Here is a 57,671-nt window from a genome sequence, read left to right as displayed (position 1 = left end):
TCCACCCATGCTGCCGGCAGCCCTTCGGGACCGAGCAGCATCCCCAAGATGGCTCCGAGCGTTGCTGCGGTGCAATCGGTATCATACCCACAGTTGACAGCCTTTAATATGGCATCTTCGAAATCCTTGCCATACAACCAACCCAAGATGGTAAAAGCAATATTTTGCGGGGCGTCTGTAAAGTTGTCGCTGCCATGATGCTCCAAAATTAACGCACGCGCTTCGATCCAGTCCTTCCCTTCCTTATGCCAGCACAGCAGGTCCTTCAAAGCTTTGGCGGTCCGGCAATCTTCGGGGATATAGGTCATCCCGATGGCAATTAATCGATCTCGATCTTTCTCGAAGAAAATCGCACTCTCCAGCGCGGCAAAAAACATTTCTCCGTAAACGCCTTCTCCGCCAGCGTGGTCAACGATAGCATCTTGATACGCATAATGAGCTGCCGTTTCTGGCGATCCGGGTGCTACCATAGCCCAAATTTCAGAACGAATGGGCGAGCCCATGCAGTTCGTAAAGGGATTATTAAACGCCCCCGCGACCGGAGCGATTAATCCCCTTCTCAAATTCGTGAGCGCGTAACCGTATTCATCGAATGGGAAAAACACATGCTCCAACCATTCCTGTCCAAGATCATGGGCAGTCAAGCCTGGACCGTATTGCTCCAATGCATGCAGCCACACCAATTGCAGGTCCAAATCATCGTTCTCGAGTGGACCATCCGGCAGTTCCGGATAAAAGGTTAACTTCAGCAGCTCCATTTCGCCCTCAACCGGCGCACCAAGCGTCCCCCCGATATTTTTCCCCAGCCATCCCCCATAGACGATTCGATAGTAATCCTTTTCATTCAGAATCTGACAGCTCATGTAGAAACCTCCGTTATTTTGATATAATGGTCATGCGTTCATCATACGTGCGGTTTCTACATCAATCCATGTACATGATTTAGTCTATGAAACAATAAATATGGGAGGATGTCATGCCATGTACTACTCTTTCTCTCGATTGTCTAAGCTTGACGTCATTTGGGCGGGTCTATTCGATACGAATAACCGTTCTTTTTTTGAGCAGCATCATAATCCTTATTACGAGTTGGTCGTCATTGCCGACGGAACCGTGCATCTGCAAACCAACGAAACTCAGATGACCCTGCAATCCGGCCAATCGCTCCTGATGCAGCCATGGGAATCGCATACAGGCTGGAATCCTCAGGAGCGCCAAGGTCAATTCTTTTGGGCACAGTTTTCTTGTGATCCCGGCCTGAATGAATTCCTATTGGATCAAGCGAGCCAACTTAATATTGTCCATGCCGAACGGACAGAACTGCGAACGACCGATATCCGTCATGAGGATGTCCTGGTCGTCCCTCGTCAATTCCAAGCCATTCAGCGTTATAAGCTGCTTGGTTTATTTGAAGAGCTTGTGTCCACCATGAAACAGCCAAAGGGCTATTTCCGTTTCCAGGCGACCTTATTGCTGGCCGAAATCCTTCGGCTCATCGCAAATGATTTTTTGGAGCAAAGCTCTGTCGATACGAATTTCTCAGCTTCTTATATCACTTTTCGAGAGCTGGTCAACCACTTAAACAATTCCTATGAATCAGATATTTCCAAAGATCAGCTGGAGCAAGTATTGAACCGAAAATATGAGTATTTATGCCAAGTGTTTAAAAAATATGCGCGTACGAACATTCACCATTATATTCACCAGCTGCGGGCACAGCGCGCCAAATATTTACTACTGAATACGAGTAAAAGCGTAAAAGACATTGCCGAAGAAGTTGGCTATCAAGATCCTTTTTATTTCAGCCGGATGTTCAAAAAAATAGAAAGAATTTCGCCCCAGCACTTTCGAAGTGCAAGCCCAGAGGAGTAGCGGATAGATGGAAATCAATTAAACGGATGATCGAGCTGATATAACTTTCTGTATCTCTCGAAATTCGCCATTAGCTGATCATGCGTGCCCCGCATCGTAATCGATCCCTGCTCCATAAAAATGACTTCATCCATATGTTCGACGCCAAGCAGATGATGCGTCACCCATATAAGCGTTTTCCCCTCAAGAACTTCCAATAAAGTAGCAAGCAAATTGCGTTCGGTTGTCGGATCCAGTCCTGTCGTCGGTTCGTCAAGAAGAACGACAGGCGTATCCTGCAATAAAATACGCGCCAATGCGATCCGCTGCCTTTCGCCTCCGGAAAACCGCTGTCCCATCTCTTCCACTTTTGTCAAATAACCTTGGGGTAAGCTTGCGATTAATGGATCCAGCTTCACTCTCTGGGCAGCTTCGTGTATCTCCTCTTCGGTTGCACGACGCTTACCCAGACGGATGTTATTGGCAATCGTAGTATCAAACAAGTGTGGACTTTGGTTAAGAACGGCAAACCACTCCGCTTGATCAAAATGGTGTATAGGTAAACCATTCAGATTAGCTCGCCCGCTGCTAGGAACAATTGCGCCTTGAATTACATTCAATAAGGTCGTTTTTCCTGCACCGCTTGACCCAAGAATGGCTATACGTTTGCCCTGCGGTATATCCAGTGTAAGTTCACGGATACTTTGATTGGTATATCCTTCATGACAGTAGCTTACGCTTAGCAAGCTGATATGAGCTTTTTGATTAGATAATGGTTGCTGGGAATCCGCTTGTTGGGTCGGTTCTCCTTGCATAGATTCCACACGCCCAAGTCGTTTGAATGATTCCTGATAGGTTGGTATACGTTCAACCGCATCAGCTGCGGGCAAGAAGGCATCCATTAGCGGGAACATAGCCAGGACGAATGCAGCCATATAAGCAAGTGCAATTTTACCGTCTTCGACCTGCCCGCTTGCCCAAACGATCATGATCAACACGGCGAAACCTGTGAGCAATTGTGTCACAAAATTCCGCGTATACTGCCAACTTTTTAAGCGTTTCTCTAACCGGAATACCTTGCTCTCCGCATCGTCATAAGCATTCATAAAGGTTGCTGTTCGGCCGCTCATAGCCCAGTCTCGCAATCCAAACAAGGCATCAGTCAGTTGCTCATAAATCAAGCTTCTTCCTTGCTTCACACGCTGCTGCCTAGACTTGACAACCCACAAGGAAATGCCTGGGATGATAAACAACAGCACAGCGAAATACAGGGCCATCCATAAAGCGAACATGACATCAAAGCTTCCTAGAACGATTACGCTGGCTGCATAAATGACTAAAGCTGTAACGATAGGCAGAACCGTTTGGAGATAAATTTGCTGTAATTGTTCAATATCATCAGCCAGTAAACCGAGCATTTCTCCCGTACGAAACCTTGAGCGAATAAACAGCGCCTGCGGTTCAAGCACACGGTAAAGTCGGACACGCATATCCGATAAAATACGCATCGTGGTATCATGTCCAACCAATCTTTGCACATACTGCATGACGGCTTTACCAAAGCCAAAGGTTCTTACAAGTACGATAGGCACATAAACCATTAATATATTTTCCGGGCGCATCGCTGATTTGGAAATCAAGTAGCCTGAAGTAAATAATAAGCCTGTCGCGCAGCATACAGCGAAGCTTCCTAAAAGTGCAGCGATCATAAACCGCCACAAATAACGGTACATATATCGTTTGAACCATCCTTTAGAAGTCATACCAATGCCCCTCCTGCTTGTGCTTCGAGCAGTTGCACGTACTTCCCTTGATGTGCCAGCAGCTGCTCGTGTGTTCCCGATTCAACCATTTTCCCTTCATGCATGACTATAATCAGATCCATTTGCGCCATCCAATGTAAACGATGCGTTGCGATAATAAGCTGTCTGTCTGCAAAAATGTTAAGCATGGTCGTCTTTAATTCAAGTTCAGTCTCAATATCGAGATGTGAGGTAGGCTCATCCAAGAGCAGGATGGGTCGTCTGCCAAGAAATGCTCTAGCAAGCGCCACTCGTTGTGCCTGTCCTCCACTTAGCGGTCTTCCTCCTTCTCCGATCATTTCCTTGCCCCCCTGAGGCATGTTTTTGACAAGCTGCGATAAACCGACAGCACGAATGGCTGCTTCCACTTGCTCCTCCGTTGCTTCTGGCTCATAGAAACGAATATTATCTGCAATTGATACACTAAACAGATGTGGCTGTTGAGGAATATAGGCAATCTTCTGCTGCCATGCTTGTCTATTCGATGCATCGAGTACTTGATTATGGATGAGCAGGCTGCCTGAGGAAGGTACAAGGAAACCCCCGATCACGTCAAGCAACGTTGATTTTCCTGCACCGCTCTCACCAACAATACCTATCTTTCGCGCACCGTGCAGCACTGTGCTCACATCATCAAGGAGAGAACGACTGCCCGCTTCGATGTTTACTCGAATATGGCTCAAAACAATGGGATCATCTAACGTCCATGATAAGGGTGCTGATAGTGAGCTCGATGTTTCTTCTTCCCTCGGATGATCGATAATAGATTGAATCGCCGCGCCTGCTTCCTTTCCATTTAATGTGGCATGATAATCCGAGCCTACCATCCGTATGGGAAGGAAATAATCGGGAGCCACGATCAGCACAACCAATGCTGTTTCTAAGCTCATTCTGCCGTCAACCAAACGCAGTCCTAAGCTAACAGCCACGGAGGCCACGGATAACATCGTAAAGAAATCGAGCGCAAACGAGGAAAGAAAAGCAATGCGAAGCGTGCGCATCGTCGCTTTTCTATATTTCGTGCTAACATGCGCGATCGTTTCCACATGCTTGCGACTTTGCCCCAGAAAACGAAGCGTTTCGAGTCCTCGAAGAGAATCCGTGAAGTGATTGGATAGTAGCCTATAGGATTTCCACTGTTTATCCATTTGTTTACGTGCCGCCAAGCCTAGCAATATCATAAAGCCGATTAAGATCGGAACGGTAATGGTTAGGATTAATCCTGCTACCCAATCTTGCAGCCATACGTATCCGAGCAAGATGACAGGAATGACAGCCATTCCAATCGTACGGGGAACGATTAATTCCAAATACGCACGGAATTGTGCGATGCCTTCAATTCCCAGCGTCACCAAGTTGCCTGATCCTTGACTCGCCGCATGTCTGGGCCCTAATTCAAACAATCGTTTGAATAGCTGCTGTCGAAGTGAAGTGCCCGTCTCCTCGGCAAATCGATAAGCAATGGCTTGCTGAAGTCGCGTACATAAATGACGGATAACCATTGAAATTATAAACAAAAGCAGAAAATGCCAACTATGCTGAACGGAAAAACCTTGAAATATGCCGCTAATCGTCTGCGATAGTCCTAGAGCCTGACCTATGATTGAAAAACCCTGGACGATGGTAAGCAGCGTAAGAATAAGTATAGTCGGCTTGCTCCCTTTGTAGCCGAGCCATTCTCTTCCCACTAGTACTCCAGATGCTCCTCTTCATGAACCCGTTTGTGAAACACAAAGTAACTCCAAATTTGGTAGCCCAGTACAAAGGGAAGCAAGGTCACCGAAACGATCGTCATCACTTTAAGTGTATAGGGATTAGATGCCGCATTCGAAAGCGTTAAATTGTAGGCAGCATCAATCGAGCTAATCATGACTCTCGGAAACAAACCGATAAATAGGGAAGCGATAGATATTATGATGAGGGCGCCTGTCATCCCGAAGGCCCAGCCATCTTTTTGACGCTTCATAAAATAACCGGATAAGAGAAAAGCAGCAGCCCCCATTACGAACGAAATACTCAACACGACACCCTTCGTTTCAAAAATATCCGTCATCAAGTACGTCATCACGGCAAAGATGAGCAGCCATATTCCTAAATATGGAAGAAGTCGGCTTGCCATTCTCCTGGCCCGTTCCTGCAGATCACCGATCGTTCTCAGCGTCGTAAACATCAAGCCGTGCACAAAGCAAAGCATGACAACCGCGATGCCGCCGAATACTGTGTAAACATTGACCATATCGGACCATGAAGCATGCATCTCCATATTCGCATCAATAGGGAGACCCTTCACAAGTGCCGCGAATACAATCCCAAATAAAAGCGGAGGCACCAGGCTGCCTACAAATATCGCCATATCCCATGCTTGCTTCCACATCTTCCCTTCAGCTTTACCTCTAAATTCGAAGGCTACGCCGCGTCCAATAAGGGCAAGGAGAACAACTACCAATGGTGTATAGAAACCGCTGAATAACGTCGCATACCAATGGGGAAAAGCAGCGAACATGGCACCACCAGCTGTAATCAGCCAAACCTCATTCGCATCCCAGAAAGGGCCGATCGAATTGATCAGCACCCGACGTTGTCCATCACTTTTAGCTAACAGCCTGGTTGCCATGCCAACACCAAAATCAAAGCCTTCCAGAAAGAAAAAGCCTACGAATAAAAAAGCTACAAGAATAAACCAAAGCTCATTTAAAGATAGCATGTGTCGTTACCTCCTGATCGAATGGGTCCTCAATATCATGCTCGACCTTGTCTGCTAGTTCAGGCCCTTTCTTCGTTGTTCGTACAAATAAGAAGATTAAAATAAAAAGCAGGATCAAATAAATGGTTGAAAAAGAGATCAATGAAAACCAGATTTGCCCCTTGCTTACGCTTGGCGACACAGAATCCTCCGTACGTAAAATACCAAATACGGTCCAAGGCTGCCGCCCCATTTCAGTCATAATCCAGCCTGCCGTATTCGATATGAACGGTAGTCCTATAGCCCAGAGCATTATTCTCAAATACCACTTATTAGGCTGCTCCAATCGCTTCCTTAACATCAAATAGACGCCATACATGGCCAAAAGAATCATACCTACGCCCCCGGCAATCATAATACGAAAGCTCCAAAAGGTCGTTCGGACAGGGGGAATATAGTTACCTGGACCATATTGATTTTCGTATTCTGTCTGCAGCTCCTTCATACCTGGAACAGAGCCAGACAATTTACTATAGGATAGGACGCTGAGCAAATAAGGTATTTTCAACTCCGTCCCGTTTTTCTTTTGGGAGGGATCAATGGTTGCAAATACGGTCCAGGGTGCTGGATCTGAACTCGTTTCCCATAAAGCTTCACTGGCCGCCATCTTCATCGGCTGTGTGTGAATCAAATATTCGGCTTGCTGATGTCCGAACATGGCGACAGCGAATGACGAAATGAGGCCAACAATAATACTGATCTGAAAGGATTTTTTGAAAAACGGAATGTCTCTTTGTTTTAATAAATACCAAGCGCTAATCCCGGCAATAAGGAAAGCTCCCGTCGTAAATGCAGCAAAAATCGTGTGCGGGAACTCCCATATCAGCTGTCCATTCGTCAGCAAAGCGAAGATATCCGTCATTTCTGCACGCCCGTTATGAATCTCAAAGCCTACCGGACGCTGCATAAAGGAGTTAGCCGCCAAAATCCACAACGCAGATAGTGTTGTTCCAATCGTCACCAGCCACATGCTAAGCAAGTGCACTTTCTTGGACAGCCGATCCCAACCGAATATCCATAGACCGATAAAGGTCGACTCCAGGAAAAAGGCTAGAAGTGCTTCTATGGCTAACGGTGTACCAAAAACATCCCCGACAAAGCGGCTAAAATCAGACCAATTCATACCGAATTGAAATTCCTGTAAAATTCCGGTTACAACGCCCACGGCGAAATTGATCAGTAGAAATTTACCCCAAAACTGCGCCATTCTTTTGTAGCCGTCATCTTTCTTCACGACATATAATGTCTCCATAATCGCAATTAGCAATGATAGGCCAATCGACAGAGGAACAAAAATATAATGAAAGATGGTAGTTGAAGCAAATTGCAGGCGGGCCAAATCAACAATATCCATTGGGCTATTCCTTCTTTCTATTTCTATATAGGCCGGAAATAAAGCAATTATGAATATATTGTGAATAAATTCACATACTTTACTGCAAAAGAGCCAATGTCTGCACATTACCTGATCATATTAGCATTTACAGCGCGCTTCTCCTGAAACGCTGTCACATTCATGTTCTCCGGTTACTTATTATTATAGAACAAATAAAACCATTTGCATGGCTCGAAAGAGCCATATCCGTGAACAGCTTGTGGAAAGTCCGTGACTAGTTTGTGAAAAAGAGTACATGCAAGTAAAACACTCATATTGGCAAGCAAAATATCGCTACTAAATCGTTGGAAAGCAAGCAAAGGATCTCCAGCAGCCGCGTCAAGCATTTCACAATTAAAGTTGAAAATTCATCATCTCTGCAGAATTCAATTAAAGGCAGCCTAGTCGCACCGCTTGAGGTCAAATTTCGGTATTCTTACAGCACCGTCAACGGATGTTTTCCCTTCTGTAACGCTGAAAACTTGCTACGGTTTTCTATATCAACAACGACGTTGCTACGTGAGGGTGCTGTCCATTGTACAACACTAACAACTTTATTTATCTGAAGTTTTCATTGTTTTCCTAATAAAATTCCTCAGTTTGTATAATTCTTTTTTGATAGCCTCATTCTCTTTCTTTAGCTCTTCGTACATCAATTCAATCGGTATAGCAGCTTGTTCCGTTTGTTTGCGGAGGCTTTCAATCCTCAATCGAAGCCCCGGTTGCGAATACAAGAACGGTTTAGATACGCCTGCTTCAATTGCGACGGTGTTAAAATTGATTTTGACCTCTTCCATTAATAGCTTGTGAATGGCCGCTTCGGCCTTGCGGCAAGCTTGCATCGTTTTTTGTTCACTGAATTTTCGAATCCCTTCTGTATTTCTTTGCTGCCGAGTTTGTGCATTGCTGTTCATAGGAAGCTCCCTCCGGATATGCTTTTAAGTCGCTCGTCATGTATCTGTTGATTATTATAGCCAGAATACCTGCTAATAAAATGACCATAAAAGAGTCAATTATTGCGTTATTAGCCCAATGTTCATAAAGCCTCCATCGTTTGTTCATATTTTGGACGATCAAATAACTCGTTGGAGTCATGTGAATGCTTTGTCATTGGGATAGCATATAAACCAACGGAGGTGAAAACAATGAAGCACATGACTTATAAAGTATTGGTTGCCGATGACGAAGATCGAACACGCAAATTAATTCGCATCTACCTGGAAAAGGAACATGCACTCATCGAAGAAGCAGACAACGGCGAGCAAGCACTTATGAAGGCGATGGATACCGAATATGATCTCATTATTATGGATTGGTTGATGCCAAAGCTAAGCGGGATAGAAGCCTGCCATTTGTTGAAAAGCTTTAAAAAGACACCTATCATCCTACTTACAGCAAAAAGCGATGATGCGGATCGTCTTCTCGGATTTGAAGCTGGTGCAGACGACTATATGTGCAAACCTTTCAGTCCTAGGGAATTGATTCTCCGAATCAAAGCTATATTAAAACGTACGACTCCTAATCGATTCTGGACGCAAGAACCTATTTTTAGTGACAGGATCGTCTTCTCCAATTTGATCATCGAACACCATGCACGTCGAGTACTTGTAGAAGGTGCAGAAATCTCCCTAACTTTAAAAGAATACGAGCTGCTGCGCTACTTTTCCCTTCATCTAGGTAAGATATGCTCACGCGATATGCTGCTAAAGGACATTTGGAATTATGAGGCCGCAGGGGATCATCGAACGGTTGATACGCATGTCATGAGACTGCGGGAAAAGATACAGTCGATCTCACCCGCTGCCGCCTCGATGATTCGAACGATACGAGGCTTCGGCTATCGCATGGAGGAGACCACGTGAAGTTAACCGGATTTACTCATCATCACCACGGTAAAAGCAAACACCAAAACGCCATCCGCAGATGTTGGTTTCTGACATGGCGTTTTGCTCACTATTTGCTTGTTTAAATCTGACAATCAGCCGTCAGCAAACAAAGGATTTGATTGGCCCGGCCAAACAGATGACCCTCGCCGTCATTTTTGGAAGATAGGATGCATTTGCACGTATACGAACTACTAAAAGCAGCGTTGCCATAGCGACGATTATCAAAGAGGCCGTGTTCACAATTGTGCCTTCAATCGACTGCCCTGCTGCCATCATTTCATCTCCGTGATTGTGGTCAGCTAATGCGGGGGAAGCTGCACCAGAAAAGCCAGCAATGATAAAAATGATTAGAATAACTGTTGCAAGACCATTTCGTATTTTTGACATTTCACATCTCCTCGGATCATGTATTTAATCCTGGGGTACCTCGAAATCAATATCAAACTCCATAACCTTAGCTGTTTCAACAGCAGCTTGCTTCCCCAGCAGCCTCTGAACCATATGAAATGCCATATGAATTCCTGCTGAAACCCCCGCAGACGTGATAATTCGGCCCTCATCAACAAATTTCACACCTTCGACTACGGTTACTTGTTCCCATGCCCCCAGGTATAACCAACAAATCAAATTAAGGAGCATTGATCAAACTATAGTCCGGTGTCACTTTCAAACCGTTGTTCGCCGTAATGAGGTTGCCTGTTTCTGAAATCGTGGATACCTCAAAAGAACCTCGACATCATCAAATAAAAGAATACCTACTTTCCACTGTTTCATATCCGCTCTCCTCCCTTAAACCAATTATTGTTTCTTAGCAGCAAGCCATTCAGATAGCGATTCGATATCCGCTTCCTTTAAGGTTTTAAACGAGGGCATTCCGCCGCCACCATTTTGAATTTTTGCGGCAATTTGTTCCTGGCTAAGCTTTCCGCCAACTTTATTAAGCGATGGCCCAATCTTGCCTTGAAGGGTTGCTCCGTGACAGGACATACAGTTGCTCTTGTACAATGACTCTGCGTTACTTGCGCTAACAGTTGCAGAAGGACTACTTGTTAGAGAGCCCATATTCCCTTCATGCGCATGATTTGAGGAAGATCCACATGCCGATAATGCGAGAACGAAAGCCAATAAACTGAAACCTACTCCTATATTTTTCTTTCTCATTCTTATTCTCCTATCTTTTTTTATTTGACATCCAGCCTTGCTCGTACACATACCCGGTGAGTTGAACACGATTGTCCATACGAAGCTTTTGCATAATGTTTTTCAAATGATTTTTTACCGTATGTTCAGAAATGCTGAGCCCTTCCGAAATATCTCGATTCGATTTCCCACTGGCCACCCATTTTAAAATTTCACGTTCCCTCACGGTAATCGATGAATTCATAGGAGCTTCCACCTTTTCTATTGGTGAAAATTCCTTCAACAAGCGCAGCGCAAGCTCTCTGGACATCGGGGCTTCGTCGACGGCAACAGCTTTCAAGTATTCATGCCATGAATCGGGGCTTAAATTTTTGAGGAGATAGCCCTGCGCTCCTTTTTTTAAAGCTTCAAATAAGTGAGTAATATCATCAGAAACGGTAATCATAACGATTTTGACATAAGGGAATTTATCCTTAATTTGCTTTGTGGCCTCAAGACCATCCATTTGCGGCATATTGATATCCATCATAATTAAATCGGGCATCCATTCTTCTGTTAGTGCAAGTGCTTCTAAGCCGCTTTTGCCTTCAGCAACAACCTCGAATGACGTATCTCTGCTCAGAATATCGCGAATGCCTTCTCTGGCATGATGGTGGTCGTCAACGATAAGGACACGAATTGGGTGGGTCATCCTGTTACCTCCTTTAGGTCTGACTTTTCTGCTGCTTCTAGTTGTTCTTTATTAATATACTCAAATATCCTCATTTCAAAATGACTCATAAGGGCTATAATTATGCCATTTTCAAGTCAAATAAGGCGAAACTCAAAAATATATTAAAAACAATAGCACTTTCTAGTCATGGCAGCAGCCAATAACGTGGGTATAATAACAAGGACAAAGACAAGTTTTAAATAAAGGAGTCGAACGACGTACATGAAAATTGCGTATTGGCTTGTTCTTATGGGTATCATCCTCACAGGTTGTAAGGATTCAAGTATGGATGATATGGACATATCTGGCATGAATCAAAGCTCAATGAAATTGATTCAGGTTGATGTAAAAATCAGCCCAGACCATCCTAAACCCGATGAAGCGGTGGAGGTGCAAGCCACTGTGACACTAGACGGGGAAAAAGTAAAAAAGTTGAACGAACTCACTTTTGAAATTTGGGAAGAGGGGCAGTCAGGTAACCACGAAAAGATAAAAGGCAGAAAAAAAGAAAATGGCGTTTATACGATGAAAACAACTTTTCAAAAGGCAGGAACTTACAACATTACTTCCCACACTACCGCCGCAGGCATGCATGCTATGCCCACTCAACAATTCGAAGTTGCGGCTAAATAAGGAGAGATTTTTACATGTCTGTCTATTCATCCACCAATAAAGCATGGTTTCGAATTACCGCTATTGTACTGTTTGCTGCCATTATTCTGTGTGCTGTCTACTGGTTCCTACAAGGCACCGATCCGCTGCCAAAAATAAAAAAAGCGCCTGAATTCAGTTTACAAAACCTGAAGGGGCAGCAAGTTAAATTAAGTGAAACGAACGGTAAGGTGCGGTTAGTGGAATTTTTCTTTGCCAACTGTCCTGATATATGTCCTGTGACAACCTCCAATATGGTGTTAATGCAAAATAATTTGAAGAAAAAAGGAACCTTCGGGAGTAAGGTAGAGTTCCTCAGCGTTACATTCGATCCTGAACGAGATACACCGGAAGCGCTGGAGAAATATGCGAGTGCACTGGGCATTGAACAAGGCGTCGGGTGGCAATTACTAAGAGGGAGTGAACAGGATGTATTGAAAACCGCAAACGATTTTGGAATTATGGCTGTTAAGCAAAAAGATGGTCAATTTGTACATTCGATCCGCTCATTGTTTCTGATCGACCAAGAGGGAACCATTCGAAAAGTATATGATATGGGCGAGGGTATGGATAATGAAATCATTGAAAAAGCGATCAAGCAATTAGTTAAAGCATCTTAAGAGAGGTAGACATTGGTGAAAATAAATCACCAACAAAAAGCCAGTCTTCAATGAAGTCTGGCTTTTTATTACGCAAACGACGAATCAATACCCGCGTTAGCCCGATTTCACATGGCCTTCCTGCGAAGCAAAAACAAGAAGATTGGCGCTCCAAGTACCCCCATGACAATTCCTACAGGAAGCTCTATGGGAGCAAATACGATACGCGCCACTGTATCAGAAATCGTCAAGACAGCTACACCTAACATAACACACGCAGGAAGCAACCAGCGATAATCGCTGCCAATAAGCAAACGGGCTGAATGGGGAACAATCATGCCAACAAAACCCAGTAAACCAACGATACTTACCGTGCTAGCTGCAAGTAAAGTTGCAATGGCTGTGAAGTAAATTCGGTACACTTCCACACGCAGACCTAATCCTTTAGCCTGTGTATCTCCAAGGGCCATAATATTCATACGTTGACTACCCAACAAAGCTAACAGTGTGCCAATAAGCACATACGGCAGAAGAATATATACATGAGGCCAGCTCCTAGCCGATAGTCCTCCCACTAAGAACAATAGTGATCCTCCCACCCTATCACTGTAAAAGGTCAGCAGTGCAGAGATACCGGAATTTAATAAAGCCGACACCGCAACCCCTGCGAGAATAACCCGCAGCGGACTGACGCCTCCACGCCATGCTAACAGGTAAATGAGTAAAGCAGCCATAATGGCTCCAATGAAAGCTACAGGTGTAAGTAAATACGTATAGGATGGGAATAAAATAAGAACCCCTATTCCAAACAAACCTGCTCCTGAAGATACGCCGATAATATGAGGATCTGCCATTGAATTACGCATGACCCCTTGCAAAAGTGCTCCTGATAACGAAAGACTGATGCCAACTAAAGCAGCTACAATCGTTCTCGGCAGTCTAATATTCCAAATAATATCGCGAAACTCGCTTTCTCCACCCCATAACGATTTTACAATTTCTGAAAGATCTACTTGTACGGCTCCACAAATAAGACTCAAATACAACCCCAATAGAGCGAAAAGTGCAAATATCGCCAACGTACTCGTACGCCATGTTGTATGTTTACGTATTCTTATCATTTCTGATCATCCCTATAGGTATCGGGGAAAACCAGCTTAGCCAGATAGGATAAAGATTGATCATAGTTGAAGCCGGGGTTGCTTACAAAGAGCTCAGATGGAAGGAAGTATATCTTTTTTTCTTTGACCGCCTTTAGTGAACGCCAAGCAGGGTTGCTTTCCAGGTCGGATGTAAGTTTTTCTTTCCCATACTCTTCTGTACCATGCACGATGAAAAACAAATACTCAGGATCTAGTTCAACCAGCTTCTCCAAGCTGTAAGGTGCTGCACTCGGCATCTTGCCTGCCGGCATGGATTCAGCGACATTAATTAACTTTAATCGCTTTGCTACATCTAATGAAAGCGTTGAGTTTTTTTGCACACTGATCCCCATCGGCATGATGGTAATCATCGCAAACTTTGGATTCTGCTGAGGAAGCTTACGAATGATGTTTTGCATTTTTTGCTCCGTTAAAGCAATCGCCGCCTGAGTTTCTGCTTCTTTACCAGCTATTTTCCCAAAAAATTCCGCAGCGGCTTTGATATCCTCATAACTTTTAATATCAACCAAAGCAAATGGCACCTTTGCAGCAGCAAACGAATCCTTCAAAGAAGCATGAAACACAGATTGACCGATAATCAAATCTGGCTTCAAGCTCATTACTTTTTCCATACTCACTTGATTAATTTGCCCGACCTTGACAGTATTTTTTGCCGCTTCGGGTACAGGTATTCCTGGAGCTGTCGCTACCCCGGATGCTTGCCCTCCAACTTGGTAATATAATTCCTGAATCTCCGTGTTCAACAGAACGACATGCTGCGGCTTTTCCTTCAACACCATTTCTTGGCCTGTACTGTCCTTAAAAGTTAAAAAATCTCCAGCCGTTAAAACGTCACTGTTAGTCGGCTGTACGTTTGTTGAAGGAGCTGAGCAACCCATAACAAGACTTGATAGTAAAATTGAACTTGCAAGGACCGTAACAAATCGTTTCAAACTAATTTCTCTCCTTTACTTCCGTATATCATGAATCATAGCGGAACACGATTGGTTTTAAAATGACGCAAAAGAGCTATAATCCAAGCAATTCTGTGAACATACGGTTCCCTGTTACTGAAAGCCATGTAGATTTTGTCGCTGCTGTCACTCCGTGATTGCAGCTGCCCCCAATGTCGCATTCTATTCCGCCAACAGCATGAATCAAAAGGAACAAAAAAAGGGAAACAACAGGATATTAAAATCCTTGCTGCTTCCCCTTTATAAATCTGCTTAAAGGTTTAATTAAATGGAATGCTGACCGTAGATTGCTGACCGTTTGCACTGCTGGCATTCGTACGCAGCGTGGTGCTCGTGCTGCCAATCGCATTCCAAACCTTTATCTGAACTTTTCCATTGACTAAATTGGCAAAGCTGCCGACAGCAGATTTCAGTCCTTGGTTTTGCGTATAGTTTTCCCAATCTGCTACCGGATTTGTAGCAAAATAATTAAAAGTTTCCGTACGATCCCATACGCCATGTCCCGTGAAATCATACTGCACTTGTACCTGCACCCCATCCCCCGCATTGGCCCCTGCGTCGACAAATAAATTGAAGGCAGTTGCCTTCGATGTATCATAGGTGCCATTTAATCCGGTAATCAGGTAGGTTGTGGCATTCGTTGGTGTTCCATCATGATTCACTCCGCCGGCACTTGCAATCGTATCCGTTGTTGCGCCAGTTCCTGCCGATCCACTAAGAACTCCGCCCGTATTCACATACAGCGTAGAACCTGTTCCACCGCCACCGCTGCTCGTTACCAAAAATGTTGGACTGTTGCTTGCTGTTCCATTTACTGTTGCGACCACATTGTAGCTGCCCGCGGTTAGACCGGTCGGCACAACCGCAGTGATCGACGAACTTGACCAGTTGGTTACTGACGCTGACGCTGTTCCGAATTTCAAGGTTGAGCTTCCTTGGGCTGCGCCAAGGTTGGAACCGCTTATCGTAATACTTGTTCCAATCGGTCCCGAAGTCGGGCTCAAGCTTGAGATGGAAGGAGCTGTGCTACCGCTACTACCTACAAATGTATAAGCATACTGCCCCGTTTCTGGCTGCTGAATTCCGTTCTTCGTGTACGTAACCGTATAGGTGACTTGATTACCTCCACTTAGTGGTGAGATGCTGTAGATCCATGACCCGTTCCCGGCATCGGTCATCAGTACGTTCTGTTGTGCGCCTCCAAACAAAGCCGTGGATTGAAAATGGAGTATCGGTTGATTAGAAACCGTTGTCGGAGTAAAGATGATTTTCAACGTGTTACTATTCGTTTCTGTTGTGCTTTGCGTAAAGTTCCCAACCGCCGAAGTAACGGTAAACGCGACCGCGTTACTTGTGCCTGAACCGTTAGCGACCGTCACATTTACGCTGCCGTTTGCTAATCCCGTCGGCACGGTTACTTGAATAGACGTATTACTCCAACTAGTCACGACAGCTGCCGTTGTGCCAAATTTAACCGTCGAGGTTCCTTGTGTGCTGCCAAAGTTCGTTCCTGCTATGGTTATGCTCGCCCCAACAGCACCGGAAGTTGGACTTAAACCCGATATGGAAGGTATTGTTGTCGGTGAAGTCACCGTAAAGGATTGCGAGTTGCTGGCTGTTCCCCCCACCGTCGCGACAACATTATAAGCCCCTGCAGTCAGACCCGTTGGTACAGTTGCTGTAATCGACGTGTTCGACCAGCCGGTAACGGACGCTGCTGCCGTTCCGAACTTCACGGTAGAAGTACCTTGTGTAGCTCCAAAGCCTGAGCCGCTAATCGTGACCGTGCTTCCTGTTGGACCAGCCGTCGGATTGATGCCGCTCATCGTTAGACTGGTGGTTCCTGTCAAATATTGTGCTGTAAATGGATTATATCGAGCAATAGCGATGATAAGCCATCCTGTACTGGAAACACAGTTCTCCTGTTTCATTCTCCAATAGTTATTGTTCGAGCCATTTAAGGAATATGGCAATCCGCCAAGCAAAGTTCCGCTGGTTCCTTGCTTCTTAATCAATTCATTCAATATGGAATCTGCTTTAGCTGTATTGCCGTTCATATAATGAGCTAAAGACATAAATGCCGAGCCTTCCAGCCAAATGTCCGCACATTTTGTGCCGTTCGGCTGTCCCGTTTGTGTAAATGCCGGAGCACAATCGTATTCCCAATCGAAATCATAAGCCGTCATCATATGTCCCTGACCATCATAGTCAAGGGTCTGGACATACTTGGGGTCCGTCACAGTTCCTACTCCATTGGCATTATCCACATAGGCAAGCGATTGCTTATAATCTCTAGTACCTGTTAAGCCCAAAGACAGCACACCCCATGGGTTAACATCCATCGGCACTAAAGGATCGAGCAAATTCGTGTTGTTCTTCCATCCCCCGTTCCAACGCTTCAGCGTATCGTTCCAAACTACATTATCCAAAAAGCTCTTAACGCCTGATGCCGTATTATTATAAGCGGTTGTACGGTCTGGAAACACGTTGGCATAATACTTTAACAGATTATACATGTCTTCGTTATGCTCCGTGGAAGTCCACACTTCATCGGTCATGGCAGGAAACGCATCCCATTGTGTCTTGCCGCCCGAAATACCGCCATTGGTCTTTTGAAAAGCGATGCACCAATCCAGTGCTTTTTTTACCGTGGATTGATACCTCGTATCGCCATATTTTTTCTCATAGGTCATATAAGCCATCGTCATCCATGCGATTACCCCGACATGCTGACGAATTTCTTCACCTGAGCCATTAATCCACCAGTAAGAGTTAATCCACGAACCATTAGGATCTTGAAAAGCAGCCATTTTGGTTAATAGCTTCTCTGCGCGGGTGCGGTCTCCTTTGAGCATAAAGGCAATAGCCGCAACACCCTGGTCATACGTATAGGCAACCTGCACACGATTCGTGGCATCCCACCAATCATCAAAACTATCAACCATGCCATCGCCAGCAGAACCTATCGTTAAATCCTGCTGCGCCTTTAACCATGCATACGCATCATCTGATGCGGCTGATAGCGTTGTTGCCGCATTCGCGCCCAAGGCTGCTGGAAAAAACATCGTCAAACACAATAAAACGGATAAGAATAAACGAACGTACTTCCGCTTTCTAAGCTTCATCTACAATTCACACACCTTTATTCTGGAATTTTCCTTTTAATTAAAAGGAATAGTAATGACAGATTGCTGTCCATTTGCACTGCTCGCATTTGTTCGCAAAGTTGTACTCGTACTACCAATTGCATTCCAAACTTTGATCTGAACATTACCGTTGACTAAATTGGCAAAGCTACCCACAGCAGATTTCAGTCCTTGGCTTTGCATGTAATTTTCCCAATCTATGACCGGATTCGTGGCAAAGTAATTGTAGGTCTCGGTCCGGTCCCAGATGCCATGTCCCGTAAAATCATACTGTACTTGTACTTGTACCCCATCTCCCACGTTGGTACCCGCATCGATAAATAAATTAAACCCTGTTGCTTTTGTCGCATCATAGGTACCATTCAAGCCTGTGATCAGATAGGTTACCGCATTCGTCGGCGTCCCATCATAGTTGACTCCTCCTGCACTTGCAATTGTATTCGTTGTTGCACCGGTTCCCTCTGTTTTACTAAGAACTCCGCCGGAATTCACGTAAAGCTTTGAAACTGCTCCTCCGCTTCCGCCGCTCGTTACCGAAAATACCTGACTGTTGCTGGCAATTCCACTTACGGTTGCTATCACATTGTAACTTCCTATCGCTAGGCCGGTGGGTACAGTTGCAGTAATCGATGTATTAGACCAGCTGGACACTGCCGCTGATGTTGTACCGAATTTTAATGTCGAGGCTCCTTGCGCTGCTCCAAAGTTAGACCCGCTTATCGTCACACTGGTTCCTGTCGGTCCAGAGGTAGGATTTAAGCTAGTAATCGTAGGGTTCGTGCTCGCACCGATGGTAGAAACTATTTGTCCTGCCGGTACGCTCAGCGTTTTTCCATCTGAGAAGGTTACCGTAACGGCGGTAGTTCCCGCATTGTAAGCCACATAGTTACGTACAGTTCCTTTCTTGAACACACCATAGGTCGGAATATTTGCCGTAACAGATACGTCCACCTGTCCTAAGGCCTCCATATTGTATATGAAGCTGTACGTATGTGCCTTGCTTTCGCCATCTTCCGGCACATAATTCGGATTCGCATTGTACAGACTTATCGCCCCTGGCGCATCATAAAGCGATTGGTATTCCCATAAAATATCCGGCCAGCTGGTCCAATTATTGGAGCCAAATTCGGTTTTCAACTGATTGATGAACGAACTCGAATAGGTCGGATTATAACCTAAATAAGCAGAAGCACCGGTGACCGGGAGGATGTTGATGCCGCGAATTTTTTGGGGATCTGCCGAAAACCATGTGGCATAAACAGATTTCCCACCCCAAATCATGGAGGAATAATTATGATTGTAGCCTGCTTTGAAATTCGTATTATTGATATTGAACCAGTATTCATTTACCGCATTGGTCTCTGTCGTATACAAATAGATGCCTAAATCCCGAATGGTTGTATTCCCCGTGTCTTGACCCCAAAGAATTAAGCCTTCCCAAGCATTAATGCCCTCCGAAGAAGATTCATTATTGTTGCCGTCTGCAAATTTGGCATCTCCGGATGCCCAAGAGTGCCCGGCATAAGGATCAAAGTTCCGCAAATAGGGGAAACGTGTATCCGTGCGATCCCAGTTCGCGATATCTTTTATCAACAAATTCACCATCCCGCCCCAATTCGCTTGGGATGCCCAGGACGGATTATTCCTGGCTACTTCCGCTGCAGCGCGAATCCAATACCCGTAATGAAAGTGATGATCGTTCAATGAAGTATCGGATCCGTAGCTGGCTGGATAACCAATTAAGGTGCCCCAGTTAGCATCGTAATAAAATAGGTTGTTAGTCTTTCCTGCCGCTGTAAAATTGGCACTAAGCGTATTTTCTAAATAAGATTCAAAATTATTTGATGCCGTCGTGTTTCCAATTTGCTGCGAAATAGGAAGCAGGTTAGCAATACGTCCCAAATACTTGCCTAACCAATACGTATCTGTTGCTCCAACTGTATGGTTAGCTTCATTTTTCACCGCATCGACCAAGGTTGATAGTGTTGCAGCATTATAACTTCCCACAGCGGGCAATGCAGCCAAAACCCCATTATAGGTTAAACTTGTCGTAAAGGACGAACCTGTAATCGTTTTCATCAGTCCTCGAACACTATCATAGGTGTAGGGCGAAAAGGACTGAGCGGTATTATTCCATTGAGCCGGGTATAAAGCCAAGATAGTTCCTGTTTGAGTCCCTTCCATGGCTTGTGTAGTTACCGAATAGGTCGTGTTTACTTTACTCGCTGATGCATCGTAAGCATAATTGGCTTGTGTGTTCGTCACGAAGGAGTAGCCATACGTTTTAAAAGCAGCTAACGTCGCAGCTGTATTATCCGGCAGCAAGGCAACGGAGAAATAGGTTTTGCCTGCCAAGCTATTGGTCAAAGTTGTGCTTCCTATGCCTGCCCAAGTCGACCCTGTAGGTCCAAACAAAGCATAATGATGTCCGTTCACAGTAACGCCCAATACTGCAGATGAGGCACTTCCCGACCATACGGTCGGAACTGAGCTAAAAGTTAGCTTAGGTGTTCCGCCTGCATAAGTACTGTAGATAAAAGGCAATCCATGCCCTGTTGTCACACGCATAGAGCCTCCGGCCCCATTGTTCCAAAGCATAGAGACCGTCCAATCTGAATACCCGTCTACCTTCGTTTCTGGAAAGGTGCCTGTAGCCGTAGATCCCAATGTAAAATCATTGGCATAGGCGCCAAATATCGCATCTCCGGATGCGGATTGAACAGGATAACTGACTCCTAATCCACTCGCGCCGGCTACTACGCCAAATGGATGCGGAAACATAACGTCCGAATATTGAGCCCAGGCTAATGAACTCCACCAATCGTTGGTTGGCATGGCCCCAGTAACATTCGCAGTCTTGTAAATGGTTCCTTGAGGAGCCACCGCACCTGAAGGAAGTGTTGTCGTATAACTCCCTGCGCCAACGTTTATTGTTGCGGCAGATGCGATCCCCGCAAATGAACAAAGCATGCAAAATATGAGTAGTGTAGCCAAACAAATGGACACTAACTTTTTGCTTCGAGTGTGCATCATTCTACCTCCTTTTTTCGTGTAAAACCTAGAAATCGGTATTTCTCAAGACTGCAAGCTTTATCACACCTCCCCTTATCCTTCAATTCCTATAAACCTTGCTGCAAACAAATGAATAACCGATTCGTAACGGTACTATTACGGAAAAAAGACAGTGTTTAGCAAACCATTACGAAAGCGCTTTCGTAATTTACGATACTACAAATATTACCATTTTTCAATGCTTTCACAAATATTTTTTCGAGTTCAGAAAGCGCCTTCAACTACAGTGTGTTATGATAAAAATAAAATGATGACTACAGTAATCAATCGAGGTGTGCTCTTCATTATGACAACCATCTACGAAATTGCTAAACATGCCGGTGTATCCATTTCAACAGTTTCTAAAGCATTAAATGGCTATTCAGATATTAGTCCCAAAACACGCGCGAAAATTCAAGAAATCATAAAAGAACTTAATTTTCACCCTAATGCCACTGCAAGAGGCTTAGCAACGAAACGTTCCTATATGATCGGCGCTTTTTTCCAGGATGATCTGAATTACGGATTTTTCCATCCATTCTTACACATTCTTTTAGAAAACTTTAAAGATACGATTGGCAGAAATGGCTATGACATTGTTTTTTTTACAAATACGGTTACACATGGCGGACCTTATCATTATGAAGCCCGAGCCAAGCATAGAAATGTAGATGGCGTTCTGCTATTGGGCATTCATAAAGATGATCCTCATTTAATGTCGTTACTAAAAAGTAAAATCCCCACCATCTCGATTGACATGGATTTGACCGGACCCAGAGTGAGCTATTTAACCTCCGATAATAAGGGTGGAGCTGTATGTGCCGTCGAACATTTAGTCGATTTAGGCCATAGACGAATTGGTTTCATCGGAGATTGCTTTTCCACTCAAGTAGGTCAGGAGCGATTCTTAGGATACCAACAAACTTTACAAAAATACGACTTACCTTCACAACCCGAGTGGATTGCACAAGGAAACTTCAGCGAGGAAAGCGGTTATTCCGTGGCCAAAAGTATGCTTCAAGCGCATATGTCTCCAACAGCTATTTTTTGTGTTTCAGATTTAATGGCAATCGGTGCTATGAAAGCTGTACGGGATCTTGGCTTGCAAGTCGGTGTTGATGTCTCCATTGTTGGATTTGATGATATTGCTATGGCCAGCAATGTTAATCCCCCTTTAACCACGATTCGTCAAAATAAAGAGGAAATGGGAACACGCGCCGCTCTGGCCTTGGTGGATTTAATTGAAAAAGAAGAACATAAACCTTCTGCTTTTTCCATCAAAACAGAACTCATCATTCGTGAAAGTACTGGCGTTGTTAGAGCAGAGTTTAGCCGTTAAAATAAAGAGCCTGTCACAACGCATGCTGCTGGATGCAGCCATGCGTTGGTGACAGGCTCTTCTATTCCGTTGCTTAGTTCCAAGTTACGCTAATTAACAACCGATGTTTCATGAGAGAAAGGATAAAATCAGCATAAAAGTCTTGTCTGACAATGAATTGATATTCATGATTCATGTAAGCATAGAACAAAACGTCCGTTACTACGTGATTATGATTGAAATCATGCTGGATCTCCTTAATCCTAGTGTCCAAAGATCCCTCTCCGATGACACGAATGCGGAAATCAACATCATTGCCGTTTGCCGTTTCACTGATTTCAATTTCTTTGTCATTATACGTATAAGTTAACATAAAACATCCATCCCCCTCCTACATCAAATATCTAAAGTAAATATAAAAGCTTGAAAGAACGATCGAAAGGATCATTAACGGAAACCCGATTTTCAAGTACTTAATAAAAGTAATCGGGTAACCCTCTTTACTCGCCATTCCCGCAACGATTAAATTAGCACTCGCGCCAATTAGTGTGCCATTGCCACCTAGACAAGCCCCCAAAGCAAGACTCCACCACAACGGTTCCAAGTTGCTAACACCCATATTCCCCATCTCATGAATCATTGGAATCATCGTTGCCACGAAAGGAATATTATCAAGAAATGCCGAAGCTATCGCACTAAGCCATAGAATCAGCATCGAAGTTGCAACTACATTTCCTCCGGTTAATTCAATTGCTTGTGCAGCCAATTTCGCTATTACGCCAGTTTCCACCAATCCGGATACAAGAACAAACAATCCGACAAAGAAAAATAACGTCGTCCACTCCACACTTTGAAAGGCATGTTCCAGCATGTGTTCACCAGTCAAAATAAGCAGCAAAAAAGCACCTGTTAACGCAACTGTAGCTGATTCTAAGTGAATACTCTGATGCAGGAAAAACCCTACAATCGTAATACCAAGAACGATCAGACATTTTCTTAAGAGCTTGTGATCAGTAATCACAGCGCTTTCATCCATATCCATAATACTTCGCTGAAGTTCGGGCGTTGACTTGATCTGTTTCCCGAATAGAAGAATAAACAAAGGCACATAAGCTAGCATAATTATAATGGCAATAGGCGTCAAATTACTAATAAACGCCATAAATGTGAGTTCTTTGGCGGAGCTCCCTATCATAATATTGGGTGGATCACCAATTAAGGTAGCTGTTCCACCTACATTAGATGCTATGATTTGAGTAATAAGAAACGGTATTGGATTGACACGTAATTGTCTTGTAATGCTCAAAGTAACAGGAACCATCAGAAGTACGGTCGTAACGTTATCCAAAAACGCAGAACTAACCGCTGTGATGATCACCAAAGCTACCATGATTCTTTTTGGATTGCCTTTTGCCATTTTTGCAGCCTTAAGAGCTACATATTTGAAAAGGCCTGTCTCTGCTGTTACGCCTACAATAATCATCATGCCAATGAGTAGACCGAGTGTATTGAAATCAATGTGATGCAAGGCTGTTTCTTGATCGACAATGCCTAGGAGGATCATCAATACTGCACCAATCATGGCGATGATCGTACGATGAATTTTCTCCGAAATGATAATTCCATAAATAAGTAAGAAAATGCCGATTGCCCAAATTGCCTGTTGTTCCATAGTTCCTCCTTTGTTAGTACCATACTCATTCCAAATAACTAGTCTTTATGCGTAAAAAAGACAAAAAGAGCCCGTTGGTGACAGGCTCCTCCTAAAAAAACATATGCTTTTAAAGCAAATATACATGGTTCTCAAGCCGAAGTAAAGAGATTTTTGAGTCTTGCGAAGGTCTAAAAAAAGAGGAATTAACGTTATACTCATTCGTCAATTCCTCTCCTATGGTCAAAGCTTCTTTTGTTCTCCGCTTTTCACTTCCTTCAATTGACCGTCAACACTCAGCCAGACGCTGAGCGCAGTCGGGTTGTAAACGAAATCCAGTGCTGCAGAAAATTTTAGCTGCTCGAACGCTTTTGTATAATCAACAATCTCAATATTAGTTGCATACCAGATCTCGGATCTCCCACCGACAAACGTACAGAATTCCTCGATCAGTTCCCAATTGTTGTCGTTATCAAACTCATAGCTGTGCCCCCAAACATACATAAGGTTCAAATACTGCGTCTTGTGCGAATTGATAAACGTTTCCGCATGCTGCATCAAATCGTGATTGTGATGACACGTAGGCTGCCATTCCAGCCAATTATCAGGCATTCCGAAATGGCCAGAGCCAGAAACAACTCTTGCGTATTCCATGCCCAGCCCTGGCAGTATATCTTGAATGCGGCGGTTGTAGGAACCGTTCGGATAAGACATGCCCCTTACCGTGTAGCCGACGATCCGTTCCAGATTCCTACGATCTTCCACAACTTCGTGAACAATTTGTTCGTTGGGACACCGAGCGATAGTCGGATGAGTCCATGTATGCGCCGATACCTCATGTCCTAGATAGAGTGACCTTACCTCTTCCTCCCCCAATCGATCAGGACTGTGGAATAAACCGGAATTGATATGGAAGGTACCCTTTATTCCGTTTCGGTTGAATATGTCTACCAGCCTTTTGTCGGCAGTCCTCCCGTCATCGTAGCTCATTGTAAGTGCTTTGTGCTTTCCCCCGGGATAGCACATTAATATCTGGGGCAATTTCAGTTCCTCCTTAGTTATGAATTGTCATGGGGCATAAACCTTCTTGCTAACTAAATAATACCATTCAGACGCAATAAAATGCCAATTGTCAAACCATTTCAAGACATGTACCGCGTAGGATCTATCGATTTCCAGTCCAGACAAAACAGGATAGAAAGCCGCAAATAACATCATGACAACGCCTAGATATGCATAAGTCCAACCTTGTGTGACGCGGTTGTTCCTCCTTATTCATCCAATGAGTAAGCGATTCGCAGCTTTCCATCACCGATGCCGCCAAACCATATCACTTTTTCGAGAAGCTTCGCTTCCCCAAAATCAGCGTCGAAGCTTTCCCCTTCTATGGAGGGTTTCCATGCCGTTTTGGGCGAATCCATATCCCCAAGTTGATAAAAGGCCACATCAGAATAAATTAAAGTTAACAGAATTATCAGCCATGTATCTCTCTTCGTAAGCTTCGTTTCTTTGTGTATGTCAATTTCCACCTTTCGGTCAATTTAGGAAGTTATCAATGAAAGCGTGTTCATTTTGAAATATTTTGTACTCACCTACCTTCGCAATGCTTTATGAAACGAATATCTCCATCTTATGATAAGTTGTTCTTATCTGCGATGTTGCTTGTTATGTAAATTAGTCGTTTTTTACGATTTAAAATCGACAGAAGCATTTTGGTCATTTGATCGCTACGGCTCTCTTATAAAGAGCCGTTCCATCTCATGAGTTCCAATGAAACCCCTCCTGCTAATTTATTTTTTTAACCGATTCGCCTGGCAACAACGCACAAGCTATTTTCTGTTGCTGCCAAGGCTCGTTATCGGTTTCCCCTAAAACGTTTTTAAGCAAGATTTCGGCAGCCGCAACTCCGATCTGCTGTTCAGACTGATCAATACATGTAAACTTCGGTACATTTAACTGAGTCCAACCTGGGGTGCCAATAATTACAGTAGAGATATCTTCCGGAATGCTTATCCCCTTCTCTCTTAATAACTGAACTCCCCCTTCGGCCATTGTATGATGCCCAAACACAACTGCGGTTACTTGTGAATCAAGCAGATTCTTCGTTAACCGATAACCCCAATCGACCCCAAGGTCACCTAATTGCATCCAATCGGCTTCGACCCGCAAACCATTTTCTTCCATTGCCGCGAGAAACCCCAATTTCCTCTCTTGGACGTTAATAAACGTATCCCAACCAATAAAACCGATACGGGTATGACCATGATCAATCAAGTGTTTGGCAGCCGTATATCCACAGTTCCAGTTATCGCAACCAACGAAATCATATTGATCAACACCAATTAAAGGCCTTTCCAAAATAACATAGGGTATGCCCAGGCTGCGTAAATGATCTGTGTTTTCAGTCCCTTGGATGGTTGGGCTTATGATGAGTCCGTCCACACGCTGTTCAATCATTTTTTTAATAATTTCCCGTTCTCTCTGTATATCATCTACAGTTGTACTAATGGAAATAAAGTATCCGCGACTTCGCGCGACTTCCTCAATGACAACAACGATACGGGTAAAAAAAGGATTATCGAACTGTGGGACCAGTACGGAAATAATTCCACGTTCTTTGCCTTTTAAGCTGCTGGCTACGGCGCTTTTCATATAATTTAGTTCCTTAGCAGCCTGAATTACCCGTTCCTTTAACTCTGAACTGACATAACGTTTATTAGAATCATTGAGAATATAAGATACAGTGGCGATGGATGTCTCTGCCAACTTGGCTACGTCGTTAAGGGTTGCATATTTCTTTTTTTTGGGCTTTTCCATTAAAACCATCACTCTCTCTCCTTAAAAAGCAGGTAAACGTTTACTTTTCAATTGAATAACTAATATATTCTGATACTTAAGTCAAATATATGAATATATGGTAGGCAAACGTTTGATAATGTTAATTTTAGGGATCTTTCAAGTTGAAGTCAAGATGAATACTTACACTTTGAATTTTCTAACTAACGCTTGAAGTTCTTCTGCCATATTAGCAAGGAAGATAGCGGAAGAAGAGAGTTCTTCCATGGAAGCTAGTTGTTCCTGAGATGCACCTGAAACGTTCTGTGTACCTGCTGCGGATTCTTCGGACAATTGTGAAACGCTTTTAATTGAATGGACAACTTCTAGCGCGCTGGCTGCCATCTGTTCGACGGCCGCAGAAACTTCTTGAATTTGGCCCGAAACGCCATTTACGGATAATTGAATCTGCCCAAATGACTTGCCCGCTTGATCAATAACATTCGTTCCTTCATTTGTTTCAATAAGCGTCTTTTCCATAGAAATCATTGCTTTATTGGTTTCACTGTGTATGGTATGAATCAATTCTGTAATTTTTTGGGCCGAGGAATCCGATTGCTGCGCGAGTTTCTTTACCTCATTCGCCACTACCGCAAATCCCCTACCTTGATCGCCAGCACGTGAGGCTTCTATAGCCGCATTAATGGCTAATAAATGGGTTTGAGATGATATTTCTGTAATTTCTGAAGCAATTTGATCAATTTCATAGGAACGTTCATCGAGGATATGGATGATTTCCGCTAAATCATGGATCGATTTCTTAATAAAATTCATTTGATCTATCACAATTTGTATCGCTTGATTGCCCGAAAAAGCCATTTCTGAAGAGGCGTTGGACGCACTGGCAACCTCCTGAATATTGGCAGCAATTTGCTGAATGCCTAAAGACATTTCCGTGATCGTTGTAACACTTTCATGTAAAGTTAATACTTGTTTTTCAGATCTGGAGGCCATTTCCTGCATACTATGAGCGATACGTTCAGTTGATCGCCCGGTTTGTTGAGAACACACGGTTAATTGTTCGGAAGAAGAAACGATCTGATTTGAAGATGAACTTACTTGTTGCACCATCACCCGAAGATTATTGATCATTTGATTAAAATAGTTGGCTAAATCACCGATTTCATCTTTGGCATTAACCTGAATTTGCTTGGTAAGATCTCCTTCGCCTTCAGCAATTTCCCTTAATTGTCTATTTACTTGACGTACAGGTTTGACTATTTTCCCAGAAATGATCAAAGCAAGAGCGATTCCAATGAAAAACGTCAACCCTATCACGGTCATATTGAATCTTCCGACAAAGGACTTGAACGTAACAATAGCGCTTTCTTGATTTGAAATCACTGCGGTTAGCCCATCGTTATATGCAAGTAAAGAGTTAATAACTGGATCGAAAGGAACCTCAGTATACATAGATTGGGCTTTTTGAGTTCCCTTATTTGGAACTGCTCTAAAGGCCGCGTCAATTCCTTGCAAATATCTATTCCATTCATAGTCAAAAGCTGTTATTGATTTCAATTGCTCATTATTATGAAAATGACCTTTAATAATAAGCTTTAATTGATCGGATACATCTTCTGTATCTTTTTCAAATAAGGCTAAATATTTTTTCTTCCCCTCTTCCGTTGCACTCATTAAGTACCTACCGCCATCATCATTCGTACTGCGGACTAAATAATTGATTTTTTGAAGAACGGATTGTTCATTTTTACTTGCTGTAATTTCGTCCATTAGTTTGTTAACGCTAGCTTGTATCCACATATTGCATAGAATAGCGATTAAAAATAAAACCGAGAGAGTCAAAAATCCTAAAATAAGCTTTGAGCGTATTGTAATTTTCATGTTGTTTGCCCCCTTTTATAAAATGTCACTACATGTATAAGCCTTCCTTAAAAAAAAGCCGATAACTCACTACCAAGCATAGTGGGTTGTCGGCCTTTCTGTTCTAGTACATTTATAATAAATCTGTACCTAATTTTATAAATCCACTAGGTAAACGTTTACTCAATAATGATAATTAGTTAGTCACTGTGACTTGCTGGGAAAGTGTGACAGAAGATCCCGTACGTGCAGACTCGTAAATAGCCAAGATAATTTCCAACGGTTTATAGCCCTCTTCCCCATTAATAACCGGTTCGCGATTTTCTTCAATAGCTTCGATCATGTCATTCATCTGTTTAATATGACCTGTTCCTTCAACTGCTCCGGGGTCTCCAGCCGTTGTTGCTCCTCTTGTATTCATGGAAATGTTAGGCTTCTCGTTAAGATCTTCTTCGCCCTTTTCAGACTTTAATTTTCTAAATACGAGCTCATCCCCATCTATCACAGCACTACCGTCTTGACCAAATATTTCAATACGAGCTGTAAGACCCGGATAAGCGCAAGTGGTGGCTACAAGTGTACCAATAGCCCCATTGCGAAAACGTAAAGTTGCTACAGCTGCGTCTTCGACTTCAATCCGTTCATGACCCAACGTTTCACAATGCGCATATACACTTTCGACTGGTCCCATCAAATATTGCAAGACGTCAATCGTATGGACTCCTTGGTTCATTAATGCCCCACCCCGTCAAAAGCCCAGGTCCCACGCCAAGCCCCACTGTCATAATATTCCTGTGAACGATACCAGTTGATCGCAGCGGACCCCAACACTAATTTCCCAAACTTACCGCTTTCAATGTCCTGCTTCACTTGCTGAGTAGAAGGTTGCAAACGATGCTGTGAAATAACAGCCAATTTGACACCCGCTTGACGACATTCTTTAATCATTTCCAGAGCATTCTCTGCCGTAATGTCAATCGGCTTCTCCGTTATAATATGTTTTCCTGCACGGGCAGCCGCAATGGTGAACTTAGCGTGCATGCCGCTCGGCAAACATATATTTACGATATCCACATCCGGACGAGCGAGAACATCCTCTAAGTTGCAAGACCACTCACAACCATATTTTTCACCAAATTCACGGGCTTTTTCTTCACTTTGATCACAAATTACGACCAATTTCCCTTTATCCACATTTTCTAATCGCTGTGCATGCGTATGACCAATTACGCCGGCACCAATGATCGCAAAACCATATTGTTCTTTGCTCACTTCTCTGCTCCTCCTTGAAGAATGAATGACTCTGCCATCTCCTGACAAGGAATATGGACAGAATCCTCATTCTCTCTCTTTATTATTTCGCAGCGATGTTCTTCTTGTTTGGAAAACGCCCTTTTAGCTTTTTAAACACATTAAACTGTGCCAATACTAAAAGTAAAATGAAGGCTACTAAAATTAAGCACAGCGGTCTTGTAAATAAAGGCTCAAGACTACCCCCGGATAACATTAAGCCCCGTCTTAAATTCGTATCCGCCATCGGTCCGAGAACGACCCCAAGTAAAAACGGTGAAGCCGGAAATTTCATTTTGGCCATCAGCAACCCAATAATACCGAAAATAAACATCACATATACACTCGAAATCTTGTTATCGATAACGTACGAGCCTACTGCGCAAATAACGAAGATGACTGGCATCAGGATCCGCTTGTCGATCCGAAGCACTTTTACCGTAAATTTGGAGATTAGCAATCCCAAGATCAACATAACAAAAGCACTTGCTGTCAAATACAAGCTCATTGAGTAAATAAATCCCGGTGATTCGCTCATCATTAGAGGTCCTGGCCTTAAACCATGCAGCCACATAGCTGCAAGCAATACGGCCGAGGAAGTACTTCCCGGAATGGCCAAGGTCAATAACGGAATAATATGGCCTCCGATTGTGGAATTGATTCCTGTTTCTGCGGCGATGACACCTTCATAGGAACCTGTGCCGAATAGTTCTTTCTTTTTACTGCGGACTTTGGCAGCCCAGTACGACAGCCAGCCTGCCACGTCCTCTCCAACTCCGGGTACAAGCCCGATAAGAACTCCGATCACACCTGACCGAAATACCGTTGGCATATTTCCTTTCACGATGGATAAACCCTTTTTGACTCGCAGGTCGAGGACTTCAGTAGGTACCTTGATATGTTGTTTTTTAAATGAATTCACAATTTCAGGAAATCCGAACAAACCAATCATAATGGGAACCAGTGAAAGTCCTGCCATCATTTCCACGCTGCCAAAGGAAAAGCGCGGGTATGAGTTTATGCCGTCTAACCCGATTTGAGCTACGAATAAACCAAGCGCACCGGCGATCCATCCTTTTATTGAATCCCCGCCCGAAGTCAGACTGCCGCAAATGATAACCCCGAACAAGGCCAGTAAGAAAAATTCCCATGAACCGAACTTCAAAGAGATCGTCGAAAGCAGCGGGCTGAGCACCAAGACGCAAACAGCGCCGAACAATGTCCCGAGGAAAGCGGAGAAATTCCCGACAAAAATACCTAATCCGCCTTCCCCTCTCTGTCCGATCTTATAACCGTCAAGCGCTGTTGCCGCCGAAGCCGGCGTTCCCGGTATGTTCAGCAGAATGGCGGTTTGAACGCCACCCGATATGGCGCCGACATACACGCCGACTAAAGATAAAATAGCCGTCTCTGCGGAAACGCTATACGTTAAACCTGTCAAAAGAGCAATAGCCATCGTTGAGGTCAAACCAGGCAATACTCCCACTATCAGCCCAAAAAATACGGAAAGGACGAGTGTAATCAGGTTAATCGGCGACATCAGAGAGGATAAGGCTTCTAATGTATAATGCAATGTCATTTTGTTTACCTTCTCTCCTTAGGGTAAAGGAACTTTAAATATGATTTCAAAAAGAATGTATAAAGAAGCGCTTACGGATACAGAAATCAAGCTGATTTTCAAATAGGATCCTGCATTTATTACTTTCATCAAAAAAACCATAAAGATAATTGATGACAACAAAAACGGAAGCCTAGGTACAAGAACAAAAGAGTACACGGCAATAATTGCGATCCCTGATAACATAGCACGCGTATCTGTATCCTTGATGAATGGTCTAAACCATTCGCTTAGAGCACGTAAATTGCCCATGAAGCCTACACTTTTCATACTTTTAATAAATAACACAACCGTACATAACATCAGCATGCTTCCGATAATGATCGGCAGCAGTCCCGGTGATGAGTATACCGGACCTCCGACAGTTTTAATCATCTTCAAGCTATCCGCTATAATATAAACCGATAGCAGAAACAAACAGATTGATGTTATGAAATCCAGATGTTTAGGCGTTTCTCCTGTCGTGTCTGAGTTCTTCTCCATCTGCCGCTCACCTATTTCTTATAAATTATTTTGCTGGTTTTTTAATGTTAAATTTCTCTGGGGAAATTTTGGCCACGCCACCATCAAACAAAGCCCAGTCCACTGTTGATGCAAGCTTTTCTACGTATTGTTGCGCTTGATCACCACTATAACCCAGGATCTCTACCCCTTTTTCTTTGGCGAATTTCTTCACGCTGTCGCTAGCCACCGCTTTTTTGAATGCTTCATCGATTTTCTTCACGGTATCAGCAGGCGTATCTTTAGGTACGCCAATACCAAAGGCTTCACCAAGTGGAACAACCGATTTCAACTCAGGTAGAGCTTGAGAAATGGAAGGAATCGGATCAGCGCCTTCAATAACGAGCGGTTTATCTGTCAGAGCAGCAAGCCCTTTTAATTTCTTGCCTCGAATCATATCAACCATTTCCATCGACAACTGAGGAACGACCTCTACTTCTCCTGAAATCGTGGCTATAATGGCAGGGTTGCCACCTGCATACGGCACGTGTTTGTATGTAAAACCTAGGTTAGATTTTAATACTTCACTGGCGATATGGCCGCCCGTTCCAACCCCTGCTGTCCCTACGGATACGTTACCCGGGTTGTCTTTAAAACCTTTGACCAATTGGTTGATATCCTGATACTTGGAATCCGGCTTCACCGCGATCACATTGGGAGAAAATGAAGCGATCCAAATGTTCCAGTCACGGTACGTTTGTTCTGTATATCCCATAACCGGATAGCTGGAAAATGACATAAATCCGTTACCCATGATGGTATACCCGTCGTGCGGAGCGTTCCAGACATTGATCGTGCCCACAGAACCACTAGCTCCGGGAGTGTTGACTACACTGATGTTTTTCCCCAGTGCTTTGGACATTTCTTCCGCTACGGCTCTCGTGGTGAGATCTGTACCACCTCCAGGAGCATAAGGTACGATTAAGGTAATATCTTTTGAAGGAAACTGAGCTTGCGCGCCCTTGAACATAGGTGCTATCTTCGGCCAACCTACTGCAAGTGCAATAATCGCTACTGCTGCAACACCAATAACTACTTTTTGATTTTTCATCTAACTTCCTCCTAATGGATTGGATTATTCACTCTGGTGAAACTAACTGTTTGTTCGAATTCATTCCGTTTTAATAAGAGCCGCCTTTTTCTTTTTTTGAAATTCTTACTTTTAAAAAACTTCGATAAAAAATCACTCCTTTTTCAGTTAAACGTTTACTTGTTTAAGGTAAACGTTTACTTAACTCCTGTAAGCGTTTCCTGAGACTTAGTTTAAGCCTCCTTTTAAATGATGTCAAGAATTATTTTTGTTATACATTTACAATTCTGCACTTCCCAGAGATTGATAATGGCACTGGAATCATTCGAGAAAATTTTATCTTTTACATATTGTAATTATAAAATATGGCATGATATACTTTATTTAATCACCAGTTTTTTATGTGGAAATTACCTCTTACATGAAAGGTCTAGTTTTTTTGGAGCAACAAGTAAACGTTTACATATTTCTCGATCAACGATCTATTTATGATATTCCCATAATTTCTAAGCCTACTCTGAGATAATACTCTGCAGTTTTTATAGAAACAGCCTAACGCTCATCGCACAGCCCATCCAAGCGAAGCGCTGAACAGAAATGAATTTATACGAGAAGCTAAGCGTTTCCTCGCGTACGCAATCACTGAATACAGCGCAGGAAGTACGCTCATTGGATAGTGAGAGAAACTGAAATAGGCATTACATCAATCAGGTAAATGATGTGGCAAAAAGCATAAACCAAAGCCGCCTTCATTTTGATGGCGGCTCTTGCTTTATGCTTGAAGCAACTCTCCTTCAAGTAGAGATAACAATTCATTATGAATGAACAAATTTGACGACACCAGCGTATTGTCACATAATTCGAATGGTCTTCCGGCACGATTCGTTATCGTTCCACCCGCTTCTTGCAATATGACCAAGCCGGCGGCAACATCCCAAGGATATAGTCCATCATGCCAAAATCCGGTCAACCGTCCTGATGCGACTAGGCATAAATCAAGACTGGCGGCCCCCATAATGCGAACACTACGGACTTTACCTGTCATTCTTCCTATTTGTTCTACAACAACAGAGTTCGGTTTCCAGTCAAATGCTTGGAATCCTGTTGCCAGCAAGGCCTGACAAATCTCTTGCTCGCGCCCCACATGAATTGGACTCCCATTTAAAAAAGCCCCGCCCTGTTTTCGAGCTGAATAGAGCTCATCGGTTACAGGATTATAAACGACTCCGCAAATAGGCACTCCATCTTTTACAATACCTACCGAGATCGCGAAATGAGCGATGTTATGGATAAAGTTAATTGTGCCATCTATAGGGTCAATGATCCACCCGTAGCCTGCAGGCGGTTGCTGTAAAGCCTGATGGGAATCTTCCCTGCCGCCGTCCGTTTCTTCCGATAAAATCCAATGATGCGGATAATGAAGGGCAATTCGTTCACGCAGAAATTGTTCGCTTTGCACATCTACTTCCGTTACCAGATCGGAACCATTTTTCTTTTCTTGGATTTGCAAGGGCATCCTCATGTGATTCATGATCAATGTGCCTGCTTCCTTCACATAACGGATAGCATCTTGCATGATTGTATCTTCAGACACTAGCTGCTCGTTCATACCTTCTCCTTCTCTTAAAACCGTTTGTTTTTATTACCGCGATGATTTTATTAAATAAATACACCCGTCATGTATACCCTTCTTTTTTTACAACTCGGACGGAAGCAAATGTATGTTGTGCTTGTCCACAGCTAGATACACGGTGCCCTGCAGATAACCTCTCACACTTGGACTCGAATCATCGACAATCCACTGCAAGGGGGTGCCATCGATCCAGTAACGAATCATTCGCCCTAAAAAGCTGCTTCTCTGTATAACTCCACTCCACACATTTTCACTGGCAATCGGCGATTCAATCACGGAGATACATTCCGGTCTGATGACAAGCGTTACCCTATCGCCTGACCGAAAAGGATAATCGCCTCGATGAACTCGCAGCACGGCAGAGTCACATTTGACAAGCAAATCGTCTCCCTCTTCAGCTGCCACTTCACCCTCTATAAAATTAGCTGTCCCGACAAAATCGGCTACAAACTTATTTTTCGGCTTAAAGTATATATCCCAGGGTGTACCGACTTGTCCAATCTGCCCTTTGTTGAACACCGCAATTCGATCCGAGACGGCCAAAGCTTCATCTTGATCATGCGTAACAAAAATAGCTGTAATGCCAAGCCGCTGCTGGAGTTCTCTAAGTTCATTTCTCACTTCAACTCTCATTTTTGCATCTAAATTGCTGAGCGGTTCATCCATTAATAGTACCTTCTGACCCATAACCAGCGCTCTAGCAAAAGCGACCCGCTGCTGTTGACCACCGCTTAGCGCTCGGGGAAGCCTATCCTGCAAGCCTTGAAGCCCGAACATGCTCAACATAGCGTCTACCTTGTCCTTAGCTTCTTGACGAGAAGGCTTCTGCAGCTTTAATCCGAATGAAATATTCTCGTAAACCGTCATGTGCGGGAACAGCGCATACTCCTGAAAAACCAGAGGTGTATGTCGCTTAAACGCGGGCAGCCCGTTCACGCTCTTACCTTCCATATAAATATGGCCGGCATCCGGTTCGTAAAATCCGGCGATCAGCCGCATCAGTGTCGTTTTACCGCATCCGCTTGGCCCTAGGAGCGTAGTAAAACTGCCTGCGGGGATGTCGAGAGATACATCGTTGATCGCTTTAAAATCTCCGAAGTTTTTTGACACATGTGAAATTCGAATCATTGGTTCCTCTATCTTCATGGCTTCCTCCACTTAAAGTTCTATCGATCTGCCTTGTTTTTTCAAGAAAACTTGAGCTACCATTAATACAACGAAAGCAATGGAAATCAACACAATTGTAAAAGCAGATGCGCTTCCCCATGCTCCGTTCTGCACCAATCCAAGGATGGATACCGTACCTACGGAAGTTTTCGCTGAATAAATAAAAATAATGACGCTTAAACAAGTTACTGATCGCAAGAAGGATACGACAATTCCTGAGATAAACGGCCCTTTTAACAGCGGAAGCACGATTTTCCTAAATGTTGCAAAGTTATTTGCTCCCAGATTGAGCGAAGCTTCTTCCAGTGCTCCGCTGATCTGCTGAAGCCCTGCAAGACTCGCACTATAGCAGGTTGGTAAATTCCAGAACATAAGAGCCAGAACCATAATCATTGAAGTTCCCGTGAGCAGAAGCGGTTGTTCGTTAAAAGCCATGGCAAAACCAAGTCCTAGGAAGACCCCCGGAACTGCTCCGGGTAATATCGCCAAAAAGTCAAGCAACCGATTGATGCCTATCCGCTTTCTTTGCACGATATAAGCTAATGGCAAGGCAAAGAATCCGGCTGCCAACGCAGCTAGTAAAGCAAACTTCAAGCTATTGAAAATTTCTCGGCCCTTTGCCGTAACATAATGCATGTTTTCCAGAGTGAACGACCAATCATATCCCCATGTCTTGGTGAAAGCCCCATAAAATAGAACACCATAGACCGAAAGAACGATGAGTGTAACGAGCATGCAGAAAGCAAATAGCCCCCATTTAACCGGGAAGGGCAGCGGAAAATGTGCTAAGGAAGTTTCTTTTCCGGTAACCGTAACATAGGAACGTTTGCCTAACCAAGCCCTGTTCCACACAAACAGGCCAAGCGCAGGCAGTAGCAGCGCTGTCGAGAGCACAGCAGCCGAATTCAAATCAAACATCCCTGACATCTGCATATATGCTTCTGTCGGCAGTACCGTGAAGTTCCCTGCAATGATCATAGGGTTTCCAAAATCCGCCAGAACGTTCATGGCTGTAATCAACGCTCCGCCCGCAAGACCTGGCCTGCACAGCGGAAGAAATACATATTTAAATACTTGCCAATGGGTCGCACCGAGATTATAAGCCGCGTACTCCAGGTTGTTGGAGGTCGATTTCAATACCCCATGAATAACGGCGTAGGCATAAGGAAAAAAAGTCATCGTCTGCACCAGCCATAAGCCGTGCCAGCCGTAGATATCGATATTAACGTGCAGCACATATTTTGAAATGATGCCTTGCCTGCCAAAGAGAAGAATGTACGACAGTGCAACAATAAAGGGAGGTGACACAATAGGCAATATCGTAATAAATTTGAATAAGCCTTTGAAAGGAACGTTCAATCTTGTAATCGTATAGGCAAAAATAAAAGCAATAACCGTACATGAAACCGTTGATATAGCTGTCATAAACAAGCTATTCCATGCTGCATGGTACCACCTGGAAAAAGTAAAGAACTTAAGATAATCTTCTATTCGCGTGAAGCTTACCACCTTAATAATGGGCCAGACGACAAAAAAACAAGTAATAAGAATAATCGCTGCCACGCCCAAAGCTAATATAGGTTCATTTCTTAACCGCTTTATTTCCGACCAGGTATCTTTGACAGTAGATGAAATCAAGACCTTCCACACCTTTCGGTTTTAAGCTTTTTCCTCTACAACCTTATTTACTTGTCATTTCAGTAAATTTCTTTACAACATCAGGCTTCATTTGTGCCGCTTTTTCCCTGTCATAATTGACAAGTTTTACATCCTCAATCTTAATCATACCTTCCGGTGGCGCTACATCTTTTCTAACAGAGTAGCGGTTGGACATTTTTGTATTCATTTCTCCAACCGGCTTTGTTAATAACCAGTCAACGAATTTCTTCGCATTTTCCGTATTGGCTCCGCCCTTAACAATACCCGCACCGCCAATTTCAAAAGCTGTTTGCTCAGGAACGATGACTTTAATCGGATAACCCTTTTGAGCCGATTTGACAATATCATGAGCCCAGGACATAGCTGCTACGAATTCACCTGTAGCTGTAAGCGTAATCCCGTCTCCGGCAGCGGGTGTATAATGGTGAACATTCGTATTCAGTTTCTTCAAATAATCCCAACCCTTTTCTTCTCCCAATCGAAACAACTGGTCGGCTACAAAGATATAACCGCCGCCCGCTGTCGCAGGATTAGATGTAAGGAACAAACCTTTATAGGCTGGGTCCAGCAAATCATCCCATGTCGCTGGCTCTTTGACACCTTTAGGAGCAAGCTCTTTTTGAAATCTGTCCTTGTTGATTACGATACCGAGCACACCCATATACCATCCCTGCCAGAAGCCCTTAGGATCATTGAAACGTGATTCAATATCTTTGGCGTTAGGGGACGTGTACTTTTCAAGCAATCCTTGCTGTGCCAGAGGCTCATAGAACTCAACCGATCCGCCTACAAAAACATCTGCTTTTGGCGTAGCCTTTTCCGCTTGAATGCGAGTACTGGCCTCTCCGGCTCCGCTTAATCGCAAGTATTCAATTTCAATGCCCGTATCTTCTTTAAACTTCTTTTGAATTTGTACGATATCATCTTCATTTAAAGCCGCGTAAACGACCAATTTCTTCGACGCAGGAGCTGGTGTGGCTTTGGCAGGCTCACTGCTTGCCGTACTGACCGGTGCCGCAGTGGGTGTAGTCGTTTGTGCCGTTTTACTTGTCCCACACCCGGTTAAAACTGTTGTTAGCATAAATGAAGCTGCCATTAATAAACTCGCAGCGCGTACCTTTGGTTTCTGTAACATATCCATCCTCCTAAATGATCATCTTTGCTTATTGCGCGTATACGGTAGCTGAAACCTTTGCCTGTCCATTACTTGTTTCCGTCTGAATCATAAACATGGATTTCAACATTGGTATTCGATGGTTTGGCTACATAGACAGTACTGTAGCTTTCAGAGAAGTTAGGACCGAATTCAGCATCGTTAGCACCGAATACGATATTAAAAATTTGATTCTTACGCGCATCATTTTTTTCCAGAACCTAGCATCCGTCTGACCCTGGCCATTTACATAAGCTTTAATGTAGATATCGCATTTGGAATGGCCTCCTTCCATCATCATTGCAACCAAATTTATGCTGTCTGACATCTAGAATTATAGGAAAGATGTCAGACAGCTGTCAATCAATCTAATGTTAAATAATTATGTAGATAAAAGCCCTTAATACTCGTATAAAACAGTTGTATAGTTTTTATAAAAGTAAAGATGTGTTACAATTATGTTGTCAGACAGCTGTAGTTCTATAGGTCTTGGGAAATGAAATTCATTTATTTTCAGAGAGGAATCGCTGCAATTTGGAGAAAAAACTGCTTTATCTCAGAGTCAAAGAAGAGATTGAAAGAAGCATAAACGAGGGCGATTTAAAGCCAGGGGAAAAGCTTCCATCCGAGCCGGAGCTTGCGAAGAAATTCGAAGTCAGTCGGCCAACGCTCCGCGAAGCGCTCAAAATGCTTCAGCGGGAAAAAGTGCTCATTAGCAAAAACGGTGTCGGAACCTATGTCAACAATCGGCCGGATTTCATTATTAACCCACTAAGCAAACTGCAAAGTGTGGGGCAGATGATCAAAAATGAAGGCTATACGGAGAGCGAATTAGACATCAAAATCTATACACGCGAGCCGGAGGAGGATTGGAAAAACCAATTACAAATCGATGAGAAGGTTGTCATTTTGGAGCGTTCGCGTACAGCCGACGGCAAAAAAGTGGCGTTTTATTATAATATTTTCCCGCAAAGTCTGGTCGCAGGTCATTTCGATGGAGAATTTTCCGGGGCGATCTTTGATTTTTTAAAGAACAAGATGGGCATTACGATTGCCTACGCTATCACAGAAATCTGTGCGTTAAGCAGTTCCAAAGAAATGGATCAAAATGCGGTTGAAGTCCTCGGTAATGAAATCATATTATTAAAGCAGCTCCATTTTGACAATAATGATAAGCCTGTCTTCTATTCTCTGGATTATTTGAAAAATAGCGTATTCAAACTTTTTATCAAACGCGAGTAGATGATCAGACATTTCCGAAAAATCAAAAAGTCACAATACGAGTTCTCAGCTCGCATTGTGACAAGACTCCATGTGTTATGTGGAAGAAGACTTTTGTTGTACGTAATCAAAAGTTGAAATTTTATTCGCTGCGCGTAGTGTGTGAGCAGCATGTAGAAACGCCCTGATTGATACGAAATGTATCATTCAGGGCGTACTTTTACCTAATATAGGCCTTATTGAAGTATTTTTTGCGCTACTGCTGCCAAATCCTCAATATCTACTTTGTTGTCATTGTTCACATCTGCTCGTTTGTAAAGCTCCCAATCTGGATCTGCTGAAGTTTTGCCATACGCTGCTGCGACAATAGCAAGATCGCCGATCGTGAATTTGCCATCCCCATTTACATCTCCCGGAGCACTCGTATTAACAGATTGACTAAACGTTTGTAAAGCCGCATTCAGATCTGTTACCGCTTGCGCGACTTGCTGTTTCGTTGCATCCGGGTTCGCCGCGACAGCTTTCGCTTTGTCGATTGCCGTTTGCAGTGCTGCCTTGGAGCCAACAGGATATTGACCTACCTGTGTACCTTCCACTGCAGCATCCAGTTTCGTCTGAGCTTCTTGAATCGCTGCACGTAATGCAGTTAAATCTACACTTGCCCTAATTTGCACAGCATACGAAGTCCCATCTATGTCAAATTCGATCCCTTGCCCATCAGCTGATGTTAGCTTTGTCAGCGTTATGGCCGTATTTGCCGCTGCTGCAGGTGACTTCGCTTTCCAATGCAAAGTGATCAAATCGCCGTTAACGTCTGTGCTGCTTAAATTCGCCGTGATTAGACGAACTTTTCCTGCTCCTACTTTTTTATCTACAATGATTGAATCTTTTTTCAAAGGATCCGCAGAAACAAATTGAACCAGACTGTCGTCATAACTAATGGTTATATCCTGAGCGTAAACGCTTGTTGTAATGCTGCTTAATCCAAGTGTGACATCGAACGATTGCCCACTGGAAACCGTTGAAGGACCATTTAGCGATGAACTCGGTGCGCTGATGCCATACACATTAAATTCCCTAATGGACCACCAACTCGAATTTGTAGCAGTCTGCACTACCTTAATGTAACGCGCATTTTGCAGTCCAACATTTACAGTAATTGCAGGTCCGGTGCCTGTTCCGCTAGCAACCGCGCTCCCCCAATTCGTTCCATCATTAGATACGTAAACCTCATAGCCGCGTGCGTAGTCCTGATTGCTGCCCGTTGAATCCATCAAAATCTGATTGAAGCTTTGAACAGTTTTCATGTCAATGATGAAAAATTGCCCAGGCTTCATGGGCACACCTGTACTCCACCTTGTGGCCATGTTGCCGTCCAGGAGATTGGCAGGCGAATCTCCACTTGTTGGCGAAGAGGTAGCAGTCCATCCCGTCCGGTCAAGGGTTTTTGCCGTTGTTGTTGCGCTTACGGTGTTGCTGGCCTCTGAAGTATTGCCTGCAGCATCTTTCGCTTTGACCGTGTAGCTGTAGGTTGTAGATGGTTTAAGCCCCGTATCGCTATACTTTGTCGAAGTGGAAGTACCGATGAGTACGCCACTACGGTAAATCTCGTACTGAGCAACGCCTACGTTATCTGTTGAAGCATTCCAGCTCAAGTTGATTTGGCTGCTCGAAGCTACCGTGGCTGTCAAATTGCTAGGAATGGTAGGAGGAGTCGTATCACTTAAGTCGGAGCCTACAAATTCTGAAACCGTTTGCCTCATAGCATCACTTGGTGAGCTTGCGTATACTCTTCCTCCTATATTGTTAACCACATGTGTGATTTCACTGCCAGCCTTACCATTCAACCAAATCGTAGTGGCATGATGAATTTTCACACCTTCAACCTTAGGCACCTCAATAGCGGTATCCAGCTTCACAGGGGCGTCCCTAAAGAAGGAATACACACCAAGTCCCCAAGCCTCATGGCTTGTAACCGTATCTGCTACTTTATAGGAAGCATAACCATTAACCGTACCATTCTGACTCATCCAAACCGATTGGTTAGGAACGTCATAAGGAATTTCAGATTGATAGAAGTAAACCCGACCACCATTGCCATTCCACAAAGTTTGATACTCATTATGATGTTCGTTAAATAGACCGTAGATCGTGACGTTGTTGCCATTCACAACAAGACCGTTTTTGGAAATGTTGTTCGTCCAACCCGATCCCGCACCATGGTCTGCGCGCCATAACCAAAAATGATCACCAATAACTTGATTGCTGTTAATCTTAAGTTCTACCTCATTTTGTCCGGCAATGAAACCTCCTGTCCGGAAGAACAAATCGTGAAGCGACGTGGGATTAACCGAATGATCAATTGAACTTCCTGTAGGTCCGACTTCCAATAGGGACGATGAACCGTTAGGACCTGCATCATAAACGAGTCCTGCAATTTTCACACCGTCTACATCAGCAACGGACATAGCTACTTTACCGGTATCCGGTATTAACGTCGGCATTCCAATTCCAAGTACGACAGTATTTGGATTATTGATACGAATTGTATCATTCAAGTGATAGATTCCCGGCGTGAACAGAAGATTCTTCCCTTGACTGAGTGCATTGTTAATACCTGCTGTGTTGGCAGTATCTTCTCTCACAATGTAGAACTGATCGATCGAAATGCTTTGACCAGGTGTGGATCCACTCGCCCAGCTGACACCTTTGGTATTTGTTTGAAGGGAAGGAACGAAAACTTGATATTGCCCTGCATCATTGATGTAGAGATACGGCTTTTCTCTCATGACCGGTGTTTTTTCCACTACCGTATAAGGCTGGTCAGGGAATTGTCCTGCAGGAGGATTCGTATCGCCGACAAACACCATGTTCCAAACACCATTCGACCAGCTTGCCCAATTGCTGTTTCTGGAAAACCATTGCTGCTGGGATGCGGGAATAATGGCATTATCCACTACAGAGTCAGCAAGATATCCTCCACTTGCCCAACCGGCATTCCAATTCGAGTCAAAATCAAATAATTGAAGTTCGCCCTTAATGTGTAAGCGTCTTAATGGCGCTGCTTGTGAAACAGCAATCCGCGTTTTACCGTTTGACGGTGTTATGGTAAGATTTTCGATTGCACGCCAGAAGTTCCGGGTTGCGTTGCCATTATCCCATTTGCATTTACGTTCAATCCGCCATTAATATTCACATCTCCTGGATTTTGTCCCAAGCCGGCTACATGCGTATTGAAACCTACATTAAAGTCCACATTGTAAGTTCCTGGTTTAAAAAGAAAGGCGTCTCGCTCGCTGCCAAACTCATTTTTTTCCTGTCTGCTGAATACCGAATTCGTTGTGTTCTGAATATCGCTCGCTGACATGGATGGATCAAATACATAAACATTTGGACCAAAAATAGATGAATTTGCTGCACTTACCGGCGTTTCAGCTTTTGAAACGCTTGGGATCCATAAACTTAGAGCAATGCTCATTATGGAAATAGACGAAACAATCTTACTGATTTTTCGCATTTTTTACCTCCTATAATTATAAAACCGTTCAATTATTTCTTACTCTCCTAGATCTTAAGCGTTTGCATGTTTTTGAGAATCTCCTCCTTTTCTATGAAGTTAGCAAGGTAGTCATAGTTGGTAAGCTTATCATAGAAAAATACATAAACGATTGAAAGCGGTAAACTAAAGATTAATGGTAGATTATATCAAGGACTTAACGTTTTGATTATTGCGTCGTATTGCGTTCAGCATATAAGCTGCTTATCTGTAAAAATCCAAAAAAAAGAGGAGCTGCTTTAGAGCTGCTCCCTGTAGTTTGCCACATAAAATGGTTGAAAAATGTTTCATTGCCTTTTTTATTTTTGCTAGAATAAGCGTTCAAGCTCGTCGATTAACGATCCTATATAAGCGACAGCGCTCTGGATCGGCTTCGCTTCCGACATATCGACACCGGCAAGTTTCATTAAGTCAAGGGGATTCTTCGTGCCGCCAGCCTTAAGGACGTCCATCCAACGATCAATAACAGGCTGTCCTTCCTCTTTGATCAACTGGGCAACTGCTGTTGATGCAGTCAACCCGGCTGCATACGTATAAGAATAAAGACCCATGTAATAATGCGGCTGCCTCATCCAAGTTAGATGAGCCCCTTGATCAAGCTGTACAGTATCGCCCCAGAACTCAGAAAGCACGTCACCTTTAAGAGCGGACAACCTCTTCGCTGTCAATGCTTCGCCCTGTTCAGCCGCAGCATATACTCTTCTTTGCATATCAGCTTCCAATAAATGGGTTACGAAATTATGATAGTACGTATTTAAAATTTGCATAATGACCCAGCGCTTCATCCGTGGTTCGTTCGATTGTTTCAAGATATGCTCCGCCAGCAGCAGCTCATTCATTGTGGATGGTGCTTCAATGAAATAGAGCGATGGCCGGAAATTAGAATAACGTTGATTGCGTGCTGCGAGCATCAAATGACCTGCATGTCCAAGCTCATGCGCTAAGGTGAAAGCGCTCCGCATGTTCCCGCCCCACGTGATTAAAATGTACGAGTGCTTGCCGTAAGGTGACGCACAAAATGCACCCGTCGATTTGCCTACGTTGTCTGCATAATCTATCCAACGATCCGATAACGCTTGCTCCATGATAACTGAATATTCCGGACCCATAATTCGCAGCGCTTCAAGTAAGAGTTGTCCTGCTTCCTCAGTAGTGACATGTGGATTGTATGCCGGGTCAAGCGGAGCCTTTAAATCGCAAAACAGCAGTTCATCCAAACCCAGTACTCTTTTCTTCAATTGCATCAACCGCCGCATATGCGGGGCAAGCTCTGGAAGAATAACATCGAGGATGTTATTATACATTTCCTGCGTTACGTGCTGGGGCTGTAAAAGCATGTCAGTTGCCGAATCATACCCACGTAAACGGGCGATTACAACTTGTTTTTTCACTTCAGCAGCATATACGGAGGCAAACGTATTCTGGTATTGCGCTAGCGTCTTACTAAATGATTGATAGGATACCCGGCGCAAAGACGTATTTGAAGAAAACTCATAATCCGTTTCAAATAAGGCAAATGAAACAGGATGAGTTACACCCTGCTCGTCTTGTACGGGTTCAAAAGATAGGTCAGATAGCTTACTCCGCTGATAAATAGTGTAGGGTGCCCCCAATACTTCACCGAGTGAAGCCAGAGCAGCCTCCGTTTCCGCGCTAAGGTTATATGGTTTGGTTTTAAGCAAATCAAGCAAACTTTTCCGAAAAGGCTCCAGTCGTACTTCCTCTTTCAAATAGCCTTCGATGGTTTCTTCCGGCAACGCACAGATTTCCGAACGAATAAAGGAGGTTGCTGTCTCGATCGTCGATATAAAGTCACCGGAACGTGCAGAATTAGCTTGATTTTGTGAATCCGTGGAATCCTCTGTGAACCGCAGTCTCGCGTAGGTTGCCGCTCTTGTGCTACGGACAAACAAAGCTTCTTGAGCTTCAAGACAGTCTGCTAGTCGGCTTGCTCCCGCTTGCAGAGTTCCCTTATATGTTGCTAGAAGGGAAGCATCTGCCAAAAGAGCTTCCAATTCTGCCTCCCAGTCTTGTGTGCTTGTGAACAGCTCATCCAGATTCCAGGTGAGCTCGACAGGCACTTCGTTTCTAAGTAGTCTTTGTTTCATCGTCTTGTTCCTTTCTACCGATTTATTGGATTGTGTTATTATAACACGCCAAAAGAGCAACTGTTAAATGCCATAAAACGATAGGTTATCTAAAGGATGGCGGACTGGTTATCGACAAAACCTTTTATAAGAAAATCCTTTAAATGTTTTAAGAAGTTTACTTGTTCTTCTTTCTCTATGCCCTCTGCTATGACGGAAAAATTCAAATAATTCCCCATCTGATAGATTTATTTTCATTAAAAAGGTTGTTCATAAAATTAATTAAACCCTCTGCTTGTTCAATACTTCTAAATGGGTCTTCGCCTATATCTTTTGTAACATCAGCATCAGAGAATATTTCGAATACCGCAGGTGCATCTTCAATTAACATCTGACGCAGAATAAATCGTTCAGTCTTTAATACTGGAAACGTTTCAAAATTCATTTGAAATCAAAACCTCTCTATGCTTGAGTAAAGGAGATACAGTATCAGTTTAATACTTTGGAAAAAAATGGACAACGGGAATATTAATTATATTCAACTATGCTGCCCGTTACTTAATAAACAAAACAGGAGCTGCCGCGAAGCAAGCCCCTCAACTATAGTTTTCTGATAGTTTAATAATCATAATACGGTGTTAACAACATTTAGTGTATGTGCTCGGGGTGACACTCACCTTTATGACAGTACCTGTACTAAAAGTGCATACTTACATATTTGCAGTGCAATCTTTATACTCAAAAAAAGGAAATAAATAAGAACTAAGGAGGACAAATCTTTGAAAACTCTTGTTATCGTAACACACCCAAGCATAGAAACATCCGTCATTAATAAGCGATGGGTAGAAGAACTCAAAAAATATCCAGAAAAGTATACTGTTCACGAATTGCATAAGGCTTACCCTGATGGGAACATAGACGTGGAAAAAGAACAAAAATTGGTTGAATCGCATGGTAATCTTGTTTTTCAGTTCCCTATATATTGGTTTAATTGTCCGCCTCTCCTTAAAAAATGGCTTGACGATGTTTTAACATACGGGTGGGCTTATGGTTCTAATGGAGGCGATAAATTAAAGAATCGCAAAGCTGCTTTAGCTGTATCTGCCGGAATTAAAAAAGAAGATTATAGTGAAGAGGGAAGATATCGCTATACACTTGATCATTTATTATCTCCTTTTGAAACTACCTTCCTATACTGCAATGCAAATTATCGTTCGTTATTTTCGTTCTATGGTACGGAAAATGAGCCTGGTGAAAATGTGCCTGGTACAGAAAATGAGCCCTCTGCAAGCGAATTGGAAAAAAGCGTACTAAATTATTTGAATTTTCTTGACAACCTGTAATAGATAGCTTTATTAAGACTGCTATAAAAAAGGAGTATTTCCTTGTTCAGGAGATACTCCTTTGTAATATAAACAAAATAGCTATGCCTACCGCTGTACAGCCTCCAGAGCTGGCGAACTGTTTTTCTCTCCCCACTCGCACATCATATTTAACAATGGAATGAGAGAAAGACCACTTTCAGATAATGAATATTCAACTTTGGGAGGTATTTGGGGAAATTCCTTGCGTATGATAAGCCCATCTGCCTCCAGCTCTTTTAACATGATGCTTTGCGTTTTAAAGGAAATGGTACCGATACATCGCTTCAGCTCATTAAACCGCATAACTTTATTTTCAGACAGCCAATACATAATGATCATTTATATTTACCGCCTATTAAGGACAACGTGTATCCAAAGCCAGTTTCTTTTAGTTTCACGCCAGTCGGAACACAGGTTTCGCGCACAAGTTACACTCTCCTTTTGGTAAGTATATGATATAAATATGCATACTTTACATAGATCATTATGCAATCTTATTGAAAGAATGTAAATCGCTATAAAATTTGATATATCCTAAATTTGCTGCCATTGTTTTATGTTTGAACTATCTTTTCTCGTTAGCGCAATAACGGCAAACTAACGCTTACACTGTCAAAAGGTATACTTTTAGATAAAGATTTCAGCAATTGAATAGAGTACGGCTTGGCCGCTTATTGTTACTCGTTCACCAAGAAGTTTGCAATATAGGGTACCACCGCGTTTGGAAACCTGTCTTGCTATCATTTCCTGTTTATTCAAACGCTCAGCCCAGTAAGGAATAAAATTGCAATGAGCAGATCCACATACGGGGTCCTCGTTAACATTTAATTTAGGAAAGAAACTGCGAGAAACGAAGTCATATTGATCACTTTTAGCAGTAACCTGTACGCCCAGCCCATCTGGTAGAGCAGCTAACTTAGCAAAATTGGGGTCAAGGCTAAGTACATCAGATTCTGAATCAAGTACGAACATTAAATCCCGACCAAGATAAGTTTCTGTTGGTTTATACCCAAGGGCTTCAACCATTTGTTCCGTTAATGGATGTGCATTAGGCATCCTGCTCGGGAAATCCATTTCGTACAGATCACCCTTTTTAACAACAATTAGTTCTCCACTGAGGGTTTGAAATCGAACACTCTTAATTTCAGCATCACAAAAATTAGCTATCACGTAGGCTGTTGCTAAAGTTGCATGACCACATAAGTCAATTTCGTTACCCGGAGTAAACCATCTTAATCGGTAATAATCATCTTCCTTGACGGCAAAGGCAGTTTCGGAGAGATTATTCTCTATTGCAATCTTCTGCATAATATCATCTGGAAGCCATTCATCCAGAATACAGACACCAGCTGGATTTCCTTCAAAAACCTTGTTTGCAAATGCATCAACTACATAATATTTCATGGTCATCTTCCTCCCTTGTTTACTGCTAAGATAAAAGACATTTTAACAACTTAATTGTATGGCATCAAATAGAAAATTGTATGACACACAATTTTATTTTAATACAAGGAAGGGAGATCATTGTCTTCATTTTCTAACAATGTTCTGATGATTTTAAGTGCTTGTATTAATCTAGCGTTGTTTTCTGGAGCAGTAATAGCCATTCTTACGGCGCTCTGGGGTTTTGCTGTACCCACTGCAAAAACGTTCTGAGGCATATACCTGTACCCCCGCATGATAGGCACGCAATTCAAAAGCTTTCCCCGTTGTATCATCAGGAAGAACTAACCACCTAAAAATACATTCTGGTGCTCCATTTACCTTATAATCGCCAAGGTACTGACTTACGATTAAGTTTTGCTCTCTCGAATAAGCACGGCGTTTTTCCAATATTGTATCTGAAACACCCTCATTGATTATTCCTGCGGCGAGTTCTGCCATCATAGGCGATACCGAAATATTAATATTATATAGAGCTGCCGATAGCTTCTTTTTAAATACCTCTGGCGCAACTACAAAAGCAAGCCTAAGACCTGGTGATATTACTTTTGACAAACTACAAATATAAAGTACCCTCTCTGGAGCGTAAGAGGCAATTGGAGCTAAAGGATTTTCATGGAGCAAGCTGTGAATGGCATCTTCGATAACTATTAAATCTTCCTTTTGTGCCAAATAAGCAACCATTTTTCTTGTATCAATAGACATGGTATGGGTAGTGGGATTATGAAAATCAGGAATTAGATATAGCCCTTTTATATTCTCGTTTTTACAAGCATAAATTAAACCTTCTTCGGTGACTTCGTTATTCTTTTGTTGGATTGCCACTAACTGAATACCTAGCATATTGGCTGCTGTCTTGATGCCTGGGTAAGTGACTGGATCCGTCCCAATTTTATCACCGGGTTTAAAAAGTCCAGCAAGGATTGCAGTAATAGCGTTCTGTCCACCGCTTGCCAAAAGAATTTCTTGTGGGTCTGTTTTAAAACTCGCTTTTTCAATCAATTTCACGGCAGCTACCTTCTGCCACATGGTACCCTCCGGGTGCCCATATCGAAACAAATCACCAAAGTTAGGTTCGACAACCATCTTCTTCATATATGCTGCAATTTCGTTATTTAAAGTATTCTCAGGAAATATGGAACCAAGCTCTATTACATTGGAAAGGCCGTGATTCGGCAAAAGAATTTTATTGACCCCCACATCTGAAGAGACGTAGGTCCCTCTTCCTACGGTTGCCCCTATTAATCCCTTTTGCTCACAAATCTTGAATGCTTTTGAAATGGTGCTCAAATTAACATCCAGATAATCAGCCAACTCTCTCTGTGGAGGCAGTTTAGTCCCCGGTGGTAGTAGCCCATCTTTGATATCTTTTTCGAGCATCTCAGCAATTGTTGCATAAATGGGAGCAGTTAAGTTTTTAAGAGCTGGTTTCCAACTCATGGGATAATTATCGAACGAATTGAATGGCATTCTATCACCCTTTATACATGAATGTACGCCAAACAAGTATATTATTGTGTGGTTAGCATAGCAATGATACAACCGTCCACATTTATCTACATGTGAGGGTATAGGGCATACTACCACTTTATCCTGCTCGTTCAACGAACAATGCAGACTGCCGCATCAGTCTGCTTAATTTCACTATCGTTTGCCGTTACGTGGAATCGTGGAAAGATAGAATGAAATGTTTGTAATCTTTAAAGTTTTCTGGTCGATGATAAGGATGGACCTCGTTCATCTTCGATATTACTTTTGTATGTTCATCGGCAAAAGCCTACCTCGCGGCAGCCCATTCGATATTAAAACTACAGTATCCGTTAGTTGAATGATTAGCGGCCACGTTTACTAAAGTCATCCCAATAACTTTTGCAAATTATTTTCAAATCTTCAAGGCAAACCGGATTATGTTCAGGGTCATAAATGTAAATTTCACTTGCCTTAACATTTAGATATCCGAAGGATTGCCCGTTGCTGATGCTGCAAAATACTCTTACCTTATCTGCATTAATATCTGCCTTCAAGATTTCAGTGTCAAGTTTACTTAGTTCCTCAAAGTCTCGAATTATCTCTTTCGTATCAATGTCTTCTAAGTACAACTCAGAAGGATAATTAAGTTTTACGATAATGCCTTTGAAATGAGGTTTAATACGTTCAGCAAGATACTTTATTTCGACAGTAAATTCAATCCCATCAGCGGTATTCCTGATGCCTACCACACTACCATCATGGAGAATACTGAAGAGCAATTCCTGATTATTTAAGTTCAAACGCATTCCCTCCAGCAAATCGAAGGTGTCGTAACACAGCAGCTTCGTTAAATGTTGTTTTAGTGATCTTGTTCCTCGTTAGCGAATTAGAATGTTCTCCAAATGGTTCCTATCGCTGCTATAATCCCTAAATATCATCATCTGAATTGCTTCGATCGAATTTAATATAGGGTTTCAGAGAATACCCTTGTACCTCGGGCAACTTTGCAACGAGCCATGTTAACTGTTCAGTCTTATATAGATTTGATGGAAAATTCAATATTTCTAAATTTATGACCCTGTGTTCGAACAAAATACTCAAAAGTATCCTGTTTCAGACCTGAGATCATTAATTTATCTGTGTCTTGATACTCACTTATTTTATCGATTTCTTCGTAAGTTATAGTACCTCCAGTTATATCTCTCTTTTCCTGCTCCACCCATGTATAGCTTTCCGTAGAGTGGCATAGTCCTTGAAACTCAGTGTGGTTCAAACCTAATTCCTCCATAAAATTCGACTACTATCCAATTTGTTTTTTAATTCCATAAGTGAACAGAATTATCCTGCCCGTTTGCTGAAAATGCTGCCGTTCCATTGCTAATCGGCAGCATTCTCCTGATGTTTATAGAGCTATCGTCCCCGTTGAACAAGCAATTGGGTAATAGGTTAGTCGATTTGATTCACTGAAATTACCTCAATAGCATTGCAATAGAATCTTAAAAACTTCACATTCAATGTCTCGCACCCAAAAATTTAATGCATACCAACCATCTTCTTTAATATCTACAGTTGTTTCTCTAGATTCATGGCCATAAACTGAAAAGGGAGAGGATGGTCAAACTGGTTTCGGCACCACGCGTGCTAATGACCCGGTCCCAATTTACGTTAACATAACGACAAAGTGGATACTCTACTAGGTATCTGCTTAAACTTTCGACAACACTATATTCTGATGTTTTTTGAGGATCAAGTTCAGTTTCACATGTATATCGTATGGTCTAAACCGACTGAATCCATTTTGCTACATCCTCTAAAACAGCGCCGTCCACCGTTTGCGGAACATTGTATTCTTCCCATATGTCTTTTATCGTGCCATATATCGCTTTCATAAACATGTGGTTCAATCCGGGGTAGAGTTTGCATGAGGCATTGGGGTGGTCTTTTAATATCTGTTGGTATTGGTTGAAGTCTTTTTCAACTGAAACCTGAACGTCTTTATCACCCTGCAAAACAAACAGTGGCTTACTAGTTTTTATCAGATACTCTTTTAATGGGTGTTTCTGCATTTCCTTTAGATACCATGCATAGACGGAACCAACCACTAGGGACTGCTTTGCTATCTCTTCAGACATGCCGGCGATGGAATCAAACTTGTCTTTAAGTGCTTGTATCTGCTGTGATGCCATTTCACGCTGAGATTCGTCAAGCTGTTTCAAGGAATCTTCATTTTGCTCAATGATAACTTCTTCCAGCGTCCGAAGTGTTCCAGCAAGAATTACAAGCCCGGCAAAATCGCCGCCCTCGGCATCGATTCTGGGAGCAAGCATCCCACCCTGGCTGTGGCCAATCATAAATACACGGTTAGCATCTACACGTGGGTCTGACTTCAAGATGCGGGAAGCAAATAGCGCATCGTAAATTATCTCTTCTTCCACGGTTAAACTGCCGCCGAGTTCTTGAATAATCTGCTTGCCATAGGTGTAGGTGCGTTTATCGTACCGCAGTGATGCAATCCCTTTTTTGGCAAGGCCATCCGCGATGTCTCGAAACAGTTTATTAGCACCAATTGTTTCATCTTTATCCAAGGCGCCGGAGCCATGTACAAATACAACCGCTGGAACTTTTTCTGCATGGGTATCTGGCAGCGTCAAAATCCCTTCCAATGGATAGGATGCGTTAGCTAAAATCGTAACTTGTTCTATCATACTCAAACCTCCTTTAAGAATAACAATGTTAGTTTAGTGTATGTCTTACTTCTCATTAATTCCTGACAAAAAACGAATTACAGACATAGTGAAATACTATCAAACAATATAAAAATTTTCTAGAAAATACATGTGTGTTTTTGAAACGGGGGCGGTACAAAAAGACGAAGTGTATTGACACCACTCCCGTTATTTCTAAGTCCCGCGGCAGCGCCTTACAGAAAACTCATGAGATGAGAAGAGAAGATAATTTTTTCTTCTTACTTGAATGTGCTCTGAATGAAATTCAGTTTTTCCAGACATGGACAAATATTTTGACCGCCCCCAATTTTATCAACTCAATTCATAGTTCCCCTTGAGCAAGGAGAGATACCAGCAGATCTACTGGTAACTTACTTTTAACATATATTGGAACTAACTGCCCTTTACTTCAATGAAATCAAAAAGGAGTTGCCGCAGCAGCTCCTCAACTATCGTTTTTCGTTAGAGCTTAATCGCTTGTGCTCTTATTTTCCGTATTCAGTTATTTTAAATGCCTGCTTTAAGCAAGCAAGTTGATTTAATTTTATCCCCATTTTATCGTTGAACACTCTGTAAATAAGTATCGCTAAGTCTGTTTCAGACTTACACGACGAGGATTTCTGAGAGATTTCTCTTACTTCAATGCTATATTCGTTTTCTGGGGCACCTCCTGCTAAAAGACCAACTGGGTCCCAGTCATTAATTACTTGGGTTAGAAACTCTATATCTATGTTCACCTATTTATCACCTTTTGATATTAGTTATTTGTTCTAATTATCCCTCCCCGTAAGCATAACGCGGCTGCCGATCCTTGCCAACAGTCGCGTTAGTTGTTTATTAAGCTATAGCTCCTCGCTTAATACCCTCTCACTACAGATCGACTTGCGACGCCACTTTACTCATTTGGGACCGCACTGTGTCCTTTTCCCCATGTACACAATATTTCCAGAACAGGCATCAGCGTCAAGCCTTTAGGCGACAAAGCATATTCAACCTTTGGCGGGACTTGCGGATATTCCGTGCGTACAAGCAAGTTGTCAGCTTCCAGTTCTTTTAACTGGGAACTAAGCATCTTGTGTGTGATGTTTCCCAATGCTCGCTTCAGTTCGCCATAGCGAAGAATCTCTCTTTTCCATAGCCAGAACAAAATATGCATTTTCCATTTTCCATGAATTAAAGAGATTGCATAAGAAAATGGCGCAACATTAACTTCTTCTTGATTTCCCACCCTACTCTCTCCTTTTAGATAGTATCTACCTTTTAAGTGCATACTATACGATTAGTCTACTCTATTCTACAATAAATTACGAACCAAAAACGAAAGGAAGAGAAGAAGAATGGAAAATTGCAATTGGAATTTCCTGCTGCCTTATACCTTTGCCAAAGGGGTTACTCTAAAGAATAGAGTCGTCATGGCGCCAATGACAACCATGTCGAGTTTCTTCGACGGTTCGATAACGCGTGACGAGGTGGATTATTACGCGGAAAGAGCGGGAGGCCCGGGCATGATCATCACCGGCGTCGCGTATATTACCGAGAGCGGAAAAGGTTTCGAAGGCGAATTGTCCATTGCCAAGGATACCGATATCAAGGGACTCTCCAAGATTGCCAACGCTATTCATAAAAAAGGTACAAAAGCGGTTATCCAAATCTTTCATGCGGGCCGTAAGACCAATTCAAAGATTCTCAGAGGCCTTCAACCGGTAAGTTCAAGTCCCGTCGCAGCGACGCGTCCAGCGGATTCGGAAACGCCACGCGAATTGACTCATGAGGAGATAGAAGGCATTATCCAAGACTTCGGCAAGGCTGCTCTGCGGGCGATCCAGGCCGGATTTGATGGGGTGGAACTACACGGGGCGAACACCTATCTTTTGCAGCAGTTTGTTTCTCCGCATTCCAATCGACGGTCGGATCAGTGGGGCGGCAGTTTCGAAAAGCGAGTTCGATTCCCGTTGGCGGTTATTCATGAAGTTGCATCCGTCATCGCCACCCACGCTAAAAAGCCGTTTTTACTTGGTTACCGTCTTTCACCGGAGGAAATCGAAACGCCGGGCATTCGGTTGGAAGATTCTTTGGACTTTGCCTGTATGTTGGGGGATACCCCGATTGATTACCTTCATCTCTCGATGGCCAACTATAAACGGACATCTCTTCATGAAACCTCCGATCATGAGCCGCTTCTTGACAAGTTTGTTCAGATTATGGCCAATAAGAAGCCGATCATAGGTATAGGCTCGGTCGAACGTCCGGAAGACGCGGAAGCCGTTATCCATGCCGGTGCGGCTTTGGTCGCGATCGGGCGGCAATTGATCCGCGAACCGAAATGGGTGCAAAAAGTGGAAACAGACGATCTGGACAGCATCCGCTACCGCCTCTCCCCGTCCGAGTTGGATGAACTGCAAATCCCGCTGGCGATGCAAGCCTACCTTGAAGGGTCGTTTAGGATGCTCATGCACTTTACAACTGATGAACCGGTAGAAGATAACTACCGGAATTCCCTTGCGCCTATGGAAGGCTTCGAGAAGAAGATCTAAATTGCATTAAGTAAAATAGGAGTTCTATCCAAAGAAGCCACTCCGTTGCTAGGAGTCGCTTCTTCTTTATATAATGATGTAGATTTGTTAAAATTTACTATCACTTGGATACATCACGGTAATCCGTATCATAAATAATAAATCTCCATTATCCTGCCCTTTAGCTTAATGAAAATGGAGCAGATTGCCGCGGCAACTGCTCCATGATTGGTTCAACTAATTGTTCTGTGTTAGCTCAATAGCAAATGAATTACAACTCGTTATTTCTCCCAAAGCTCGACCAGTCGACCTTCAGGATCTTCAATCCAAATAAACTTTCCAAATTCACTAATCTCTTTTTTCTTTGCAAGAGGTACACCAATATGTTCAAGATGCTTAATAGTCTCGTTTAGATTATGTACTTGGAAATTTAACATCACTTGTTGTTCTGTTGGAAAATAACTGTCATTCTCGGTAAAGAAAGAAAAGATAGTCTCACTTCCTAATTGGGGTTTTATCACAGTCCCATTCCAATTTTCTATTTCAATCTTCAACACTTCACTGTACCATTTTTTATAACTTCAAGATTCTTAGTTCTCCAAAATATTCCTCCGAAACCTTTGATCATCGTATCTAACTCCTGTCTGTCATCAAATTTTTACTATCCGATTACATTAGATATTCGAGATTTAACTTTAAATTCCTTTTTCAACTATGCTGCCCGTTAGTTGAGCGCGCCCCTGTGAGTCTAATATTTTATTTTCCAGTCTAACACTCTATTTTCACGGTCTACAACTATATTTTTCAGTCTAACACTTTATTTTCACAGTACAACTGGCGGCAAGGAAATGCTTCAAAGCACCCACGGCAAGTAATGCTTCCGAAATTACAATGAAACGCTCCGCAGATGCAGAGCCCGTTTTCATTGCATTGAATTATCGTGTCCTGTTTGCGAAATGCCGAAATCATATAGAAATATCATTATGCCACCATTAGAACAGGTTAGATGAGTAATTAGAATATTATTTAAAACTCCAAATCATCATTTTCTTTGAGTCATCTAATACAAAACTAACCTTCATTCCAAGTTGCTCAAAAAAATCATTGAGCGGTAAGTACCTTTCTAACGAAAAATCATCTATTTTTATTACCCCTTTTTCTTCATTTGGTTTAAGACTGATCAAGTATTCTTTTGTTTTGTCAGTATTAAAGTATCTATAACTTCTATAAGTCTCAGTAATACTTGTGTAGTTCGTTTTGTCCTCAACAAAATTTCTGTTTCTAGTTTCTACATATCCATCTATATATGGATTTTCAGATGGGCCTGTAATGTAGTCTTTAAATCCGATTGAGACAAGAAGATTTACAACTTCTGTATCAAACCTGAAAAAATATTTGCCAGAAGAATCTTTAATCACAAATGGTGCATAGTTAAATATATAGTTTTTTCCATTGATATTAATAACTTGTACATACTGATTGTATGGCGTATATACCCCGATTTTAGGTTTTACATCAGGAGAATCACCTATCTCAACGCGACCAAGTTGTTGATTCCAATTAACCTTAGTTCCGAGAGCATTCCCAACGGCCTTTAATGGCAGATATGTATTACCTTGATAATTTAGGGCTGGAAGTTCATCTGATTTCAATTCACTTCCATTTACAAATATAGGATATTCAATTTTAGTAAGTACATAATCTTTAATTTGTTCAGCATATGCTGATGTTGCTGATGTTATCGCAATACCAATCACCAAACCAGAAACGAACTTCTTCAACTTTCCACCATCTCCATTATTTTCATTTTTCACAATTATAGCATGTAAATAAATGTTAAGACTACGAGGATTACGTCGAATCCGAACCTACCAGGACGTTTATACCTTTTCCCCTTCAACAAAGGTATGCTTCTCGGATAGTTAAGCGATGTCGAACTTCCTAGTACTGGCGGCAAGGAAATGCTTCAAATTTAGAACTTACGGCAAAGTAATGCTTCAATAAATAATAGTTGGAATAAAAATAGCCTAAAATCGTCTGATTTTAGGCAAATAATGATTCAAACTGTGGCAATGAAATAGTTCAAGTCTCAATTAGTGTTGATTGAATCATATAATTGCCGCAACGGCAAGGAATTGCTTCAAAAAACCCGCGGCAAATATAAGCTTCAAAATCTCAAATTAAAACAGGTTCCGCAGCTTCAGACCCCGTCTCAATTCATTGAACTATCGGTTTGCAATAGGTAAGCATTTGATGTGATCTCCAGCTTTTCCCCTGCTCCGCACGGAGCGTGCCTGTTTCCAAGCACTCCGCGTTCCATCTAACTGAATTTATTAAATCATAAGATTGGAATAGGTAAGGCTTTGATATTATCGCTACCTTTTCCCCTCCGCCACACCGTGCAGGCCACTTTCACGGCACACGGCGTTCCATCTTCTATAGATCCGTATTAATAGCTTCCAAGTTACTCATTTTGCGATATTGGTTTATCGTTGTAGCCATTACCTCGGTTATACCAAGGTTGGCGACGAGTCTTTCAATCA

General features: G+C 42.8%; 47 protein-coding genes and 4 pseudogenes (1 of these 51 running past the window's edge). 8 read left to right on the top strand and 43 right to left on the bottom strand.

From position 1 onward, the window contains the following. On the bottom strand, positions 1 to 863 hold the start of the coding sequence (locus FU659_RS05815; protein ID WP_147946692.1) for an ADP-ribosylglycohydrolase family protein. Its footprint begins 1,012 nt before the window's first position; only the first 863 of its 1,875 coding nucleotides appear in the window; the start codon lies at positions 861 to 863; the stop codon falls past the left edge of the window. A gap of 118 nt (positions 864 to 981) precedes the next feature. Here FU659_RS05815 and FU659_RS05810 point away from each other — a divergent pair, with 118 nt between their 5' ends. Continuing rightward, the gene (locus FU659_RS05810; RefSeq protein ID WP_187273924.1) at positions 982 to 1,872 is read left to right on the top strand and encodes an AraC family transcriptional regulator; all 891 of its coding nucleotides are present in this window, start codon (positions 982 to 984) and stop codon (positions 1,870 to 1,872) included. 14 nt (positions 1,873 to 1,886) lie between these two features. Here the strand turns inward: FU659_RS05810 and cydC are convergent, their stop codons facing one another. The 5 genes from cydC to FU659_RS05785 all read right to left on the bottom strand — a co-directional run bounded on the left by cydC (position 1,887) and on the right by FU659_RS05785 (position 8,685). Further along, positions 1,887 to 3,614: a thiol reductant ABC exporter subunit CydC gene (gene cydC, locus FU659_RS05805; RefSeq protein WP_147946690.1), complete on the bottom strand. Its 1,728-nt coding sequence runs from the start codon at positions 3,612 to 3,614 to the stop codon at positions 1,887 to 1,889. Beyond that, positions 3,611 to 5,341 carry a thiol reductant ABC exporter subunit CydD gene (cydD, locus tag FU659_RS05800; RefSeq protein ID WP_147946689.1) on the bottom strand — a complete coding sequence of 577 codons (1,731 nt, stop codon included), beginning with the start codon at positions 5,339 to 5,341 and terminating at the stop codon, positions 3,611 to 3,613. Before cydD ends, cydC begins: the two co-directional genes overlap by 4 nt. Next, complete coding sequence (gene cydB, locus FU659_RS05795; protein WP_147946688.1) at positions 5,341 to 6,357, bottom strand: cytochrome d ubiquinol oxidase subunit II; 1,017 nt, start codon at positions 6,355 to 6,357, stop codon at positions 5,341 to 5,343. The genes cydD and cydB overlap by 1 nt, the downstream gene beginning before the upstream one ends. Continuing rightward, positions 6,341 to 7,750, bottom strand: a complete 1,410-nt coding sequence (locus FU659_RS05790; RefSeq protein ID WP_147946687.1) for a cytochrome ubiquinol oxidase subunit I — start codon at positions 7,748 to 7,750, stop codon at positions 6,341 to 6,343. The genes cydB and FU659_RS05790 overlap by 17 nt, the downstream gene beginning before the upstream one ends. Before the next feature lie 575 nt (positions 7,751 to 8,325). Continuing rightward, the gene (locus tag FU659_RS05785; RefSeq protein WP_147946686.1) at positions 8,326 to 8,685 is read right to left on the bottom strand and encodes a DUF6262 family protein; all 360 of its coding nucleotides are present in this window, start codon (positions 8,683 to 8,685) and stop codon (positions 8,326 to 8,328) included. Positions 8,686 to 8,916: 231 nt separating this feature from the next. On the opposite strand from FU659_RS05785, the gene FU659_RS05780 reads away from it, so the two are divergent. Beyond that, positions 8,917 to 9,633, top strand: a complete 717-nt coding sequence (locus FU659_RS05780; RefSeq protein WP_147946685.1) for a response regulator transcription factor — start codon at positions 8,917 to 8,919, stop codon at positions 9,631 to 9,633. A gap of 123 nt (positions 9,634 to 9,756) precedes the next feature. Here the strand turns inward: FU659_RS05780 and FU659_RS05775 are convergent, their stop codons facing one another. The 4 genes and pseudogenes from FU659_RS05775 to FU659_RS05760 all read right to left on the bottom strand — a co-directional run bounded on the left by FU659_RS05775 (position 9,757) and on the right by FU659_RS05760 (position 11,488). Then, complete coding sequence (locus FU659_RS05775; protein ID WP_147946684.1) at positions 9,757 to 10,044, bottom strand: hypothetical protein; 288 nt, start codon at positions 10,042 to 10,044, stop codon at positions 9,757 to 9,759. 24 nt (positions 10,045 to 10,068) lie between these two features. After that, a pseudogene (locus FU659_RS05770) lies at positions 10,069 to 10,431 on the bottom strand (DJ-1/PfpI family protein). 24 nt (positions 10,432 to 10,455) lie between these two features. Further along, a complete protein-coding gene (locus tag FU659_RS05765) occupies positions 10,456 to 10,818 on the bottom strand; it encodes a c-type cytochrome (protein WP_147946683.1) in 363 nt (120 codons plus the stop codon). 10 nt (positions 10,819 to 10,828) lie between these two features. Further along, on the bottom strand, positions 10,829 to 11,488 hold the full coding sequence (locus FU659_RS05760) for a response regulator (RefSeq protein WP_147946682.1): 660 nt from the start codon (positions 11,486 to 11,488) through the stop codon (positions 10,829 to 10,831). Between the two features lie 243 nt (positions 11,489 to 11,731). Between FU659_RS05760 and FU659_RS05755 the strand changes: the two genes are divergently transcribed. After that, positions 11,732 to 12,142 carry a FixH family protein gene (locus tag FU659_RS05755; protein WP_147946681.1) on the top strand — a complete coding sequence of 137 codons (411 nt, stop codon included), beginning with the start codon at positions 11,732 to 11,734 and terminating at the stop codon, positions 12,140 to 12,142. A gap of 14 nt (positions 12,143 to 12,156) precedes the next feature. Beyond that, positions 12,157 to 12,780, top strand: coding sequence for an SCO family protein (locus tag FU659_RS05750; RefSeq protein ID WP_147946680.1), 624 nt, complete (start codon positions 12,157 to 12,159; stop codon positions 12,778 to 12,780). Positions 12,781 to 12,887: 107 nt separating this feature from the next. Here the strand turns inward: FU659_RS05750 and FU659_RS05745 are convergent, their stop codons facing one another. From FU659_RS05745 to FU659_RS05730, 4 genes are all read right to left on the bottom strand, one after another. Then, positions 12,888 to 13,880, bottom strand: coding sequence for a FecCD family ABC transporter permease (locus tag FU659_RS05745; protein WP_147946679.1), 993 nt, complete (start codon positions 13,878 to 13,880; stop codon positions 12,888 to 12,890). Continuing rightward, positions 13,877 to 14,854, bottom strand: a complete 978-nt coding sequence (locus FU659_RS05740) for an ABC transporter substrate-binding protein (RefSeq protein WP_147946678.1) — start codon at positions 14,852 to 14,854, stop codon at positions 13,877 to 13,879. Before FU659_RS05740 ends, FU659_RS05745 begins: the two co-directional genes overlap by 4 nt. Positions 14,855 to 15,135: 281 nt before the next feature. Then, positions 15,136 to 18,000, bottom strand: a complete 2,865-nt coding sequence (locus tag FU659_RS05735) for an IPT/TIG domain-containing protein (RefSeq protein ID WP_147946677.1) — start codon at positions 17,998 to 18,000, stop codon at positions 15,136 to 15,138. Positions 18,001 to 18,036: 36 nt separating this feature from the next. Beyond that, entirely contained in the window at positions 18,037 to 21,054 is a 3,018-nt protein-coding gene (locus tag FU659_RS05730) for a glycosyl hydrolase (RefSeq protein ID WP_147946676.1), read from the bottom strand. 286 nt (positions 21,055 to 21,340) lie between these two features. Between FU659_RS05730 and FU659_RS05725 the strand changes: the two genes are divergently transcribed. Next, positions 21,341 to 22,411 carry a LacI family DNA-binding transcriptional regulator gene (locus FU659_RS05725; protein WP_261807641.1) on the top strand — a complete coding sequence of 357 codons (1,071 nt, stop codon included), beginning with the start codon at positions 21,341 to 21,343 and terminating at the stop codon, positions 22,409 to 22,411. Between the two features lie 73 nt (positions 22,412 to 22,484). On the opposite strand, the gene FU659_RS05720 is transcribed toward FU659_RS05725, so the two are convergent. From FU659_RS05720 to FU659_RS05655, 15 genes are all read right to left on the bottom strand, one after another. Beyond that, a complete protein-coding gene (locus FU659_RS05720) occupies positions 22,485 to 22,763 on the bottom strand; it encodes a hypothetical protein (protein ID WP_147946674.1) in 279 nt (92 codons plus the stop codon). Positions 22,764 to 22,781: 18 nt separating this feature from the next. After that, positions 22,782 to 24,062, bottom strand: a complete 1,281-nt coding sequence (locus FU659_RS05715) for an ArsB/NhaD family transporter (protein WP_147946673.1) — start codon at positions 24,060 to 24,062, stop codon at positions 22,782 to 22,784. Positions 24,063 to 24,284: 222 nt separating this feature from the next. Next, positions 24,285 to 25,082: a polysaccharide deacetylase family protein gene (locus FU659_RS05710; RefSeq protein ID WP_147946672.1), complete on the bottom strand. Its 798-nt coding sequence runs from the start codon at positions 25,080 to 25,082 to the stop codon at positions 24,285 to 24,287. Between the two features lie 230 nt (positions 25,083 to 25,312). Continuing rightward, positions 25,313 to 25,570 (bottom strand): hypothetical protein, encoded by a 258-nt coding sequence (locus FU659_RS35150; protein ID WP_187273923.1) that lies wholly within the window; start codon positions 25,568 to 25,570, stop codon positions 25,313 to 25,315. A 256-nt stretch (positions 25,571 to 25,826) separates the two neighbouring features. Beyond that, complete coding sequence (locus FU659_RS05705; protein WP_147946671.1) at positions 25,827 to 26,867, bottom strand: LacI family DNA-binding transcriptional regulator; 1,041 nt, start codon at positions 26,865 to 26,867, stop codon at positions 25,827 to 25,829. 153 nt (positions 26,868 to 27,020) lie between these two features. Further along, positions 27,021 to 28,718, bottom strand: a complete 1,698-nt coding sequence (locus FU659_RS05700) for a methyl-accepting chemotaxis protein (RefSeq protein ID WP_147946670.1) — start codon at positions 28,716 to 28,718, stop codon at positions 27,021 to 27,023. A 175-nt stretch (positions 28,719 to 28,893) separates the two neighbouring features. After that, positions 28,894 to 29,430, bottom strand: coding sequence for a Gfo/Idh/MocA family protein (locus FU659_RS05695; protein ID WP_147946669.1), 537 nt, complete (start codon positions 29,428 to 29,430; stop codon positions 28,894 to 28,896). Further along, entirely contained in the window at positions 29,430 to 29,969 is a 540-nt protein-coding gene (locus FU659_RS05690) for a Gfo/Idh/MocA family protein (RefSeq protein WP_187273922.1), read from the bottom strand. Before FU659_RS05690 ends, FU659_RS05695 begins: the two co-directional genes overlap by 1 nt. An 82-nt stretch (positions 29,970 to 30,051) precedes the next feature. Beyond that, complete coding sequence (locus tag FU659_RS05685; RefSeq protein WP_147946667.1) at positions 30,052 to 31,566, bottom strand: tripartite tricarboxylate transporter permease; 1,515 nt, start codon at positions 31,564 to 31,566, stop codon at positions 30,052 to 30,054. Positions 31,567 to 31,584: 18 nt separating this feature from the next. Continuing rightward, positions 31,585 to 32,088, bottom strand: coding sequence for a tripartite tricarboxylate transporter TctB family protein (locus FU659_RS05680; RefSeq protein WP_147946666.1), 504 nt, complete (start codon positions 32,086 to 32,088; stop codon positions 31,585 to 31,587). Positions 32,089 to 32,113: 25 nt separating this feature from the next. Then, a complete protein-coding gene (locus FU659_RS05675; protein WP_147946665.1) occupies positions 32,114 to 33,157 on the bottom strand; it encodes a Bug family tripartite tricarboxylate transporter substrate binding protein in 1,044 nt (347 codons plus the stop codon). Positions 33,158 to 33,908: 751 nt separating this feature from the next. Beyond that, on the bottom strand, positions 33,909 to 34,745 hold the full coding sequence (locus FU659_RS05670; protein ID WP_147946664.1) for an inositol monophosphatase family protein: 837 nt from the start codon (positions 34,743 to 34,745) through the stop codon (positions 33,909 to 33,911). Positions 34,746 to 34,832: 87 nt separating this feature from the next. Then, the gene (locus tag FU659_RS05665; protein WP_147946663.1) at positions 34,833 to 35,915 is read right to left on the bottom strand and encodes an ABC transporter ATP-binding protein; all 1,083 of its coding nucleotides are present in this window, start codon (positions 35,913 to 35,915) and stop codon (positions 34,833 to 34,835) included. Between the two features lie 12 nt (positions 35,916 to 35,927). Next, positions 35,928 to 37,574: an ABC transporter permease gene (locus FU659_RS05660; RefSeq protein ID WP_147946662.1), complete on the bottom strand. Its 1,647-nt coding sequence runs from the start codon at positions 37,572 to 37,574 to the stop codon at positions 35,928 to 35,930. 43 nt (positions 37,575 to 37,617) lie between these two features. Continuing rightward, entirely contained in the window at positions 37,618 to 38,730 is a 1,113-nt protein-coding gene (locus FU659_RS05655) for an ABC transporter substrate-binding protein (protein ID WP_187273921.1), read from the bottom strand. A gap of 552 nt (positions 38,731 to 39,282) precedes the next feature. On the opposite strand from FU659_RS05655, the gene FU659_RS05650 reads away from it, so the two are divergent. Beyond that, positions 39,283 to 39,990 carry a GntR family transcriptional regulator gene (locus FU659_RS05650; protein ID WP_187273920.1) on the top strand — a complete coding sequence of 236 codons (708 nt, stop codon included), beginning with the start codon at positions 39,283 to 39,285 and terminating at the stop codon, positions 39,988 to 39,990. A gap of 215 nt (positions 39,991 to 40,205) precedes the next feature. Here FU659_RS05650 and FU659_RS05645 read toward each other — a convergent pair whose 3' ends face one another. The 4 genes from FU659_RS05645 to FU659_RS05630 form a co-directional block, all read right to left on the bottom strand. Continuing rightward, the gene (locus FU659_RS05645; RefSeq protein ID WP_261807640.1) at positions 40,206 to 42,926 is read right to left on the bottom strand and encodes a discoidin domain-containing protein; all 2,721 of its coding nucleotides are present in this window, start codon (positions 42,924 to 42,926) and stop codon (positions 40,206 to 40,208) included. A 146-nt stretch (positions 42,927 to 43,072) separates the two neighbouring features. Continuing rightward, positions 43,073 to 43,486 (bottom strand): hypothetical protein, encoded by a 414-nt coding sequence (locus FU659_RS36870; RefSeq protein WP_261807639.1) that lies wholly within the window; start codon positions 43,484 to 43,486, stop codon positions 43,073 to 43,075. 347 nt (positions 43,487 to 43,833) lie between these two features. Continuing rightward, positions 43,834 to 45,633, bottom strand: a complete 1,800-nt coding sequence (gene pepF, locus FU659_RS05640) for an oligoendopeptidase F (RefSeq protein ID WP_147946659.1) — start codon at positions 45,631 to 45,633, stop codon at positions 43,834 to 43,836. 202 nt (positions 45,634 to 45,835) lie between these two features. After that, the gene (locus FU659_RS05630; protein WP_147946657.1) at positions 45,836 to 46,057 is read right to left on the bottom strand and encodes a GNAT family N-acetyltransferase; all 222 of its coding nucleotides are present in this window, start codon (positions 46,055 to 46,057) and stop codon (positions 45,836 to 45,838) included. 334 nt (positions 46,058 to 46,391) lie between these two features. On the opposite strand from FU659_RS05630, the gene FU659_RS05625 reads away from it, so the two are divergent. Next, the gene (locus FU659_RS05625; RefSeq protein ID WP_147946656.1) at positions 46,392 to 46,955 is read left to right on the top strand and encodes an NAD(P)H-dependent oxidoreductase; all 564 of its coding nucleotides are present in this window, start codon (positions 46,392 to 46,394) and stop codon (positions 46,953 to 46,955) included. Between the two features lie 87 nt (positions 46,956 to 47,042). On the opposite strand, the pseudogene FU659_RS05620 reads toward FU659_RS05625, so the two are convergent. The 8 genes and pseudogenes from FU659_RS05620 to FU659_RS05585 form a co-directional block, all read right to left on the bottom strand. Then, a pseudogene (locus FU659_RS05620) lies at positions 47,043 to 47,401 on the bottom strand (winged helix-turn-helix transcriptional regulator). A 202-nt stretch (positions 47,402 to 47,603) separates the two neighbouring features. Next, a complete protein-coding gene (locus FU659_RS05615; protein ID WP_147946655.1) occupies positions 47,604 to 48,380 on the bottom strand; it encodes a PhzF family phenazine biosynthesis protein in 777 nt (258 codons plus the stop codon). A 98-nt stretch (positions 48,381 to 48,478) separates the two neighbouring features. Beyond that, positions 48,479 to 49,889, bottom strand: a pseudogene (locus FU659_RS05610) (aminotransferase-like domain-containing protein). A 362-nt stretch (positions 49,890 to 50,251) separates the two neighbouring features. After that, complete coding sequence (locus FU659_RS05605; protein WP_147946653.1) at positions 50,252 to 50,689, bottom strand: hypothetical protein; 438 nt, start codon at positions 50,687 to 50,689, stop codon at positions 50,252 to 50,254. 233 nt (positions 50,690 to 50,922) lie between these two features. Next, positions 50,923 to 51,162: a hypothetical protein gene (locus tag FU659_RS05600; protein ID WP_147946652.1), complete on the bottom strand. Its 240-nt coding sequence runs from the start codon at positions 51,160 to 51,162 to the stop codon at positions 50,923 to 50,925. A gap of 505 nt (positions 51,163 to 51,667) precedes the next feature. Next, positions 51,668 to 52,594 carry an alpha/beta hydrolase family protein gene (locus tag FU659_RS05595; protein WP_147946651.1) on the bottom strand — a complete coding sequence of 309 codons (927 nt, stop codon included), beginning with the start codon at positions 52,592 to 52,594 and terminating at the stop codon, positions 51,668 to 51,670. A 506-nt stretch (positions 52,595 to 53,100) separates the two neighbouring features. Beyond that, the gene (locus FU659_RS05590) at positions 53,101 to 53,352 is read right to left on the bottom strand and encodes a hypothetical protein (RefSeq protein ID WP_147946650.1); all 252 of its coding nucleotides are present in this window, start codon (positions 53,350 to 53,352) and stop codon (positions 53,101 to 53,103) included. 158 nt (positions 53,353 to 53,510) lie between these two features. After that, positions 53,511 to 53,885: a winged helix-turn-helix transcriptional regulator gene (locus FU659_RS05585; RefSeq protein WP_147946649.1), complete on the bottom strand. Its 375-nt coding sequence runs from the start codon at positions 53,883 to 53,885 to the stop codon at positions 53,511 to 53,513. A 67-nt stretch (positions 53,886 to 53,952) separates the two neighbouring features. Here FU659_RS05585 and FU659_RS05580 point away from each other — a divergent pair, with 67 nt between their 5' ends. Then, positions 53,953 to 55,149, top strand: coding sequence for an NADH-dependent flavin oxidoreductase (locus tag FU659_RS05580; RefSeq protein ID WP_147946648.1), 1,197 nt, complete (start codon positions 53,953 to 53,955; stop codon positions 55,147 to 55,149). Between the two features lie 260 nt (positions 55,150 to 55,409). On the opposite strand, the pseudogene FU659_RS05575 reads toward FU659_RS05580, so the two are convergent. After that, a pseudogene (locus FU659_RS05575) lies at positions 55,410 to 55,756 on the bottom strand (VOC family protein). A 394-nt stretch (positions 55,757 to 56,150) separates the two neighbouring features. Further along, the gene (locus tag FU659_RS05570; RefSeq protein WP_187273919.1) at positions 56,151 to 56,942 is read right to left on the bottom strand and encodes a stalk domain-containing protein; all 792 of its coding nucleotides are present in this window, start codon (positions 56,940 to 56,942) and stop codon (positions 56,151 to 56,153) included. Between the last annotated feature and the right edge of the window lie 729 nt (positions 56,943 to 57,671).

This window comes from Paenibacillus sp. N3.4, from assembly GCF_008017805.1.
Classification (GTDB): domain Bacteria; phylum Bacillota; class Bacilli; order Paenibacillales; family NBRC-103111; genus Paenibacillus_E.
This window is presented reverse-complemented; position numbering and strand designations above follow the sequence as displayed.

Coding starts and splice junctions, on each gene's coding strand:
- pepF (WP_147946659.1), bottom strand. CDS start 45,633: ATGAAACAAAGACTACTTAGAAACGAAGTGCCTGTCGAGCTCACCTGG.
- FU659_RS05750 (WP_147946680.1), top strand. CDS start 12,157: ATGTCTGTCTATTCATCCACCAATAAAGCATGGTTTCGAATTACCGCT.
- FU659_RS05655 (WP_187273921.1), bottom strand. CDS start 38,730: ATGTTACAGAAACCAAAGGTACGCGCTGCGAGTTTATTAATGGCAGCT.
- FU659_RS05700 (WP_147946670.1), bottom strand. CDS start 28,718: ATGAAAATTACAATACGCTCAAAGCTTATTTTAGGATTTTTGACTCTC.
- FU659_RS05730 (WP_147946676.1), bottom strand. CDS start 21,054: ATGATGCACACTCGAAGCAAAAAGTTAGTGTCCATTTGTTTGGCTACA.
- FU659_RS05775 (WP_147946684.1), bottom strand. CDS start 10,044: ATGTCAAAAATACGAAATGGTCTTGCAACAGTTATTCTAATCATTTTT.
- FU659_RS05745 (WP_147946679.1), bottom strand. CDS start 13,880: ATGATAAGAATACGTAAACATACAACATGGCGTACGAGTACGTTGGCG.
- FU659_RS36870 (WP_261807639.1), bottom strand. CDS start 43,486: ATGCGAAAAATCAGTAAGATTGTTTCGTCTATTTCCATAATGAGCATT.
- FU659_RS05695 (WP_147946669.1), bottom strand. CDS start 29,430: ATGAACCAAGGAGTCCATACGATTGACGTCTTGCAATATTTGATGGGA.
- FU659_RS05755 (WP_147946681.1), top strand. CDS start 11,732: ATGAAAATTGCGTATTGGCTTGTTCTTATGGGTATCATCCTCACAGGT.
- FU659_RS05680 (WP_147946666.1), bottom strand. CDS start 32,088: ATGGAGAAGAACTCAGACACGACAGGAGAAACGCCTAAACATCTGGAT.
- cydB (WP_147946688.1), bottom strand. CDS start 6,357: ATGCTATCTTTAAATGAGCTTTGGTTTATTCTTGTAGCTTTTTTATTC.
- FU659_RS05580 (WP_147946648.1), top strand. CDS start 53,953: ATGGAAAATTGCAATTGGAATTTCCTGCTGCCTTATACCTTTGCCAAA.
- FU659_RS05685 (WP_147946667.1), bottom strand. CDS start 31,566: ATGACATTGCATTATACATTAGAAGCCTTATCCTCTCTGATGTCGCCG.
- FU659_RS05765 (WP_147946683.1), bottom strand. CDS start 10,818: ATGAGAAAGAAAAATATAGGAGTAGGTTTCAGTTTATTGGCTTTCGTT.
- FU659_RS05725 (WP_261807641.1), top strand. CDS start 21,341: ATGATGACTACAGTAATCAATCGAGGTGTGCTCTTCATTATGACAACC.
- FU659_RS05720 (WP_147946674.1), bottom strand. CDS start 22,763: ATGTTAACTTATACGTATAATGACAAAGAAATTGAAATCAGTGAAACG.
- FU659_RS05790 (WP_147946687.1), bottom strand. CDS start 7,750: ATGGATATTGTTGATTTGGCCCGCCTGCAATTTGCTTCAACTACCATC.
- FU659_RS05735 (WP_147946677.1), bottom strand. CDS start 18,000: ATGAAGCTTAGAAAGCGGAAGTACGTTCGTTTATTCTTATCCGTTTTA.
- cydC (WP_147946690.1), bottom strand. CDS start 3,614: ATGACTTCTAAAGGATGGTTCAAACGATATATGTACCGTTATTTGTGG.
- FU659_RS05780 (WP_147946685.1), top strand. CDS start 8,917: ATGAAGCACATGACTTATAAAGTATTGGTTGCCGATGACGAAGATCGA.
- FU659_RS05675 (WP_147946665.1), bottom strand. CDS start 33,157: ATGAAAAATCAAAAAGTAGTTATTGGTGTTGCAGCAGTAGCGATTATT.
- FU659_RS05630 (WP_147946657.1), bottom strand. CDS start 46,057: ATGAATTTTGAAACGTTTCCAGTATTAAAGACTGAACGATTTATTCTG.
- FU659_RS05760 (WP_147946682.1), bottom strand. CDS start 11,488: ATGACCCACCCAATTCGTGTCCTTATCGTTGACGACCACCATCATGCC.
- FU659_RS05665 (WP_147946663.1), bottom strand. CDS start 35,915: ATGAAGATAGAGGAACCAATGATTCGAATTTCACATGTGTCAAAAAAC.
- FU659_RS05670 (WP_147946664.1), bottom strand. CDS start 34,745: ATGAACGAGCAGCTAGTGTCTGAAGATACAATCATGCAAGATGCTATC.
- FU659_RS05785 (WP_147946686.1), bottom strand. CDS start 8,685: ATGAACAGCAATGCACAAACTCGGCAGCAAAGAAATACAGAAGGGATT.
- FU659_RS05585 (WP_147946649.1), bottom strand. CDS start 53,885: ATGCACTTAAAAGGTAGATACTATCTAAAAGGAGAGAGTAGGGTGGGA.
- FU659_RS05705 (WP_147946671.1), bottom strand. CDS start 26,867: ATGGTTTTAATGGAAAAGCCCAAAAAAAAGAAATATGCAACCCTTAAC.
- FU659_RS05595 (WP_147946651.1), bottom strand. CDS start 52,594: ATGATAGAACAAGTTACGATTTTAGCTAACGCATCCTATCCATTGGAA.
- FU659_RS05810 (WP_187273924.1), top strand. CDS start 982: ATGTACTACTCTTTCTCTCGATTGTCTAAGCTTGACGTCATTTGGGCG.
- FU659_RS05615 (WP_147946655.1), bottom strand. CDS start 48,380: ATGAAATATTATGTAGTTGATGCATTTGCAAACAAGGTTTTTGAAGGA.
- FU659_RS05715 (WP_147946673.1), bottom strand. CDS start 24,062: ATGGAACAACAGGCAATTTGGGCAATCGGCATTTTCTTACTTATTTAT.